The organism is Thermococcus sp. P6 (assembly GCF_002214525.1).
In the GTDB taxonomy this organism is placed as follows: Archaea; Methanobacteriota_B; Thermococci; order Thermococcales; family Thermococcaceae; genus Thermococcus.
This window is the reverse complement of record NZ_CP015104.1, coordinates 112524-164004: the sequence shown is the minus strand read 5'-3', so window position 1 is coordinate 164004 and position 51481 is coordinate 112524. Positions and strand designations below refer to the sequence as shown.

The following is a 51481-nucleotide window of genomic DNA, read 5'->3' as shown; positions in this document are numbered from 1 at the left end:
CCTCAGACCGCGGCTCTTCCTTCCCGCGCTCGTGAGTCCCCTGAAGACCCTTCCCTTGTGGGCTCCGCCGGTTATCCAGTTGATCTTTGGATCGCTCTTAATGACCGGGTGATGCGGGTCCACCATTATGACCTCAAACCACTTGTACATCCCGTCCTCGCCGACCCAGTAGGAGTTTAGAACCTCGAGGTTCGGGAACTTTCTGGCGGCCTTCTCCTCTGCTATCCACTGGAGGCTCTTCTTCGGGCTGTACTTCACCTGACCCATCTTTGAGGGCTTCCTTGCACCCTTCCACCTGGGCCTCTTCCTTCCGCCCTTTCTGACCCTGACGCGGACCATTACGTAGCCCTGTTTGGCCTGATAACCGAGGTTCCGGGCCCTGTCGAGTCTGGTCGGCCTCTCGATTCTGACCACAACGGGCTCCCTTCTCCACTCTATCATCCTCTCTTTAAGAAGCCCTCCAACGTAGCTTTCTTTGGGCCTCTTCCAGGCTTCCCTGATGTATTTGTACATTCCCATACTTTCACCCCTTCCTCGTTTGTGGTTCTCCCTTACGGGAACATCCCGCGGGTCTTCCCCGCCACTTCGGTCGGGATTCGAGGCCGGGTTTTTAAGGGTTATGGTGGGCTCAGGGCATACGTTTAAATTGAACTCCCCCCTATTCAACCCGGTGGGAACGATGCGCCTTCAAAAACTCGTCCCCCTGATGGAGAAGGAAGGATTTGACGGGGCCCTGATAAGCCCCGGGACGAACCTCTACTACCTCACTGGAATTAAAACGCACGAATCCGGCGAGAGGCTTACCCTTCTCGTCCTGAACGCCGACGGCCGGTATAGGTTTTTGGTCCCGAGCCTTTACGAGAACACCCTGAGGGACTTCCCGGTTACCTTCTGGCGGGATGGGGAGAACCCCTACGGGAAGCTCGCCCGTATCCTGGCGGATCTGGACCTTCTAAACGGTAGTTTACTGATAGAGGATACCATGCGCGCCGACTGGCTGATAAACATCCTCAAACTCGGTTCCTTTGAGTTCCATCCCCTCAGCTCGCTCGTCAGGGAGCTCCGCATGAGGAAAGATGATATGGAGATAGGGATGATGAAGCACGCGGCAGAAATCGCCGATAGGGTCTTCGATGAGGTTCTGGGTTGGGATCTCATCGGAATGCGCGAGAGGGAGCTTGCCCTGAAGGTGGAGCTGACCATCAGAGCGCTCGGCGATGGCATCTCCTTTCCGCCGATAGTGGCGAGCGGTGAAAACGCGGCCAACCCTCACCACGAGCCGGGGGAGAGAAGGCTCAGGAAAGGCGATCTGGTTATACTCGACTACGGAGCTAAGTGGAAGGGTTACTGCTCGGACATAACGCGGACGATAGCCCTCGGCAGACCGGACGAAAGGCTCGTGGAGATCTACGGGATCGTTAAGGAGGCTCAGGAAAAGGCCTACAGATCCGTTCGCGAGGGAATCCCTGCGAAGGAAGTCGACAGGGCCGCGAGGGAGACCATAGAGCGGGCCGGGTACGGGGAGTATTTTACCCACAGAACGGGGCACGGACTGGGTCTCGATGTCCACGAAGACCCCTACATAGGCCCCGATGGGGAAGTGGTGCTCGAAAACGGTATGACCTTCACGATAGAGCCGGGGATATACGTTCCCGGCCTTGGAGGGGTTAGAATAGAGGACGACGTGGTTGTCAGCAACGGCCGGGGAAAGAGGCTGACCGAAGCGGACCGGGAGCTGGTCATCCTTTAGGACAGGCTCGTTCGGAGGTTAGCAAAAGGTTTAAATATTGAAATTCCTACCCGCTCCGATGCCGATGAGGGGGGAGTGTCTTCTCCATCGCCGGAATAAAATCCGCGACTGATTTCTCCCCTATTCTGGAGACTCGCTCTTTTGAGAAAACAGTAAGGAGGTATAGGCATGGGAATCGACTTCAGGGCCATTGAGGAGAAGTGGCAGAAGCGCTGGCTGGAGGAGAAGGTTTTCGAGCCGAGGATAGACGATAAGCCTCGGGAAAGGAAGTTCTACATCACCGTTGCCTTCCCCTACCTCTCGGGCCACCTGCACGTGGGCCACGCAAGGACCTACACGATCCCGGATGTGATAGCGCGCTTCAAAAGGATGCAGGGTTACAACGTGCTCTTCCCCATGGGCTGGCACATAACTGGAGCACCCATAGTTGGAATCGCCGAGAGGATAAAGCAGAGGGACCCCAAAACGATCCACATCTACCGCGACGTCTACAAGGTTCCCGAGGATGTGCTCTGGAAGTTCGAGGATCCAAGGGAGATAGTTAAGTACTTCATGAAGGCCGCGAAGGAGACCTTCATAAGGGCCGGGTTCTCCGTCGACTGGAGCAGGGAGTTCCACACCACTTCGCTCTTCCCGCCCTTCAGCAAGTTCATAGAGTGGCAGTTCTGGACGCTAAAGGAAAAGGGACTGGTCGTTAAGGGGGCCCACAGGGTCAGGTGGGATCCGGTGGTTGAGACGCCACTCGGAGACCACGACATAATGGAAGGCGAGGACGTGCAGATACTCGAATACACCCTGATCAAGTTCATCCTCGAGGAGAATGGGGAGACGATATACATGCCGGCCGCAACGCTGAGGCCGGAAACGGTCTACGGCGTAACCAACATGTGGCTGAATCCGGAGGCAACGTACGTAAAGGCAAGGGTGAAGAGCGGGAAGGGGGAAGAGGTGTGGATCGTAAGCAAAGAATCCGCCTACAAGCTCTCCTTCCAGGACCGGGAGGTAGAGGTTCTCGAGGAGTTCAAGGGGGAAAGACTCATCGGGAGGTACGTGAAGAACCCCGTAACGGGCGACGAGGTCATCATCCTGCCCGCGGAATTCGTCGACCCCGACAACGCCACGGGGGTTGTCATGAGCGTTCCGGCGCACGCCCCCTTCGACCACGTGGCCTTAGAGGATCTGAAGAAGGAAACAGACGTTTTGCTCAAATACGACATCGATCCCCGGCTGGTGGAGGGGATACGCTACGTTTCCCTGATAGAGCTTGAGGGTTACGGGGAATTCCCGGCGGTGGAAGAGGTCAAGAGGCTCGGCGTTAAGGATCAGAAGGACGAGGAGAAACTCGAGGAGGCAACTAAGACCATATACAAAGCCGAGTACCACAGGGGCATCTTCAAGGTGGAGCCCTACGCGGGTAAAACCGTTCAGGAGGCCAAGGAGCTCATAGCGAAGGAGCTTCTGGAGAAGGGCATCGCCGAGACGATGTACGAGTTCGCGGAAAAGCCCGTCATAAGCCGCTTTGGAAACCGGGCGGTCATCAAGATAATCCACGACCAGTGGTTCATAGACTACGGCAATCCGGAATGGAAGGAGAAAGCCAGAGAAGCCCTGAAAAACATGAAGATATTCCCCGAGAGCAGGAGGACACAGTTCGAGGCTGTTATTGACTGGCTCGACAAGAAGGCCTGCGCGAGGAAGGTCGGCCTTGGAACGCCCCTGCCATGGGATCCCGAATGGGTCATCGAGAGCCTGAGCGATTCCACCATCTACATGGCCTACTACACCATCAGCAGGCACATGAACAGGCTCAGGGAAGAGGGCATGGACCCGGAGAAGCTCGACAGGGAGTTCTTCGATTACGTATTCCTCGAGGAGTTCAGCGAGGAACGTGAGAGGGAGCTTCAGGAGAAGACCGGCATTCCCGCAGAGGTAATCCACGGGATGAAGGAGGAGTTCGAGTACTGGTATCCCCTCGACTGGCGCTGTTCGGCCAAGGACCTCATACCCAACCACCTGACCTTCTTCATATTCAACCACGTTGCCATCTTCAGGAGGGAGCACTGGCCGAGGGGCATAGCAGTAAACGGCTTCGGAACCCTCGAAGGAACCAAGATGAGCAAGAGCAAGGGCAACGTTCTGAACTTCATAGACGCCATAGACGAGAACGGCGCCGACGTTGTAAGGCTCTACATAATGGGTCTGGCCGAGCACGATAGCGACTTCGACTGGCGCAGGAAGGAAGTCGGAAAGCTCCGGAGGCAGGTGGAGCGCTTTTATGAGCTGGTGAGCGAGTTCTCAGCGTACAGGGCCGGCGAAAGCGAGCTGAAGGACATCGACAGGTGGATGCTCCACAGACTCAACAGGGCCATTGAAGAGACGACGCGGGCACTCGAAGAATTCAGGACGAGGACGGCCGTCCAGTGGGCCTTCTACTCGGTCCTCAACGACCTGCGCTGGTACCTGAGGAGAACCGAGGGAAGGGACGATGGGGCGAAGCGCACCACCCTGAGGAAACTCGCGGAGGTCTGGGTCAGGCTCATGGCTCCCTTCACACCTCACATAAGCGAAGAACTATGGGAGAAGCTCGGAGGAGAGGGCTTCGTAAGTCTGGCGGAGTGGCCAGAGCCGGATCCGGAGTGGTGGAACGAGACCATAGAGGCGGAGGAGGAGTTCGTCAAAAACCTGATCGAGGACATCAGGGAGATAATCAGGGTCGCCAGAATAGAGAACCCGCGGAGGGTTTACATCTACACCGCTCCGGAGTGGAAGTGGAAGGTTGCTCAGATCGTTGCAGAGAAAAGGGACTTCAGGGCCGCAATGTCCGAGCTCATGAAGGATCCTGAGATGCGGAAACGTGGAAAGGAGATAAGCAAACTGATTCAGAAGCTCATAAAGGAGAGGGCCTTTGAAGTCAAGCGCATTGATGAGGAAAAGGCCCTGATGGAAGCCAGAGAGTTCATGGAGAAGGAGCTCGAAGTTGAGGTCGTCATCAACCCGGAGGAAGACCGGGGAGGAAAGGCAAAGCAGGCAATGCCTCTGAAACCAGCGGTTTTCGTGGAGTGAGCTTTTTTCGTTTTTCTCTTCTTCACGGTGCGCATTTATCACGGGAAGGGAGGCAACATTCAGGACGAGAGGAAACAGAAGAGGAAACAGAAAAAGTTATCCCGACACGTGCTTCAGTAACAGCCCGCACTTTCTTTGAAGCCCGGCGTTGGCTCGAAGAAATTCTTCGCTGGGAAATCTGGAGTTCGCCCGCCACTCCGTGGCAGACTCGTAAATCAGGCTCAACCCCTCCCTGACCGCTGAAACGTTGGCAGTTCCGTTTAGAACCGCCTTCCTGGAAAGTTCCACGAACTCCGCGCACTGGTAGGTTCTTGTCATGTTAACCAGAGTTTCATTGGGAAGTTCATTGGGAAAGAGATACTCAACAGAATCCCAAAGATTCAATTCCAAGTGCTCGAAATCCCCGACCAGCTCCACCATCGAAAGATTAAAAGCCCCTGTGGAGTTGCGGTTTAGGGAGTTAAGCGCTTCCCGTGAATGGAACTGGATATCACAAACAGTGTCGGACGTCATCATGTAGATGCGGAACTCGTCCCCATCCCTCTGTCCCTCTATGAATTTTTGAGTGCCGTATTCGTCCACCCAGCAATATGCAGCAGCCCCGATAATAATCAACCCGATGATCACGTCGATTAGTACATCCACCCTGAGTTTCATGCGCCCCCCTCCATTTGTGAGTTATGACAAAACCCGGCGGGAGTGCAGGCAATCCTTCCACCCCCGGCCTTACCCCGGATTTTACACATATTGGACAACAAATATTTATAAAATTTTCTATTAGATATAGTAGTTAGACATACCTCCCCTACGTAGTTCTCCGTTAGCATTTGCCTCCATAGATCTGAAGCAACCGGGCATTATGATTATCGCCATTATACCCGGGGATGGAAACGGAGGCGGTTCAGCCTTCAACCTCTACCGCAACCCGGACGTTCAGAAGTATGTACACCAGCAGAACCGGAGCGAGGATAACGTAAACCCACTCCCTCTTCCGCAACTCACGGCGGTGTAGGGCGCAAGGACGATCTTTCCGAGCAGGGAAACCCCGAACTCGACCCTTCCCCCAAAGTGTCTCGCCACCAGTGCGTGGAGCCCCTCGTGAACGGCAACGATGAACACCAGACGGAACATCGAAGGGGGAGCTAAGGGTAAACTCAAGGTCAAGCGGACTCAGGGCAAGGGCGGATAGAATAAACAGAATGAAGGCCCCCACCCGTATTCCTTCAGGGTAAGGGAGTAAGGGAACTCCGGGTCCACTAATAATCCCTCTCGACGAGGAACTCCCCAAGGAGTTCAAGATCCCTTCTGGCCTCGCTCTCCGGGAGAACCTTCAGGGCCTCGTTGGCCTCCTTAACGAGGTTTCTGGCGTATTCAGCGGCGTAATCGATGCTTCCGTACTTTCTGAGGAGTTCTATCGCCCTTTCAACCTCCTCTCTAATGTCTTCGTGTATGAGCGCATCATCCTTGGCGTCGCCGGCGTACTTCCCGAAGACCTTCATTAACTCCGCTTTGTCCTCCTCGCTCGCCCTCTGGAAGAAGTGGCTCACTATGAGCGTCTTCTTGCCCTTCCTTATGTCGCTCCCAACGGGCTTGCCGAGTTTCTCCTCATCCGCCACGAGGTCGAGAACGTCGTCCCATATCTGGAAGGCTATTCCCACGTTTCTGCCCCATTTCGAGAGCGCCTGAACGTAGTCTTCCCTCTCGGTCCCCACGATCCCGCCTATGGTCGCGGAGCCATCGAAGAGCGCCCCCGTCTTGCCGCTTATCATCCTGAGGTATTCCTCGACCGTGACCTCGCTCCTCGTCTCGAACTCGATGTCCATCGCCTGCCCCTCGCAGAGCTCGTTGGATGTCCTAACGAGAACCTCCAGAATCCTCGCCTTCTTTCCGGGACCGACCTCCGCCCGGGCGACGGCCTCGAAGGCCTTGGAGAAGAGCAGGTCTCCCGCGAGGATGGCCATGTTGACGCCCCAGATCTTATGGACGGTCGGCCTTCCACGCCTCTTTTCATCCATGTCCATTATATCGTCGTGAACGAGGGAGTAGTTGTGGATGAACTCAACAGCGGCCGCCGGATAAAGGGCCTTCTCGGCATCGCCGCCGACGGCTTCGGCCGCCCTCAGCACTACAAACGGCCTTACCCTCTTTCCACCCGCCAGAGGGTAGTGTCTTGCCGCCGCGTAGAGCTCTCCGGGTTCCTTTTCAGGTATGAGCTCGAGTATCTTCATGTCAACTTCCCGGGCGGTCTCCTTGATCCTTGTGAACAGTTCATCGTACTTTCCCATTATATCACCCCTTCATGAAAGCGGTCAAAGGGAGGTTTATCAGTTTTGCCCTAACCTATCTCCACTCTGTAACCGTTCCTTGAGACAAACACATCCCTGCCTATTAAATAACCTTCCTCCTCGGCGAGTTCCGCGTAGTGGGTGAGCATCCTGAACTCCCCGTGGGCCGGAACGATGTTTTCTGGATTAAGCATCCTTATCAGGTAGCGGTGGTCCTCCCTGCTCGCGTGCCCCGAAACGTGGAGGTCCTTTATCATCCTCACGCCCTTCATTCTGAGCTTGGTTTCAAGGACGTAGCGCTGGGCTCTGTTGAGCGGATTGGGTATCGTTCCGGCGGAGAAAACCACCGTATCGCGCTTCCCTATGTCGTAGAGCTGACCCTCGGCCATTCTGGTCAATACGGCGCCCGGCTCTCCCTGATGGCCGGTTACCACAAGGAGGTAGTTTTCCCGGGCCTCGGAAACCTCCCGCAGGACCTTCCTGACCGCATTGGGGCTTCTAACCGCGCGGGCCCCTTTCATCTTTATCAACCCGAGTTGCTTGGCTATCCCGGTGTACTTGGCCAGGGAGCGACCCACGAAAACGGCCTGCCTCCCCATCTTATTGGCTATCCATATGAGTTCTTGAAGGCGGGGAATGTGGCTGGCGAAGGTCGTGGCTATCAGACCGTGCTCGTCCATGCCATCGTAGAGGAAGAAATCCTCAAGGAGCATCTGCGCAACAGCCTCGCTTGGCGTTTTCGTTGGCTCTGAAACCCTCGTAGATTCCGCTATGAGGACCTTCACTCCCTCTCTGCCGAGTTCCTTCAGGCGTTTGTAATCGGGCCTCTCGCCGAGAGGGTTGTTGTTGTCGAACTTGAAGTCCCCGGTGTGAACCACGGCACCTTCCGGCGTGTGAACCACCACCATCGACGCCTGTGGAATCGAATGCGTGATCCGGACGAACTCTATGGCAAGGTTCTCGCTCACCTGAACCATCTCGCCGTATTCCGTTTCGTACATGGGGTTCCTGACCTCGAAGTACTGCTCGCTCTTAACCTCCCCCTTCGCGAGCTTTATGGTGTAGGGAGTTCCGTATATCGGGACGTCCGGGTAGTGGGGCGCGAGCTTGGCAATCGCCCCTATGTGGTCGAGGTGGCCGTGGGTCAGGGCTATGGCGACAACCTTTTTATCCCTGATTGATGAATCGTCCGGAATAGCACCAAGTTTTTGGAGTTCCTTTGCAGAAAACTGCTGTATATTAACATCCTCATGGATTAAAACGCGGTCAAGCCGTATTCCCATATCGATTACAACGACCTCGCCGTTGTATTCCACCGCGGTCATGTTTTTACCCACTTCTTCATAACCGCCTATTGTGTGAACTTTTATCATTTCATTTCCTCCGTGAATTTGTGATGAGGCGGACTTCCGTCGGCCCCGGCCCTTTAAGTGATGAGGTGGAACCTCATCGGGTTACGCCATACTTGGTGGGAGGGTTTAAAAATGTGTGCATCGGAGGAGGGATTTCAACTCCTTCCGCCCTTTAAAAATCCCTGCAGGTCAATCCTCTGTTCCAGCCATTCCCTCGTGAAGCCCGTTACGACGAGGGGCACCCTTCTGAGCTCTTTCACGTTTCTTGCCCCGACGAGGAACATCACGTTTTTTATCTCCTCGATGTATCTCCGGAGGATTTTTATAACGCCATCAACGTCGCCCTTCACCGCCGGCTTGAGCAGGGGCAGAGCCACCCCCGCAAGGTTTGCCCCCATGGCGAGGGCCTTGGCCATGGTTATCCCATCTCTCATTCCGCCGGTGGCTATGATCGGGAGATCCGTGGAATATCTCACTTCGGCAACGCTTAAGGCGGTGGGTATCCCCCAGTCCCAGAACTTTAATGCCAGATTTCTGCCCATCTCGTCCCTTGCCCTGTAGTATTCAACACCGCTCCAGCTCGTTCCGCCAAGACCGCCGACGTCGATGGCGTCTATGCCTATGCTCTCGAGCCTTATCGCAACTTCCATGGAAACGCCCGCTCCGGTTTCCTTGGCTATTATCGGGTAGGGGAACTCGCTCTTAAGCTCTGCTAAAGCTCTCAGAACCCCCCGGTACTGGGTATCCCCCTCCGGCTGGACGCTCTCCTGAAGGGGGTTCATGTGAATGGCCAAGGCGTCAGCCTGAATGGTCTCGACGGCCTTTAGGGCTTCATCAATGCCATAGCGCTCCGGGATGGTCTCGGAGAACTGCGGGGCCCCGAGGTTGCCAACCAGAAAAACATCCGGGGCAACGTCTCTAACGTAGTAGCTTTCCCACGTTTCGGGCTTTCTTATCATGGCCCTCTGACTCCCGACGCCCATTGGTATGTTGAGCTCCTGAGCGGCTTTTGCCAGAGTCCTGTTTATCCTTCCGGCAAGCTGAGAGCCTTTAGTCCCCCCAGTCATTCCCGCGATCATGATGGGGTAATCGAAGCGCCTCCCAAGAAATTCAACGCTTAAGTCGATCTCATCCTTGTCTATCTCGGGCAGGCTCATGTGAACGAAGTGAACGTCCTCAAAACCGTTGCTCACGTGGGCCTGAACGTTTCTCTTGAGGCAGTGCTCTATGTGTTCGAACTTCCTTATGAGGGTGAGCTCCTCCCTGTCCATGATACCACCAGTGGAAAAAGGAGGGAAGGGTTAAGAGGTTTTTGGGTAGATCAATGAGTTATTAATCCCCTCGTGTCTCCCCATCAGGATTATCCGATGGTTAAGAGCACGTCCACGGACAGGTAGGACAGAAGGTAGGCAACAATTGCTATTCTGATCAGGGCCATCTTGATCCATGGAGTGGGCTTTCCGAGGAGCTTCATGACAGGAGCCAGGATGCCGCAGATTACCGCCGTGGAGAGAAGGGCGATAACGATTGGGACAAGGTGATACGGGAGCATCCTGTCAACCCCGGTGATGTCCACCACTACGCCAGAATAAAGCGCTATAAAAGGGGAGAAGAGGAGCAGGATAGCCGTAAGGACCAGAATCACCGCGGTGTTTTCCTCCATGGTCCTCACCCAACGTGTCATAATAATCAACCGACACCTATAACTCTTTCCATTTACTCTGGTAATAACCCTTCCCTTTTCATTTTTGATATAAATTCATTCCGGGTTAAGTTTTCCATTAATTCCAGAAAGCCCGGTGAATGAAAAAGCTATAGCCTGAGCCGCGTGCCGACTTTTTCTCCCCTTATCGCCTTGCTGAGGTTTCCCCTAACCCCTCCGTTTATGAAGTAAACCTCCGAATAGAGGGCTATCTTCAGGGCTTCTCTCAGTTTGTTCCCGATTCCTCCGGTAACGTCTATTCCAGCGGATTCCGGACTCTCGAGGAGGTGCTCAATCTCCCCGCCGCTGAGCTCCTCTATAAGCCTGGCATCCCTTTCCTTCGGGTTTTTGTCATAGATTCCGTCAACGTCCATCAAGAAGATCACTTTTTCCGGCCTGAACATCTTGGCCAGATAGCCGGCTATCTGGTCCCCGGAGAGGATATCTATTCCCCCCTCGAGGGCCACGGCACTGTCGCCGAAGAGAACCGGGATGAAACCCCTCTCGAGGAGCTTTCTAAGGACCTCAACATCGCCGTAGACGATCCCGCCTTCTTCAACGAGGAAGATCGATGAGGAGGAGACGGAATAAGCGGGCAGACCTTTTTTAAGGAAGGTCTCAACTATCAGGCCGTTTAGTTCGAGCATCGCCTGATGGGTCTTTGAGAAGCCTATCCTTTTTCTCTCTGGATCACCTGTAAGCCCTTCCCTGATACGGTATTCCTTTGCGTTTGGATGGCCGAAGCTTCCGCCCCCGTGGACGAGGATAAAGCTTTCATCCGGGTAAAACCCTCTGAGTTCTTCAGCTATGGCCTCCACAACCTCTCTGTTAAACGAATAGGGGACGTTCTTATCGCTTACAACGCTCCCGCCGAGTTTTATCAGTATCATCGTTAACACCGGATAAAAATGCAAACCGGGGTTTATAGGGGTTTTGAAGACCGATAGGTTTAAACCCCTTATTGTAAACTTAAAACAAAGGTGAACCCAATGCTCCTGACGATACATGATGGTGCCGATACCATCGGAGGAACGAAAATCCACCTGCAGGAAGGGAAAAACGGCCTCTTTCTGGACTTTTCCGATCGTCGGCTCACCGGCTACCCTCGCCATCCTGAAGGCCATAAACGACACCTCCAGAGGGGGCAACCATTTCGGGATCGAGCTTCCCTACTACAGGCTCAGAGTGCCTCAGGACGAAGGGGGTTTCGTGCTGGAATCGAGGAGAGGGGACTATCCATCGAGGCCGATCGTCCTGACCGAGGAGAACGAGAGCCTGCGTGAGTTCCTCTTCTACAGGCCCGGACAGGAATCGGGGAGGGTGAGGAAAATAGTCCCCTCAGAGGTGGAGACCCTCGAAGGGGTGGATTTGGCCTTTGAGATCCATCCCTTCCCGGTGGATCACTCCATATACGGGGCGCTGGCTTACGTGATCGAAGGCGACGTCAGTCTGGCCTACACGGGTGACTTCAGGCTTCACGGGAAAAAGGGAAAAGAAACCGAGGCGTTCATCAGGGCCGCCAGAAACTCGAGCGTGCTGATAACCGAGGGCACGAGGGTCGGAAGGGAGGAGCACGGGAACGTTTCTGAGGAGGAGGTTTACGAAAACGCCCTCCGGATTGTTGAAGAAAGCAGGGGCCTCGTTGTGGCGGACTTTTCGGCGAGGAACTTCGAGAGGCTCGAGAGCTTCAAAAGGATCGCGGAGAAAAGCGGAAGGGAGCTGGTGATTACTGCAAAGGACGCCTACTTCCTCCACGCCCTCCGGCTTGTTGACGGCGTTGAGAGGCTGAAGGGATTGAGGATATACGGTGATCTAAAGGCCAAACGCGACAAGTGGGAGACTGTTATCGTTCAGGGGAATTATTCGGATCAATACGTCTCACCGGCGGAGATCAGAAGCAACCCGCAAAATTACCTGCTGTGCTTCTCCTTCTACGACATGCCGAACCTTCTGGATGTGATGCCTGAGGGCGGAGATTACATTTACTCCTCGAGCGAGGCCTTCGGGGAGGAGCAGGAGTTCAGCTTCCTCAGGCTCTGGAACTGGCTCAGGTACTTCGGTTTTGAGGTTCACGGCTTTAGAGTGGACAGATACGGAAGGCCGAGGTTCGAGAAGGGCCTCCACGCCTCGGGACACTTATCAAGGGAAGAACTGAGGGAAGTGATAGAGGGGATAGACCCCGACTTCATAGTTCCGGTCCACACGGAGAAGAGGGAGTGGTTCAGGGAGAACTGGGGTGAAAGGGTACTCCTCCCGAAAAACGGTGAAGGTGTTGAGTTTTAAGGTGGAAACTCCCTCCGGGGGCTCAGGGTTTGACCTCCTCTATCCTCAACCCCTCCCTGCTGATTTTGGTTATCATCGGTACCCCGCCGGCTATCTTTATTGCCGTCGCCACCTCGCTCTGATTTTCCGGGGCCAAAGCGTACATACAGCCCCCTCCGCCTGCGCCCGTTATCTTGGCCCCAACCGCTCCTGCCGTCCTCGCCGCATAAACGAGCTCGCTCAGCTTCTTCGTCGAAACTCCGAGGGCATCGAGGAGGCCGTGGTTGATGTTCATGAGCCTTCCGAGTTCTTCAAAGCGGGCCCTTTCTTCCACCTCGGAGAGCAGTAACCCGCGGGCCTTTTCAACGATCCTCCCCATCGCGACGAGAAGGGGTTCCACCACTTCCGGCATCTCCTCGTAGGTTCTCCTCACCATGGCGACGAGCTCTTTGGTTGAGCCGCTCGAGCCCGTGTAGCCGACGACTATCGGGAGCTCCATGAAGGGAAGGCGTTCGAACTTCCTGTTTTCGTAGTGGATGAAGCCCCCAAGGGCGGATACGGTTGGGTCTATGCCGCTCGATGCCCCCTGAACGAGGAGTTCAACCTTATGCCCGAGCTTTCCTATTTCCTCGCGGGTAAGCTCAAGGCCAAAGAGCCTTGAAACGGCTCCAATGGTGGCAATAGCAACGGCTGCGGAGCTTCCGAGGCCTGCACCAACGGGAATCTGGGACGTTATCGAGACGGTTACGCCCTTCCTTTTATCCGCTTCCTCCCTGACGAGCTCGATCGCCTGCCGCACGTAGCTCAAAACCTCCGCCGCTTTCCCGTAATCGCTTTCGAAGTAGATCTCGTTCTCCGAAAAGGAAACCGTCAGGCCGGGTACCTTAATGTCCCTTGCCTCGATTTTAATCGCACCATTCTCGTTGAACCCGGCCCGGACGTACGTCCTGAGATCTATTGCGGCCGCTATTGCAGGCTTTCCGTAAACAACGCTGTGTTCCCCGAAGAGTATGACCTTGGCCGGTGCAGAAGCTAAGACCCTCATCTTTGACCCTCCCGGAGTTCATCAGAATCCTTCGGGATCCCCATGTCATCTAAAATTTTGACGGTTTTTGATTTTATGCTCCCCATTCCATCGCCTCAGGCTCAAACTATATCCCGGGAATAATTAAACTTAACCCCAGCGGGTGCCCTGTTATGTCCTCTTCCCCCCATACAGTACAGAGGGGAGGACCATCATTGCGGTTATTTTCACCCGGTTTTGAGGGAAGGGAAGCACAAAGGGGTGAACAAAAAGTCAGACCCTTCATGCCTTTCTCATGACGATGCTCGCGTACCCGACTATGGCATCTGTACTTCTGCTGATCTCGTAGCTCGTCGTGTAGTGGAGGAGCTCCGCCTCAACCGCTCCCTTTAATCTCGAAAACACTATTGCAGCTCCAACCCCCCCGGGCCCGCACATCGTGTGGTTCATCTCACGGAGCTCCCGGAAGGTTCCCTCCACGTCGAAGTCGAGGACCCGCCTTATAACCCTGAAGTCCCACTCCTTTATCCTGCCGGGTAAATCGTCCCCCCTCGCCCTGAAGGGCACGTAGCCGTACATCGGGCCGTAGTGCATCATGTCGGTGCTCGCTATCACCACAACGTCCCTGCCCAGCTCCTCGCTCGCCTCAAACACGGCCCTTCCGAGGTCCCGGGAAACCTCCTCGTCCTGAATTCCAAGGGTTATGGGAACTATTCTGATCTCCTTCCCCGATTTCTCCGCAAGGTACTGGATAAAGGGAAGCTGCACCTCTATCGAGTGCTCGTACCTGTGGGCCATCTCGTCGAGATCCGCCACTCCGGAGAGCCTCGCTATGGCCATGGACATCTCGGAGTCAACCTCAACGTCTCCAAGGGGAGTGCGCCACTTCCCGGAGGGATAGACCGCTATCGGCGAGCCCATGCCCGTGTGGTTCGGCCCGAAGATCACGAACGTCTCTGGAAGCCCGTCCTCGAAGATCGCCTTGTAGGTTCTCGATGCCGTGAAACCCGAAAAGACGTAACCCGCATGTGGCGCCACCCCGGCGGTTATCCTTCTCTCGCTTCCCTCCTCACCCAGATCCCTGAAGAACCTGTCCAGCATCTCCTTTAATTCCTCATCCGGGGGATAGAAGCTCCCGGCAACCGCAGGATACCTTACCCCTGCCATGATACCACCCCCTCATGCTTGGATTCAACCCTTAAATACCTTCAACCTCTCCCCTGAAATTCCCGGGGACAGCTGGAGCATGAGGCACCCAAGGTTTTTATGGTAGCATCCTGATATACCCCGTAAAGGGTAAAAGGGTGATCCCCATGGGAGAGAGGTTCGTTTCGGCCGAGAGGCCCCAGACCGAGGAGGGCTATCAGTACCACATAGCCTGCAAACCGGGGGACGTTTCGAGGTACGTCCTGTTGCCCGGCGATCCCGAGAGGGTTCCAAAGATAAGCTCCCTCTGGGACGAGAGGAAGGAGATAGCCTTCCACAGGGAGTACAGAACTCACACCGGGAGGTACAGGGGGGTTAGGATAAGCGCAACCTCAACCGGCATAGGAGGGCCTTCGACAGCCATAGCCGTTGAGGAGCTTGCCGCTATCGGCGCGGATACCTTCATAAGGGTGGGCTCGACGGGTGCCATACAGCCCGGGATAGAGATCGGTGACCTCATAATAGCCAGAGCCGCCGTCAGGCTTGAGGGAACCTCAAAGCAGTACGTCAGGGTGGAGTATCCGGCAGTTGCTGACCTTGAGGTTACCCTCGCCCTGATAGAGGCCGCCGAGACTATGGGGGTCAGGTACCACGTCGGCATAACGGCCTCCACCGACAGCTTCTACCTCGGTCAGGGAAGGCCGGGGTTAAACGGCTACTTCCCGAGCTTCGCAAGGAACATCGTGGACGATCTGAGGGTGGCCAACGTTACGAACTTCGAGATGGAGGCGGCCACCCTCTACACTCTGGCAGGTTTATACGGTCTGAGGGCAGGCTGCGTCTGTGCCGTCTTTGCCAACAGGATAACCGACGAGTTCGGAAAGGCGGGCGAGAAGGAAGCGGCTATGGTGGCCAGTGAGGCCGTTAGGATACTCGCCGAGTGGGACGGGGAGAAAGAGCGGGCCGGTAAGAAGGTCTGGTTCCCGGGACTCAGGGGGCTTTAAGCCCTTCACCTGTTTTTCAACGGATAGGTCAATAGAACGTTTTGTGGCGGACCGGCGGGGATTTGAACCCCGGACCTGCGGCTTAGGAGGCCGCCGCCCTGTCCTGGCTAGGCTACCGGTCCTCCGCCCGCTATCCTATCCCCGGCAGGGGTTTATAAGCTTTTTGCTGGTCTGGAAGCTCACCACACCTTAAAACTTAAAAGGTTCTCGGGCTTAAGGCATCGTTTGAAGTTTCCGGAGGACAGGACATGTAAAAATAAGGTAGTTATCGAGAAAAAATTAATAACGATCCCGGAGGTGGTTTAGATGCCTTCCGTCTTAATAGTTGGTGTCCTCCCTTATGACTCAGGTAAAACAACTTTGGCAACTTCTCTAATTGAAGATGCAGTGGAGAGAGGGATTGATATTGGAGTTTCTAAGCCCGTGAGTGCCTTTAATGGTTGGTATCAATACGAGTATCTATCCAAGAGCGTTGAGGCCGGCCTTCTAATGGGCGAGGATGCCTATAGACTCCATGAATCGGCGAAAAGCTCTGAATCAATAGAAATTGAAAGCCCAGTGACCGTTCTTCTTTTTCCTCCAGATCCGGAAAAAGTTGGCTGGAGGAGCAGCAGTTACATAGCGCTCACATACCAAAGCCAGGTGACGATGATCAGAGTAACGAGTACCACTGAAACTAAGCAGTATTATGTTCCCGAAAACTTAAGGAGACTGACAAGACCGCTCAAGGAAGAGGTCAAAAAACTTGTCTCTGTGGTAAATCCAGAACCGCTAAATACCAGTGAAATAGATGAACTTCTAATAACGTCCCGTGAAAAGGCCGATGAATGCCTGAACTACATCAAGAGGAATCACGAGCTCACGATAGTGGAGTCCTATAACAACTTCGCGGCCCCGACTAAAAAGTCCGTTGATTCTGACTTGGTCCTTGCAGTTGCTCCAAGCAAGGTGGCGATCTTTAAAGGGGAAGACTACAGAAGGGCGCTGGAAGTTGTCTCGAGTATAAAAGAGCCATGGAGGGTGGTTACAGAAGATTTGCTACCCCTTCTGCACCCGGTGGAGGTCGTGGAATTCGGGCCCGGAAAAATCGAGGGCCTTTTTGAGAGGGTTCTTCAGGTTTTGGATTAGGGAGCATTGAACTTAGAGCAGGGTTTCGATAGATTTAAATATGCAAGTCTTCTTTCATAGGTATGAAGATAATTACGGGGATGATACCATGGCGAGGATCGTGTTGAGCACAGATGAAACGCTGACGAGCACCTATCACAACGTTCCCCTCTTGGACTTCCTCGGCTGTGCTCCTGTGGAGAAGATGCCCGGGTGGGTCTATCACATCCTTGACTCCCAGCTTCCGGACGAAAACGGAATCCTGAGTGAAGCTCCCTACGGACTGAGAAAGGTGGAGGCGGCTTTACTCACCCAGGGGTTCGGGAGGGATGAGGTGGTCGTTGCCCATCCAAGAGCGATAGAGCAATTCATAGATGATAAGACAACCATCGTAGCGCTTTATGAGATGGATCCAATGGGACTCGGGCCGGTGAGCATGATGTTCACAAACGGCGGCAGGTGGACAAACTACACGAAGCTAAAGTTCCTTCAGCTGGTGCGGAGGATAAACTCGATCAGGGATAGAAAAGGCTACAATTTTAAGCTCGTCGTCGGTGGCCCGGGGGCCTGGCAGATTGACTTCAAAGGAAGGGAAGGGCTGAAGATTGACCATGTGGTGATCGGCGAGGTCGATCACGTTGCCGGAGATATCTTCAGGGAGATAGAGAGCGGAAGTGCGGACAGAACCATTCAGGTTAAGGGCTGGCCAAGGGTGGATGAGATCCCCACCATAGTCGCCCCATCTTACAAGGGTCTCGTTGAGGTGATGAGAGGATGTGGACGGGGCTGCAGGTTCTGTGAGCCCAACCTAAGGGTTGCCCGTTATATTCCCTTGGAAAAAATCGAAGAGGAGATAAGGCTGAACACGAAAGCGGGCATAGATCATGCATGGCTCCACAGCGAGGACATCTTCCTGTATAAAGTTGAAGATAAGCGGAACTTCTATCCAAATGCGGAAGCCGTTATTGAGCTCTTTGAGATGGCGAGGAGGTATACGAGGAACGTGAACCCGACCCACGGAGCTGTTGCCGGGGCACTGGCGAACCCCGGGATGGTGGAGACGATATCAAGAATAGTGGGGGCAAACGAGAGGCATTGGATCGGAATACAGGTGGGGTTTGAAACGGCTTCGCCGAGGTTAATCGGGCTTTACATGAACAACAAAATGAAGCCTTTCTCACCAGAGGAGTGGCCCTGGGTCCTGCTGAACGGAACTTACGTACTCAACAGGAACTACTGGTTCCCGGCTTATACCACCATACTGGGGCTCCCGGGGGAGGATGAGGAGGACGAGATAATGACGGCCCGGCTCATACTGACGATGGAGAGGGAACTGGAGGAAAAGCTCGGCAACAGGGCCCACTTTTCGGTAACTCCACTGGCGTTCGTTCCAATGGGAATGCTGAAAGGCAGGGACTTCTTCGACGTCGAGGGGATGATGACGGAGGGAAGGTTCCTGCACCTCTATTACGCGTGGAGGCACCTCTACAAAGAGGTGACGAACGGTCTGCCGATGGTCATGAGGGGGAATCCATTCTTAATTCCATTCTATCCGTTAGCAAGGCTTGGGGCAAGGCTCGTTGTTAGGTACCTGAGAAAATGGGGCATCAAACACGGATTTAACCCCGATAAAAGGCTCGAACCTCTGGATATCAGGATAGAAAAGGAGGAACAGGGATGGTACCCGGCTTCACCCGTGGAGGCTTATTAACCCCCGGAGGGTATTTAAAGGAGACTTCTAAACCAACAGCGGTGGCCGGAATGGTGGACGAGCTGGACGTTAGGATACTCTCCCTCCTTCAGGAGAACGCCCGACTGTCCTACCGCGAGATAGCGCGCGAGCTCGATGTGGCGGTGGGGACCGTGTACAACCGGATCAGGAGGATGGAAGAGGAGGGAATACTCAGGGGCTTCGCGCCGGTTCTCGACTACGAGAAGCTTGGCTTTGGACTCACCGCGGTGATAGGAATCAAGGCGCAGGGAAGGAAGATAACCGAAATAGAGCGTGAGATAGCCCGGAACGACAGGGCCGTTGTGGTTTACGACATCACGGGGGAGTTCGACATCCTCGTGGTGGCGAAGTTCAGGGACAGGGCCGACATGAACCGTTTCGTTAAGTGGCTCCTCTCCCTCGAGGGGGTCGAGAAGACCAACACGAGCGTGGCCATGCAGGTGGTCAAGGAGGACTGGAGGCTTAAACTAACGGAGGACTAAGACCTCGCTCATGAATCGTTCGGCGAAGTCGTCGAGGCTCTCGACCGGGAGGAGAGCAGGCTTTCCGTTGACCTTTCCCTCGAACACCAGCCTTCTCGCGGTTATCTCCCGTATCCTTTTGAAACCCGGGTTACTGCTTACGGTTTTCTCGAGGACCTCGTTGAACTCCTCCTCGCTCGCGGGCCTCACGATCCCTTCTATGACAATCCTCTTACCACACTCCCCCTCTTTGCAGGTGAATTTAAAGGGAACCCCCACCTCGACCTCGACCGGCAGGCTCAGGCCGTCTGCGTTGTATATCAGCACCTTCATCCTGCTCACTCCAGAGTTATGAGACTCTCTACCGGAACGCTGTACTCCTTCTTGAGGCGGTCGATTACATCGCCGACGCTTATCAGGAAGAACATGCCCGCGGGTTTCGCCCCGGCCCTTTTGCATATCTCAATCAGGGCCTTCTGGGTCTCACCGCTCCTTATGACGTCATCCACTATGAGAACGTTCTCCCCCTTTCTGAGGGCCCACTGCGGGAGGTAGAGCGTTGTAACGCTTCCCGAGGCGCTTGGAACGTAGCTGACCTCGTAGAACTTCTCCACCCCTACTTCCTTCTTCTTCTTGGCGTAGACAATATCAACGCCGAGTTCTCTGGCAATGTGGACGCCGAGGGCTATTCCGTCGGTGGCAGCGGTCAGGACCTTATCCACGCCCCTATCGAGGTAATCGCTCGCCACCTTCTCGGCTATGAGGCCCATGAGGGTCGTGTCGCCCAGCACGGGCATGTTGTCGAAGAAGCCGTGCTCATCGAACTTTATCCTCTTTCTGACCTCCTCCTCGATTTTGATGTAGGGCGTGAGCAGCTCAAGGAGTTTCCGCGTCCTCTCGGCACTCGGAAGAACCTTCCCCCTTACGTACCTGTTGAGCACCGTTATCGGAAGGCCTGTCATTCTCGACAGCTCTTCGTAGGTGTAGGTCTTTTTGAGGAGTCTGAGCACCCTGATCAGCTTGAGCTTCTCCTGAACCGACTTTAGCTGGCTCATCCTCTCACCTCCGGTGGCGTGGGATTAACAAAAAAATGTTTAAATATGTTTCGGTTACCCGCGATCCTTTACAGCCTTCCTACGGTAGGTCTCTATAACGTCCCGGTAATCGCGAAGGAGTATCCTGTCGATGCTCTCTCCCTCCGGATGGTCTATACCGGGGCAGAAGGAGTCCCTCTTAACGTACACTTCCATGAGATTCCCCTTCTTAACGAAGATGAAAGGGTACAGCCTGCACGCGAGGGGCCTTTTCTCGTATATCCGGCACTTCATCGTTTCGGGGTCGAGGAAAACGCAGCCTCCGTCGAAGGGACGCTTTTTCAGGGCATAACTCAGGAACCTGTCGCCCCTGTAGAACATCTTTTCGTAATCAACGAACTCCCATGCGCTGTACCCGAGGGCCTCTATCTCCTCTATGTCCTCGTCCCTCAGGGGTACCTCAAGATCCCGGCAGCACTTTCCGCAGTTCTCAACGCACTTAAATTTAAAGGAGGGGTCGTAATCGATCTCGAGGGTGTCGAGGTTAATCCTCGCCACCCATCTCTTTTCCAAAGCCTACCCCCCGTAAGGGCTGGCTATCAGGGTTTCCGTCATTTCTATGTCCCTAACCTTCCTGAGCACCTCGTCGTGGAACAGGTCCAGCTCCCGGATGTCCTTAACCTCCGCCTTTAGGATGATGTCGTACTCTCCGTAGACGCGGTAGATCTCCTTCACCCTTCTGTCGTTCTTCAGGGCGTTGTAAACCTTCTCCTCCGTTCCCGGCCTTACGACGACCAGCACCAGAACGGTTATCATATCCCCAGCCCCCCGAAGTTGAACTTCTTCATCATCTTGGAAAGCTTTCTTTTGTCGAGGCTCTTAAAGGTTCTCTTCATCTGGTTGTACTGCTGGAGAAGTTCCCTGACCTCGCGGGTGCTGGTTCCTGAACCCCTTGCGATTCGCTTTATCCTTGAATAGTTGATTACTTCGGGGTTCTCGAGCTCTTCCTCGGTCATTGAGTCCATTATCACCCTGTACCTTTTCAGCTTCTCCTCGCCGACTTTGACGGCATCCTCGGGAAGGGAGTAACCCAGACCGGGGATCATCTGGAGAACCTGCTTCAGCGGTCCCATCTTTTGCATGGCCTCGAGCTGGGCGTACATGTCCTTCAGGTTGAACCTGCCCTTCAGGAATTTATCGATGTCCTCCTCCTTGAGTTCCTGTCCCTTCTGGAGTTCCTCGAGCTTTTGAAGCAGTCCCTCTATGTCCCCCATTCCGAGGAGCCGGGAGACGAAGCGTTTGGGATCGAAGGGCTCTATGTCGTCTATCCTCTCACCAACGCCTATGAACTTTATTGGAGCTCCGGTGGCAGCGACGGCTGAAAGGGCCCCACCACCCTTGGCGGAACCATCGAGCTTCGTGACGATGATGGATCCTATTGGGGTGGCCTCTTTAAACGCCAGCGCCTGATTGTAGGCCTGCTGGCCGATCGTTCCATCGATAACGAGGATTACCTCGTGCGGTTTTATGGCCTCGCTTATCATTCTCATCTCTTCAATGAGGCCCCTCTCCTCCCTGTGCCTTCCGGCGGAGTCCACTATTATGACGTCCACACCTCTGGCTTTGAAGTGCTCGACGCCCTCACGGGCGAGCTTCACGGCATCTTTCTCCTCGGGGTCGCCGAAGACCTCTATTCCGAAGGGCTCGACGAGCTGTTTTAGCTGGAAGTAAGCGCCGGGACGCCACGTATCCGAGCACACTACTCCAACTTTGTAACCCCTCTTCTGGAGATGCCTTGCCAGTTTGGCCACGCTCGTGGTCTTGCCCGATCCCTGAATGCCAACCGTCAGCAGGATCGTGGGTTTTGCCTTCACCTCGAGTGGCCTTGCTTCATTTCCAAGGAACTTCGTGAGCTCCTCATAAACTATCTGGATGATATGCTCCTTCTTCGATGCTCCCGCCGGGGGTTTCTCCTCAAGTGCCCTCCTCTCTATGGTCTTCGTCAGCTGGAGGACCAGTCTCACGTTAACGTCCGCCTGAATGAGGGCCCTCTGGATGTCCCTTATGACTTCCTTAACCACGGCCTCATCGGCGGCGCCCGAACGGGCGAGCTTTCTGAGGGCGTTGTTGAGAGCCTTTCCGAGTTTTTCCAGCGCCATCTCCCACACCGGGTATAGGTCTCCTCGAAGTTTATAAACGGTTGGGTTCCTTCTTCCTTTTTAATTCGCCGATCGTCGATATTATGTTTAACGAATGTCTATAGAAAGGTTTTTATACTTTTGAGTAGTACATACTAACGGTGATATCAATGCCAACCGTTATTAGACGGAACTCAAAAAGGTTTTTGGAGGAACTCCGCGCCCATTACGGCGATGTCTGGCGTATACCCTCCAGTAAATACCTGTCCAGACCGGATTTCGTTGTTATCGACCCCAAGAGTGGCAAAAAGACCCGGGTAAGTTTCGTCTCGCTCGACGACGGAGAGGTCGTTGGAGTGGTCTACGACGAGCTCAGCTGAACTTTCGTTTTTTGACTAACCTCTTGTCTTCTCACCGGGTTTTTGGAAAATGATTAAATAGTATCTGCCCAAACCTTTTCGGGTGGAAACGTTATGGACGTTTACGGTGAGGCCCTCCGGATGGCCTCCGGTATAAGGGACGACTACATCCGGGCGATCACCTGTGCCAGAGTCGGTTACTACATGTACCGCGCGAAGAACCCCGATTACAAAACCGCTTTTAAATACGCCCTGAACGCGGTTGCATCCATCGAAAACCCGGCCCTTACTGTTAAAGCTCTCATAGAGATCGGAACGCATCTCAAGGGGATAGATCCGAAAGCATCTCAAAAGGTCTTTCAGCAGGCTTACGAGTCTATTACGGAGTTTCCGGAGCCACTGAGGGACGATCTGCTCGGTGAGCTGGTAACCCGGCTTCTGGAACTCAACCTCCCGAATGATGCCCTCTTCTACGCGGTTGATATCAGGGACTCCGTAAAGCGGAACGACCTCCTCCTTAAAGTGCTCAGGATTTACCTGCGGAACGGCAACATGCGCAGGGCGTGGCTCGTGGTGGAGAGGATAGACGAAGAACCGTGGCGCTCCATAGCGCAACTGGAGACTATAAAGGAGCACCTAAAACGTGAGGAGTTTGGAAGTGCCATTAGAATACTTTCGGAACTTAAGAGCGAGTACTGGCTTGAGGAGGCCATGAAGGAAGTGGCCGTCCACCTGAAGAACGCCAGCGTTCCGGTGGACACCTACGAAAAGTTCGTGGAGGTAGCCCTTGGAATGTCCTCCGAGGGGGGTTTTGAGGTTTTGAGATCCCTTCTGATCGGTCTCGCCAGACAGGGGGAGATTGATTTCGTCATGGGGATCCTCGAAAGGCTCCAGCCGGGGGAAAGGCTCTCCCTTCTGGAAGACATCGCCAAAACGTCCATCGACAGTAAAGAGGCCCTCTCGGCCCTTCTCGGACGCCTCGAGGGGGAGGAGTTTGAGAGAGTGGCGGGAGTTGTAATGGACGGGCTTCTCTCGAAGAGGGCCGACTCCAGATACCTCTCCATCATTAGGGAGGTTGGAGAGCGCACCCGCGAGGATGCCATCAGGGTCAAGGTTACAACTTACCTCTCCAAACTCGGGGAGTTCGATGAGGCACTGAAGTTCGCCCGGTCAGTTCGGGGCAACTACCTCCGCTCCCTTGCCTTCGGAAGCGTGGCGGTTTACAGGTTGAAATCCGGCGACATAGACGGGGCCATAGATGCCGCCCGCGAAGTTAAGGATCCCAGATGGGGTTCGTGGCTTCTGAGCGAGATACTCACGCGGATACTCGAGCAGCAGGCCGGTGGGGAGGTCAGGGAGAACCTTGAAGAAGGGGCGGAGCGCCAGAGGGTTCTCTGGGAAAAGCACTAACGTTTTAAGCCTTTTATCGTCCTTTTTTAAGGTGGTACCATGCCAAGGATAGCCATTATCGGAGGTTCGGGGGTTTACGATCCAGAGATTCTGGAAAACGTTAGAGAGCTGTTTGTGGGCACGCCCTACGGAGACGTCAGGGTGAAGGTAGGCGAGTACGATGGGGAGGAGATAGTTTTTCTGGCAAGGCACGGGGAAAAGCACAACACCCCCCCGCACAGGGTGAACTACCGCGCCAACATCTGGGCCCTTCACGAGCTTGGCGTGGAAAGGATACTTTCAACCTCGGCCGTGGGCTCGCTCAACGAGGCCATGAAGCCGGGTGATTTCGTTATCCTCGACCAGCTCATGGACTTCACGAAGACGAGGCACTACACTTTCTACGACGGCGAGGAGAGCCCCCACGACAGGAAGTTCGTGGCCCACGTGGACTTCACGGATCCCTACTGCCCGGAGCTCAGGAAGGCTTTGATAACTTCGGCGAAAGAGCTCGGCTTCAATTACCACCCAACGGGAACCTACGCCTGCATGGAAGGGCCGCGCTTTGAGACGAGGGCCGAGATAAGGGCCCTTAAGATCCTCGGGGCGGACGTCGTTGGGATGACCCAGTGTCCGGAGGCCGCTCTGGCGAGGGAGCTCGAGATGTGCTACGCGAGCGTTGCCATAGTTACAAACTTCGCCGCGGGAATGAGCGGGGAAAAACTCACCCACAGGGAAGTCGTCGAGCTCATGGAGAAGAAGAGTGAGGAGATAAAGTACCTACTGATGGGAGCGATCAAGCACATCCCGAAGGAGCGGCACTGTGCCTGCAAGGACGCCCTGAAGGGCGCCACCGGAGAGTGAGCCTTTTCCCTTTATTCTCGTCACCGTTCTCCTGAAGTTCTGGACACGCAGGTTTTAAAGAAACGGATTGTGGTGCGGTGGCCGGGATTTGAACCCGGGCCAGCGGCGTGGCAGGCCGCTGTCCTAGACCAGACTAGACTACCACCGCGCTCTGTCCGTAGAATACTCATCCGGAGCCGATTTATAAATCTTTCGGTGAGCCCGGACGGTTAAATTTATAAACGCTCCTCCAAATGGTTAGCGGGCGGTGCCCCGGTGGCCTAGTCTGGATAGGGCGCGAGGCTGCGGACCTCGAGGTCCGGGGTTCGAATCCCCGCCGGGGCGCCATGTTCTTTCCACGATGGAAGCTTCTCCTGATGGGCCTTCAGTTTTCTCCGTTCCGAAGGGACCGGATGATTCCCATGGCTTCCCGCACTTCTTCTCTCTCGTAGAGGAGGAAGAGCAGGAAGGCGAGCGTCAGGGCGTACTTCGAGATGAAGACCGAGGACTGGAGGAGCAGGGCCACTCCAAGAGGTGCGTATATCCTCCGGGATACGCCGAGGAGCATCGCTCCGTAGCGGGTAACTCCAGCGAGTATGGCAGCATAGCCGAGCATCAGACCCACCGTCACGCCCACTGCTCCAAAGGCCGGTATGAGGTAGAGCCATGAGAAGAGGGCCACGAGGGCACCGGATAGAGCTACAAGGGTTCCTTTTTTGACGTAGGCCGTGGCGTTTAGGGCAACTATGGTGGGGTTGTAGGCTATGTAGATCTCCATGGCCATGAGGGCCGTGTAGAGGGCCGGGCCAACGTCAAAGCCGAATATCGCCGAGAGGGTTTCCCTGCCGGGCAGCATTAGAAGAAAGACCGTAACGCCCGTGGCGAGGATTAAAAGGGACGTGGTCTTCTCAGTGAGCAGTTTAACGTAACCCTTCTCGTTCCTGCCGTATTCGTAGGAGAAAATCGGGGTTATCGCGGACTGGAGGATCTGGGGCAGATAGGTCAGGAGAAACGCGGTTGAGAGCGCGGCAGACACAACCCCGCTCACCTCCGGACCGGACAGGTACTCGCTCATGAAGTAGGGCCCCTGTATCAGAAAGACTCCTGACAGGGTCCCCAGAAAGGCGAAGGAGGAATACTTCACGAGGAGACCCATCTCCCGGCGACGGGGCCTTCCAAGGAGGTCGAACCTCACCATGTAAAAGAGCGCCGCGAGGGCCGTCAGCCCGAGGAAGAGGAGGTAGGGTGCAAAGACATCGGGAAGCAACAGGCCTATGAAAAAGCCCGGAAAGGCCAGAATCATCACGTAAGCGTAGTGCTCCCCCCTGTGTATTCCGTAGAGGAAGCTCCTGAGGGTCAGCTGAATCCCCCGGAGGGTTGAGAGGATCCCGAGGTAACCGTTGACCGGCAGGAGGAGCAATCCCGCGAGGGGAAGGAGGAAGGACGGGAGGGTCATGGAGCGTATTGAGTCGGCATCACCGCTTCCCAGAAACTGCGAGGCGTACTTGCCGAGGGCCACCGCAAAGAAGCTCAGGGGTATCGCCAGAAAGAAAGCCTGAGAGATGAGGGAATTCGCCATTCCGAGTTCCCGGAGGCCAAAACGTCTGGCAACTATCGCGCTGTACAGGAACCTCGTTAGTCCGGTGAGGCCGAGGGAGAGGATGGAGGCCAGAGAATGGCGAAGAAGGATCTTCCTTTCGTAGCTCATGGGGTAAAAAGACTAAAGAGGGAATTTAACCTTTTTGGAAGCCGAGGTAGAAACCCGCCAGAAACGCCCCCGTGCCCGGGAGGATGCCGATCACCTTCTGGCTTAGGGAGACTATCTGGGACGTCAGGTCACCCGTGATGTTGAACAACCTGTCCGTGTTTATGGTTATTACCCCCTTCTGCTGAAGCCAGAAGAGGCTGAGGAGGTAGGCACCAATCAGGGCCGTCACTACCTTCATGACCTTCTTCAGGGCAAAGCCCGTAAGGAAGCCCGCCACTCCCCCGATGCCCACGTCTCCCACGATTCCGCTCGTATCAAAACTCATAGGTTTCACCTGTGGTGTATGGTCTTCAGTGGATAAAAACCTTTTTGCAAAACGTTTAAATTACACGATTCCAAAATATTTCCAAAACATAAAAGCTGGTGCCGGTCATGACGACCCCCGATGGAGAGGCTCAAAACCAAGGTAACGAAGGAGGTCCTCTGGTTGTACATCCTGAGGCTATTGAAGGAGAGACCCATGTACGCCTACGAGCTCAAGGAGAGGATAAAAGGGGCCTTTGACTTCGAGCCCGCCACGGTTAGCTCCTACGTCGTCCTCTACAAACTGGAGAAGGATGGATACGTCACCGCGGAATGGGAGGAGGGCAGGACCGGAAAACCATCAAGGAAGTACTACAGACTCACTCCAGAAGGAGAAAGGCTCTTCGAGGAGGGAGTGAAGTTTCTGAAGGAGATGCTCTCAAGGCTGGAGAGCGATTCCGAAAGGGAAAACCAGCAGAAATGAAAAACCTCGAGGGCCGGTGCCCTCAGCGTCCCATTCCACCGCGTGGCTCTCTGGCCTTCGGGCGGAGACCCTTGTAACCACACTTTCTGCACTTTTTGGCTTTCCACGGGTTCGTGGCACCGCAACGCATGCAGACGTACTTTCTGAATATTCTGGCCTCAGCCTCAGGGAATCTCGCCATTTTTATCACCTCACTTCCGGCACACGTACATCGAATGACTTTTAAAGCTTTGGTGCGGGGGACGGGATTCGAACCCGCGCAGCCCTGCGGCAGCGGATCTTAAGTCCGCCCCCTTTGGCCAGGCTCGGGCACCCCCGCGCGAGGGAGGATAAGCGGGTAAAATAAAAAGCTTTCTCCTCAGGTTCTGATGATCTGCATCTCAAAATCCTCTACCGGAACCTTGAAGTCCTCCCGGGTTTCTATCTCCTTCCTGTTGTAGAGGACTTCCCTCGCCAGTATCCAGTAGATCAGAGCCAGAGCCTTCCTGCCCTTGTTGTTGGTCGGTATGGCGAGGTCAACGTAGCTGAGGAAGTTCTCGGTATCGACGAGGGCCACTATCGGTATGCCTACCTCAATGGCCTCCTTCACCGCCTGATGGTCGGCCCTTGGGTCCGTGACGACGAGAACGTCCGGCTCGATGAAGTTCCTGACGTTTGGATTGGTCATCGTTCCGGGGAGGAAACGCCCGGGAATTGACCTCGCGCCCGTAACGTCCCCGAACTTCTTGACGGGCTTCTGGCCGTAGAGCCTGACGCTGACCGCGAGTATGCCCTCCGGATCGAATCTGGCGAGGAACTTACCGGCCGTTCTGAGCCTCTCGTCGGTCTTCCTGACGTCGAGAACGTAGAGGCCGTCCTGCCTGACGCGGTAGATGAACTTCTTCATGTCCTGGGTCTTCTGCTGGGTGCCTATGTGGACACCCGCGGCAAGGTACTGATCGAGTGGAACGAGATATTCCTCCATTCTTCACACCTCCTCATCCTTCAAAGGTTATTACCCTTCCCCTTTCACCAAGATCTTCGGCTATCCTTATCAGCTCGTTCAGTTTGGCGACGGAGTCCGAACGGAGCACCATCGCCGGACAGCGTAAACCCACGGTAAGATGGGCAGCCGTCCCGTCGGAGGACTCGTAGCGAGCCTCCGCAAGTATCGGGACGATCCTCTCCGACTTCGCATCGTTCACGAGGTTGTATAAGTCGGTGAGCGTGCCGAGGTTTATGGGTTTTACCGACAGGGCGTTGTAGTAGCGCCTGTCCAGTACGTCCCTCTCACGGAAGAGGTATTCTCCATCGATGAAGACCCCGTGGGTGCTCGATACGAGCTCGAGGAAGAGCTCCTCGTCACCGATGGGCTTTACGTAGGCCACGTTGTTGTCCTCTACCGTTGAGAGCACTTCTTCGGTGCTCAGGGGGGCCTTCTGCACGAGCCCGAGGGCCACCTCAAGACCGAGCTCGTCAGAGGCCTTCTCGGTTGCCTTTGAAAGGGCCTCAACGGTTCCGCTTTCGGCCAGCTTTGTAACCCTGCTGGCCGCATCGACCACGTCGGTTATCTCCATCAGGTCCCTGACCATCACGTAGTAGTCAAAGGTATCACCCTTTCCTACCTCCAGTATCGGAACGGGCAGTTCCGTCGTGAAGGTGCCCCCTATGTAGCTGTAAAGGGGCATTCTTCTGACGTCGGCGGCGGCTCTGGCAACCGCCACCGAGACCGCCAGTGCCGTGTTGGCCCCGATGTGGCTGAAGTTCTCCGTGCCGTCGATCTCCCAGAGGTAACTGTCTATAAGTTCTTGCTCGGAGGCATCGAAGCCTATCAGCTCGGGCCCGATTATCTCGTCGACCTCGCTAACGGCACGGTGGGCCTCGGCCACGTAGAGGGCCGGGTTCTCGTCCACCGGGGCGGCAAATCTGCCAAAACCCGAGCTGGTTACAACGTCGACCTCCACGGAATACCTGCCGCCTCTGAGCACTACCACCCTGCCGATCACGTTCTCTATCAGGGTCATCTTTCATCAGCCCGGTCTGATTACGGTGAGCGGGATTATCCCCTTCTCAAACTCAAGCATCGCCGCATCGAGCGGGGTGATCCCTTCGGGGACATCGATGAGTATCGGGGCGCCCATTGCTATCTGGAGGGCCCTTGCTCCTATTATGCGGGCCTTCTCAAATCTGGTGTACTCGAACATCCCAACCACCTTTGCAAATTTTGGTGGGGCCGCCGGGATTTGAACCCGGGTCTCCGGCACCCCAAGCCGGGAGGATAGACCAAGCTACCCCACGGCCCCCCCAGAAGTGCGGTTTTTCAATATACGCGGTATACCATTACCTGATCGATGAGCTCGACGTGGCTCAGCAGGGTTCTCCTGCAGCAGTACCTTTCTATCCCGAGGTCGTCGAGTACCTTCTCGGGGTCTTCGCCCTTCTCAACCCTCTCCTTGAACTCGTAGTATTTGTCTCCTATGACCTTTCCACACGTGAAGCATCTGACGGGGACTATCAACGGAACCACCCTCCAAATGGATTAAAGGAAAGCCATCAGCGGTAGGACTTCTGCCTCTTGGCCCTCGGACCCTTGGTTGAACGGTTGGGCTTGTGGGGTTCGGTTCTCCTCGAGTCCCCTACCAGCATGGTCCTGTCGTACTTCATAAACTTTTCCTTGAGGTTGATGTCGTTGGTCCATTCCACGAGGGCCCTCGCTATGGCTACGCGGGCCGCTTCCGCCTGTCCCACGAAGCCCCCGCCGCTAACCCTGACGTCTATGTCAACCCCGCCAACCACTTCCTCTCCTGCAAGGACGAGCGGCTCCATTATGGTGAAGCGCGCTATCTCTGGCTCGATTATCTCAACCGGTTTGTGGTTGATCCTGACGCGACCCTTTCCTTCCCTGATGGTGGCCCTCGCGATGGCCGTTTTTCTCTTACCAGCAGTCTGGATGACCCTCATTTTCTCTCACCTCAGAACTTTCCACCGAGGAACCTGGCCACTTCACCAACCGTAACGTACTTCGGCGTTGCGAGTCTGGACATGTGGGCCTCCATTATTACCTCGAACTCTTTGCCCTCGAGCTCCTTTGGAACGCCGGCGTAAACCTTTAGCCTTCTGAAGGCCTTTCTCCCGCGGTCGGTTTTCCACGGGAGCATTCCCCTGATGGTTCTCCTCACTATCTCATCGCTCCTCTTTGGATAGAACGGTCCCCTCCTCGGGTTGGTTCTAGTTCTAAGTCCGGTTCTCCGCTTGTATCTGGCAAAGACGTCCTCCCTGTTACCGGTGATGATGGCCTTGTCGGCGTTGACCACGATGACTTCCTCCCCATCGAGGAGCATTCTGGCGACCTTCGAGGCAAGCCTCCCGAGTATGAGCCCCTCAGCGTTGATTATCCTCATGGTGCATCACTCCATTATGATTACTCCACTACCCTTCGGGTTTCTCTCGACGAGTTCTTCAATAGCTATCGCCTCTCCACCGGCGTCGACTATCTTCTTCCTTGCGGTTTCACTGAACTTCCACGCGGCAACGGTGACCTTGTGATCGAGATTTCCAGCACCGAGGACGCTTCCCGGAACGATGACGGTGTCGCCCTCTTTGGTGTAGCGGTTTATCCTGCTGACGTTGACTTCAGCCCTCTGCCTTCTGGGCCTCTCAAGGCGCCAGGCGATGTCCTTCCATATCTTAACCCCTTCTTCGTTCGACTTCTTTCTGAGATAGCGGATGAGTCTCCGCAGGTTAATATCTGTTGGACCGGTTCTCTTGACCATGAACATACCTCCTAACGCTCTCTCTCAGGGCTGGGAAACCGACAGGTCCAAGGGATGAGCGTGAAAGCTGGTGCGGGGGCGGGGATTTGAACCCCGGAACCCCTACGGGACGGGACCCTGAATCCCGCGCCTTTGGCCAGGCTCGGCAACCCCCGCGTCAGTCGGACGCTAATTTATGGAGTTCGCTTATAAATCTATCGCTCTTCCTCATCAGGATTTTGAGTGCTAAGCTTACCGTTTCCTCAACCGGAATTTCCCCGTTGGTCTCGACCGTAAACACGAACGCTCCGGGCACTATCTCCTCACTTATGCCCTTCCCTTCGTAGGCTTCGAATTTCGCCGGAAGGTAGAAGGCCTTGGTGGTCGTGATGATCAACTCTCCTTCCCTTTCCTCAACTGGAAGACCGCGCCTCTTCCCGAGCTCTTCGAGTTCCTTCCAGTCCGGAACTTCCTTATCAACGTGTAGCCTCGTGAGGTACTTGTAGTAGACGAAACCCGGCTGCCACTTGGCGTGGTCCTTACCGCGGCCGAGCCTTGCATGGGCGTTGAGGGTAAGCTTCTGGCCCTCCGCGAGCTTGACTATCGGTATGTCCGGGTTGGCCGGTTTGACGTCCGGATCGTCGCTCCTCAGGTCGCCCGAGTAAACCATCCCCGGCCCCTCTGCCTGAAGGGACAGAGTGACGGTGGTTTCATCAAGCTCGAGGGAATCGAGCGAGAACCTGTCAGGGGGCGTGGTGAGGGGAATCATGGCCAGTCGGTGGGCTATTATCTCATCGAAGAGGGCCGAATCGTTCTCGAAGAACTCGACCTCGTCGACGGCAAAGGTGGGGACCTCGGAGAGGATGGTCCTCCTCAGGGCGTTGGCGAAGGTTACGTCAATTCCCTCCACGATGAACTTGATCGAGTCCCCCTTTTTCTCGAGAATCCGGAATTTTGGCTCCATCGGCATCACCAAAAAAGAAGTTATGGGTCAGACGCGCCTGCCCCTTCTCCCGCCCTTCGGCCGGGTACCGTCGTGCGGAATCGGGGTGACGTCCTCAACCCTGCCTATCCTGAGGCCGGCCCTGGCCAGGGCACGTATAGCCGCCTGAGCACCCGGTCCGGGGCTCTTGCTTTTGCTCCCTCCGGGGGCGCGAACCTTGATGTGGACGCCGACGAAGCCCTTTTCCATGGCCTCTTCGGCCGCCCTTCTGGCGGCTATCATGGCAGCGTAGGGAGAGGGCTCGTCCCTGTCGGCCTTCACAACCATACCACCGCTCCATCTCGAGACCGTCTCGGCCCCCGTAATGTCAGTGATGTGGATTATGGTGTTGTTGTAGCTTGAGTAGATGTGCGCGACTCCCCACTTATCCTTCTTCTTAAGGTTAACCTGCTGAACTTCCTCACTCATGCCTCACCACCCTGCCTGGCGCTTTCAATGACCATCCTCTCGGGATGGCCTTCCCTCGCAAAGGGAGACGTCTTCGAGTAGGTAATGCTGTCCTCTTCCTCCTTGAGGACGAGGTAACCCGGAGACCGGATGATCTGTCCGTTCAACTCGATGTGACCGTGGACTATCAGCTGCCGGGCCTGTTTTATGGTTCTGGCGAGACCCTTCCTGTAAACGATGGTCTGGAGGCGCCTGTCGAGAACATCCTCAATGGTGAGCGAGAGAACGTCGTCCAGAACTGCGTCAGCCGGAAGGAGTCCCAGCCTGTTGAGCCTCTGAAGGAGCTGGACCCTCTCGATCTCCGCCTGATCCCCACGGGCAGCGAGGAGACGTCTGGCCCTGCGCCTGAATTCCTTGAGCTGGGTTTCGTGCCTCCAGAGCTCCTTCTTGTTCTTGAGGGCGTACTTCCTCATGAGAACCCTCTCACGCTCGAGCCTCTCCTTAATCCACGGGTGAGAGGGCGTCTCGTACTTCTTCCTCTGTCTCTTGGGGTCTCCCATTCACACCACCTCACTTCTTTCTTCTTCTAACGCCTACCGTGGAACCATGTCTGAAGTTCGATCTGGTTCTCTGGCCCCTAACTGGCAGTCCAAGCTCGTGCCTTATGCCCCTGTAGGCGCGTATTCTCCTGAGCCTGTTCACATCCTCGCGCCATGCCATGACGAGCTTGGCCGTTGTAAGGTGCATGTCCCTTCCGGTCTCGTAGTCTTTCGGCCTGTTGACCGCCCAGGCGGGTACGCCGTGGCCCACCGGATCCTCGAGGATCTTCTCTATGGTTTTGACCTGCTCGTCGGTCAGATAGCCGGTCTTCATGTAGGGGTCTATGCCAGCCGTCCTGAGCACCATAGTGGTAAAGTTTATCCCCATTCCCCTGATGCCTGTAAGAGCCCATCTCAGTTGCTTATTCCCGTCCAGATCCACTCCAGCTACACGGACGATATGTCTAAAGTCAGCCATTACGAACACACCTCCTTGATCCTTCACAGAGGATTTTGGCGCCGGGACGGGGATTTGAACCCCGGTGTCCATACGGACACGGGCTCTCAAGGCCCGCGCCATCCCAGGCTAGGCGATCCCGGCATACACGCGGTAACCACTCCCCCGGGCCAGCTCTCTCACCTCGTTGAAGTGCCCGTCCATCAGGGCCTTAATATACTTTGCCCCCTGCTTTGTTTTTATTACGAGCTGCAGGAGGCCTCCATCGTTGAGATGCCGGGGAGCGTTTATAACTATTTCCCTCAACACGTCCTTTCCCGCGTGCACCGGGGGGTTGGTGATTATCGAGTCGAACTTCTCGCCCTTAACGGGTTCATAAAGGTTTCCCCACCGAACCTCGGCGTTTTTAACGCCGTTGATTTTTAAGTTTTTCCTCGCCACGCTCAGGGCCCTTCTGTTAACGTCGGTCATTACCACGCTCCCAACGAAGCGTGAGGCAACCACTCCGATGGCCCCGTAACCGCATCCCAGATCGAGAACACGCCAGCCATTTTTGAGCACCATGTTCTCTATCAGCAACTCCGTTCCCCTGTCGAGCTTTCCAAAGGAGAAGACACCGCTTGCGGTAACGAACTTAAATCTGCAACCCCTGAGGTACACCTCCACGATCTTCTCCCTGATGGGAACGTCGGGGTTCTCCGAGTAGTAGTGCCCCATGGAATCACCACATCTTCGGATACCAGTCCCTCGGCATGAAGACCTTCTCAACGTCGACCGCTATCCCCCTGCTCTTATTAAGCATCTCTTCGCTCCCCATGGTGGCCTTTCCGAGGGCAACGAGCTCGTCCTTGAGCGTCATAACTGCAACGAGGTCGCCCCTTCTGATGCTCCTGTGGAGTTTAACGATGCCAGGAACCGCCAGATCCGCACCGTGGGTCACGGCAGAAACGGCCGAGTCCCTTATCCACACCTTGGGGAGGTGCTCCACGGCCTTCTCCATGGGCTGGATGGCCCTGCGGAAGTAGTCCTCTATACCGTCGTCTTTCCAGAAGTGGTAGTAGTCCACGAGATCGTGCAGCGTCACGAGGGTTTCGTCCTCTTTGAAGGGGCCGCTTCTGGTACGACGGAGCTCGGCCATGTGGGCACCCACGCCGAGGGCAAGGCCGATGTGATGGATGAGCGATCGGATGTACGTCCCGGCCTCGACGCCAACCCGGAAGAGAACGTCCCGGTTGTCGACCTCAAGTATCTCAATGTAGTAAACCCTCCTCGTCCTGAGCCGCCTCTTGACGGCGCTTCTCAGCGGGGGCCTCTGGATTATCTCGCCCTCGAACTCCTTCATAACGGCCCGGATTTTGCCCTCGGGAACGTCGTCATGAAGGTGCATCAGGGCAACGTACTCCTTACCCGCGGGAAGCAGGGCCTGAACGACCCTCGTGGCCCTTTCCAGGGCAACCGGGAGGATACCGCTGACCTTTGGATCAAGGGTCCCTCCGTGGCCGGCCTTACTCAGGTTGAGGAGCCTCTTGACCCACGCAACGACCTCGTGACTCGTTGGGCCCGGGGGTTTATCGAGGTTTATTATCCCGAACTGCATGTGCATTTCCATGGGCCTCTCTTCCGGTTGAAACCCCCACTTTGGATTCGTTTCGGCGTTTTCATCCTTAACGATGATTTTCCTCTTCACATCCGCCGGCAGGATCTTTCTCACCCCATTCCCGGCCATGAGCATCACCCCATCTCTTTAACTCCAGCCCCTCCAATGGTGAAGGTCTTATAAATCCACCCTTTTAAACCGATGGGTGTTGAACTGCCCCGAAAAGCCCTTCTACGAGAACCTCCATATGTAGCACAGGTAAAAAGCCGCCCCCGTGCAGAGGGTTAAAAAAGTTTAACAAAGAAAAGAGGCCTCATTCGAGGCTGATTCCAGCTTCTTCCAGAGCCGCCTTGACGGCCTCGTCGTCGGCACCGCGCTCGATGTTGACCCTCTCGGGGAGGGGCTCGAGGTGTTTGATGTTCATCCTCCTGCGCTTGACCCTGTTGAGGCCGGCGCCGGTAACGAGGACGAAGTTCCTGTCTATAACGTCAACGACGACGACCTTCTCCCCGGCTCTCCTTCCGGCTATTATCACGGCGAGTCTTCCCACTTCAATGGCTGGCATTCATCCCACCTCCCAAAACGTTGTTCTAACCGGACCCCGCGTCACCGTCGGGGTAAAGGTGGTCGATGGCGGCCTTCACTATGTTGAAGACGCCACCGGGACCCCATTTGGCGGTATTTATTACCAGGTCGTAAATCGACCTGTCCTCAACATCGATCCCGTAGAGGTTTAAATACCTTTTCCTGTTGTCCTTTTCGCGCTCGGCGATTTTCACGAAGGCCCTCTCGACGGGAATGTGCTCCCTCCTCGCAACCCTCCTGGCGCGCTCCATTATGGGAGCATCGAGCCATATCTTCAGGTCGGCCTCCTCGACCATCCAGCCGGCGAGACGACCTTCGATGACAACGTTACACTCCCTGGCCGCCTCGATCTGCCTCCTGTCAACCTCCCTGTCGACTTCGGGGTGGAGCTCCGCGTACTTCTGGAACTCCTCGAGGGACATCCCCTTTTCCCGGGCCATCTCCCTGAAGATCAACCCGGCGTAGACGTGTTTGAACCCGTAGTGTCTGGCGAGATTCCTGCAGAGGGTTGTGGTTCCGGAACCCGCCAGCCCGCTGACCGTTATGACGAGGCAGCCCTTTGGCATCCAAACACCTCATACGAGGCCTGCCCTGACCTGGGCCTTCATGACCTTCCTCATGCACTCCGGGCAGAGGTTCGGGTAGGGCCTCTCGGGCCTCTTTGCAGTTTTGGGGAGCTTCCTGAGAGCGGAAGACCTGCCGCGGGGGACACCGTTGAGCGGCCTGCCGCACATGGCGCAGTGGGCTACCTTGGGCTTCTTCCTCTCAAAGTGTATGACCGTCCTTCCGCCCGGGGTCCTGACGTACTTCCGCCTCCATGACCTTGATCTGTACATCGGCTTCATCTCTCTCACCTCGCAACCCCTATTTGTGGACTCTTTTTAAATTTAACCCATGTCGAGGAGCTTTCTGAGGGCGTAGCCGACTACCGTCGATGTCATTATGTACCAGCCCACGTAACCGAGCTCGCTGGCAGGCAGTCCCGAATGGTAAAACCCGTGGAACCAGTCGAACAGGAAGAAGTTAAAGGGTGCCTTAGCTATTCCCACCTCGACGTACCATCTCCTGAGCCATCCGAAGAATATCCAGAATATCGGCAGGGTCAGGAGGCTGACCTTGAGCATCGTGTCCTTCATTACCTCGCTCTGGAGCTTCATCAGCTCCATCTGCTCCTGCTGCAGCTTTCTGAGTTTCTTCTCGTCTCTGGATTCCTGTGCTTCCCTGTATTTCTTCTGGAACTCCTTGCTTTTCTTCTGGAGTAACTTAATCTTCTCCTGATCAACCAGGACGTAGTTCAGCAGGGTGAAAAAAGCACCCAGTATTATTCCGGATACGGTAACCACCCATATCGGGTGGTACGCCTGTATCATGGGTCCGAACAGATTGTCAAGTAAACCGTATATACCTTCAAGCATACTCCCCCACCGCCAGATTCAGTATCTCAACAAGTTCATGAACGGCCTCTTTAAGACCTTTGTCCTCGTGGTTCTCGATTATCTTTATGAGAGCATGGGAGTGCATGGCGTAGCTAACCGCTGCGGCGCGGTTCAGATCTTGGTGGCGCTGTATCTGCTCCTCGGTTTCAACGTCTCTGTCGCGCTTGAGATCCCGGAGGCGCCTTCCGAGTATCTCACTGGGTGAGGCCTCTATTATGACTATGAAATTGGGGTTTATCACCTCGATAACCTCCCTGGGAAACCCGAGCAGGTAGCCGGCGGGGGTCCTGATGGTGGCGTGGGTATCGAGGAGTACCGGTTCCCTCTCGGCTATTTCCACTATCTTCCTTGCGACCTTCAGCTGAAGCTCCTTTTGAACTTCCGGATTCAGCCGCCTCATCTCGTCCCTGTGTCTGACGAGTCCGGACTTAACGGCCTCCTCGAACATCAGATCACCGAAGTTGACGAGTCTGAATCTGGCCTTCGTTTTTTTGAGGGCCATCCTTGTTATGGTGCTTTTACCGACCCCCGGAATCCCGGTTATCATGACCACAAACGACATCTCACCCACCCAGGGAGGTTTCTGGGAGAAGTAATCCGGCGGGTTTAAAAGGTTTTGTGAAAAGGGAAAAGGTTACTTGGAGAAGAACTTCCTGAGGGCCGGGAACATCTCGGTGGCCTGTTCTCTGGCTATCTCCTCGTATAACCTGTAGAGTATTCCGACCGTAAGGAGTATTCCTGTTCCGGTACCGAGGGCCCCGAGGAAGTCCGCCAGCACCGCCACTATGGCAAGGGTAAAGGATCCCCAGAACGTTACGTAGGGGATGTACCTGTTAAGCACCCTCTCGAGTATCCTTGGATCCCTCCTGAATCCCGGAATCTGGAGGCCGGCCTTCTGAAGCTGTCTGGCAATACTCCTCGCGTCGAGACCCGTTAGCTCCACCCAGAGGAACCCGAAGATTATCGCCCAGAAGATCGTTATCAGGGCGTAAACCAGGGCCCTGAGCGGATCGGCCGCAACGTGGTAGATGTCCCTCGGCGGGTAGAGGTAGGTCACGAGGCCCGTCAGGGGATAACCGTTCTGGTCAAAGGTCCCGAGGAAGGTGTAGCCGAAGTTGTTGAGGAGCCGGGCCCAGAGCTGGATGTTGGCGTAGAGGGCGAAGGTCAGTATGATGGGGATGTTGCTGACGTACATGAACCTTATCGGGTACCTTCCGCGGACGGTGACCCTGCCGTAGCTCAGGGGTATCTCAACGCGCATGCTCTCGAGGTAAACGACCACCAGGAAGACTATTATCGTGGCGGTGAGGTCCATTATATCGGGTAGCGTTCCCCTGTAAAGGGCGCCCGTGAGGTCACCATGGAACAGGTGCTGTATGAAGGCGGGAATGGCACCGACTATAGCCGGGCCACCCGTCACCGGATCGATGTAGCTGGAGGTCGTTGCTGGATTGAGGGCTTTCGTGATGACCGTCTGGGAAACACCCGCGGCGATGAAGAGGCTTATACCGCTCCCGATGCCCCACTTGCTCACGAGTTCATCGAGGAGGATGAGCATCGTCGAGGCGAATCCGAGCTGAAGGATTATTAGTGTCGCCAGACCGAGCCCGATGTAGGCCGTACCCGCGGGTGTGGTGGTCGTCTGGAAGGCCCCAAGGCTGGAGTCCACCCTTCCGAAGGCACCGGCGAAGACGTATATTGCCGCCTCGAAGAAGCTCATGAATACCGCAAACAGCTTCTGGGAGGCCTGATAAAACCTCCTATCTTCCGGATTGGAAAGATCAAGGTGGACTATCTCCGAACCGACGAGAAGCTGCATTATAATACTCGCGGTGACTATTGGGCCGATACCCAGCGTCAGGAGGGAACCGCTCCTTCCCGCGAGAACGAACCTGAGCGTGGAGAAGTAATCCTGAATCTGTGACGGGATCCCGTAGAGGGGGATCTCCGCGAGGATGAAGTAGAGTACCAGAACGATTCCACTCCACATGAACTTCTCCTTGAGCGGGACGTGCCTCTTGGGCCGTTCCACCTCTGGGAAGTACCGTTCCATCGCAAACACTACGTTCCTGAAGCTCATGGTCAACACCCGCCAAAAGTTAAAGGGGGTCAGGCGAGGATAACCTCGCCGCCGGCAGCCCTTATCTTCTCTTCAGCCTTCGGGGTAACGTAACGGGCCTTGATGACGATGGGTCTGGTGAGCTTCCCCGTTCCGAGGACCTTGTCCACGCCGAGCCCCGTGACGTCAACGATCACCTTCCCCCCTTCCTCAACGGCTATACCCATATCGAGGAAGAGCTGAAGGTTCTCATCGATATCGCTGAGGTTTATGACGGAGGGGGTATACTGAACCGCCTTTGGCCTGTGGAAGCCCCTCTTACCGAGGTGGTCCGGGGCGTATTTGATGACCCACGTCCACTTGGTGTTCTTCCTCTTTCCGGTTCCTGCCATTCCCCTGCCGCCCTTGCTACCACCGCCGCGGTGCTTTTTCTTGCAGCCCCATCCATGAGTATGACTTCCGCGGAGCTTTCTAACCTTCCTTTTCCTCCTAATCATCTCTCGCCACCTCAGAGCATTCTCTCAATGAGGTCGTTTATTTTCTCGCCACGATAGCCGAGGGCGCCTCCTTCCTTAAAGCTGCGCTTCTTGCTCCCCTTGAGGCCACCCCTCGGTGGGTGGAGCCTGAAGACGGGCTTAAGGTTCGGTATCTGGGTGAGTTCCATCTCGCCCTCAACGACCTTTCTGGCGAACTCGTCGATGGTCATCCCGAGCTTCTCCCTTACGTAGTCATCCGTAACGGGTTTGTTGCCCACGAGCCTGCCCCTCTTCCTGATCAGTGCCGCGAGGGTCTCGGCGTTCACCTCTCCCCAGGTGATGTAGTTGTTGACCTTCTGGATCATTCCCCTGTAGCTGGGATCGTCATTGACGAGGACGAGGTGGTTGATCCTGTGGAGGCGGAGCATGGCCAGAGTGTCCCTAACATCACCCCCGGCCCTTATCCCGCTCCTAAGCCTGATGAGTGCGAGTTTTGCCATTACCTCTCACCTCACTCCAGCTCGAAGTTGGTCGACATCTCCCTTCCGACGACGATGCCGTATTTCTCAGCCATGCCCGGCTGGACTGCAACGCGGTTGGTGTTGTAGAGTGCGTTGAACACAGCCTTGGCGAAATTCACGGTGGTTCTCGTCTCACCCAAGCTCTGCGACCAGACGTCCTGAACTCCCGCCAGGCTGAGGATCTTCTTACCAACGTCACCTATGACCAGTCCAAGACCCCTCGGTCCGGGCATGAGCTTGACGCGGACGCTTCCCTCTTTGCCCTCAACGGCGAAGGGTATTGAGTGGGGTCTCCTGCACCTGCACTCCCAGCTTCCACAGCCGCGCTTGATCTCGATGATGTTCAGCTTTGCGTAGTTGATGGCCTTCCTGATGGCCACTCCGACTTCCCTGCCGTGGCCGATGCCAAGGCCCACGTAACCGTCCCTGTTGCCGACGGCAGCGAGAACCCTGAACCTTATCCTCCTGCCGCTGTCGGTCATCCTGACGGTCAGGGCTATGTCAAGTACCTCCTGGTTCTCCCTCATGTTGACCTCCGGAAGGAGAACGTCAACTATCTCCGGTTCCTTGATCTGGTATCCCTTACGGAATATCTCGTGAATGTCCGTTATCTGGCCCTCCTTGACGAGCCTGCCGAGCTTGGTCTTCGGCTCCCACTCCTCCAGAACCCTCTGAGTGATCTCCCTTGGATCGCTCATTCTCTCGCCCCCTCAAACCTCTCGATTATCCGCGCCTTGACCTCCTCAAAGTGCTCGGGGAGTTTCTCCGGCTTGAGGCTCCTGGCGAGGTATCCCGAAAACTGCCTCCGGTACTCATCCTCCTCGAGCGATTCGGCGTACTTCGCCACGTGCTCGCCGGTTATTCTGTAGTCCTCGGGGTAGATCTCCTCGCTGTGGGGAACGCTAAGTCCGGCATCAACCGCACCCTTTAAAACGGCGAACACGCTCGAACCCCTTGTGGGCGGGTGAAGGCCTATGTCCAGTATGGCCTCCTCCACACCTGCCCTTCTGGCCTTGTAGCCTATGAGGAGCCCGAGCAGGTAAGCGGAGGGCGTGTTGCCCCCGTGTCCCTTCCAGCCGAAGTCCCTCATTAGCTCCCTTGTGTGGGCGGAAACTATCGTCCTGTCCCCCTTTGGATCGTAGACGATTATCTGAGCTATGTGGTGGTTGAGGGTCTTCCTCACAACAAGCCTCGGCTTTCCGGACTTGAGGAGGGCGAGCCTCTTGTGATAGTTAGTCTTACCCTCTCTCCTTCTCCTGAAGGGAACCCTATACCTCGGTCCGTGTGCCATTCCTCTCACCTCACTCCTTCAGTATGTCGTGCTCCTTCATGAACAGGTAGAGCTGCCTCCTGTTCTTGAACTGGCCGCCCTTGGCCCTTATGTAGAGCCTCCTGTAGGTGTGCTCGTCTATCCTGCCCTCGGCTTTGAGCTTCCTGAGTTCCTTCCTCAGGACGCGGATAGTCCTTATCCAGCGCTCCTTCTTGCCCATTCTGGCAGTTTTCTTACCCTTCCTGCTCCCCGGACCCCTGTGGCGACCCTTCTTTTTGGCCTCCTGATAGGCCCTGGCGCGGGCCCTGCTCTGTCCTTTTACCGGTTTCTTTTTGATGACGCCGTCGTTGATGAGCCTCTTGATGTCCTCTCTGGTTATGGCCGCGGCCACGTCATCAATCCTCTCCGGGTCTATCCAGACCCTGTTCTCACCACACTTCAACAGATCAGCGGCAATCCTTCTCTGCATCCTGAGCATGCTCTCACCTCGCGTTAAGGACCCTCACACCGAGTTCTTTTGCCCTTGCAAGGATGGCCTCCCTCTTTCTGGCACCAACGCTTCCCGCTATCCTCACCGCCTGTCTGGTCGGATCAACGCTCTCGAGTTCCCTGACGTTGTGAATCAGGACCTCCTCGTACCCGCTCGGGTGAAGTCCCCTGACGAGCCGGGGTGAGCTCCACCCTATGCTCGGTGATCTCGGCTTGCCCTTCTTCTTGAGCCTCATCTTGCTGTCTATTCCCTTCGGTCTGCGCCACTTGGGGTTGTTCCTGAACTTCGGATAGCGCCACCACTCCTGCCTGAGGAACTTGGGTTTCTTCCCCTTGATTCTGGCCCTTATCCTAAGGAGTCTCGCCTTCTCGTTCATACCTCACACCTCAGAACTTTATCGGCTTACCAGCCTTCTCCACGATGTAAACCCCATCCTGGAAGACGCGCCTGTCCCATTTGGTTATCCTGGTGGCCTGCTCGATGTTTGCAGCGGTCTGGCCAGCGGCTTCTTTGTCGATGCCCTCAACGATGACCTCCTGTCCCATGACCTTGACCTTAACGCCCGGAAGTATTTTGGCCCTCCGCGGGTTCTTCTCACCGAGGAAGTTCTCGATGACCACCTCATCCCCCTGAACCTTAACGGTTATCGGGAAGTGGCTGTAGACGACCTTGAGCCTGTAGGTGAAACCCTCCGTAACGCCCTTGAGCATGTTCGCTATGTGGGCCTTGAAGGTCCTCGCTATTGCCACATCGCGCTTCCTTGGAAACTCCTTGAAGATCACGACCTTACCATCCTCGGTGAATATTCTGACTCCCGGGTACCTGAGTTCCCTCTCAAGCTCGCCCTTGGGTCCCTTGACTTTCACGACGTTGTTCTCTACGGTGACCTCAACCCCCTCCGGGATCTCGACCTCTTCCCTTACCCACGCGTCTATTGGCATCTCCCTCACCTCAGTAGACGTAGGCTATCAACCTTCCGCCGATTCCCTTCTCTATTGCCTCTTTGTGGGTCATGACTCCCTGGGAGGTTGAGACTATCAGGATACCGAACTCGAAGGCCGGTAGAAACCTCTTCTCCCAGGCCTCGTAGTCCCTCGCCTTCACCGGGAACCTTGGCTTTATGGCCCCTGCCCTGTTGATCTTCCCCACGAGCTGTACGCGGTAGATGCCGGCCCTTCCATCGTCTATGAACTCGAACTCGCCGATGTAACCGTTCTCCTGCATAACCCTGAGGACCTCTCCCATGAGCTTGGAAGCGGGTTTCAGATAAACCTCCTTCTTCCCAACCCTCTCGCTGTTCGTTATATGCGAAAGCGCGTTTGCCAGCGGGTCAAGTAAAGTCATCTCCCTCACCTCACTCGTATTTCTTAAAGCCCAGTTTTGGAGCTATCTCTCTAAAGCAGTGCCTGCAGAGCATGAGGCCGTGTACCCTGATCACGGGCCCGTACTGGCCGCAGCGGACGCATCTCCGGGCTCCTTTCCCAAACTTTCTGGGTTTCCTCTTGTTGTAATCAGCCTTCGCCATCTCACAATCCCTCCACGGTAACCTTAAACTCCTCCATAGCGAAGACGATGCCCTCTTCCTTGGTCAGCTTGTGCCTGCTCGGTATCTTCTTCCTCCGCCTTTTCCTTCTCGCAACGCGGAAACCGGGCCTCTCGAGGGTGACGCAGACGTCCATACCGAAGATGCCTATCTCCGGATCGTACTCCACACCCGGTATGTTGATGTGCTCCTCTATCCCAAAGCAGAAGTTACCGTGCTCGTCGAAGTTCCTTGCCTTGAGCCTGCCGTCCACCGCTGCGAGGAGTCTTCTGAGCATTTCCTCGGCTTTTTTGCCCCGGAGGGTGACCTTGACGGCTATCGGTTCTCCGCGCCTGATTCCGAAATCCTTGTTGGTCTGCTTTGCCCTCCTCCTTATCGGCTTCTGACCGACGAGCCCTTCGAGCATCCTCTCGGCCCTGGTTAGACGCTCACCGCTCTCGCCAACCCCGATGTTTATGGTGACCTTCGCTATCCGGGGTTTTCTCATCGGGTGAGCTTCCCAGTCTGCAAGGATAGCCTCTCTGTTAACCTGCATCTCATCTCACCTCACGGAAGGGAAATCTCCGGCTTCTCTTTACCGACGACGAAGGCGTACTCCTTCAGCGTGTCGAAGAGGTCCCCGTTCTCGTCCTCAATCGTAACGACGTCAGGCCAGCCCATGGGGAACCCTCTGATCTCGACTATCCTGCCCTTTCTGGCAACGTTCTTACCGTTGGTAACGAAGACGTAGGCCCCCACCTCAAAGGGAATGACCTTAACGACTTCCCTCTCGGGAACCTTCATGAGAACGGTGTAGGCCGTTCTGTAGTCGTCCTTAACATCCATGGTAACGAGGTGGTTGCTTCCGTCGTGGAGGTTGAGCTGAACCTTCGCGCCCTTGACCATGCGCTTGTTGTTTATTCTGAGGGGCTTGATGGCGGCTTCCTTCTCGTCTACCGGGTGGAGGACGAGCTTGCCGATCCTGTTGGGGAGAACCCTGTAGTGCTCCCCGGTCTCGGGGATCGAGACGATGTCCATGATTCCAACCGGGAACTTGTAGTCCTTTCTGACCTTCCCATCAACGAGCACCCTGCCCTCGTTGAGTATCTTCCTGGCCTCACGGGCGGTCTTTGCGTAGCCGAGGTAGTCCCTGACCACGTAGAGGAGCGGTATGGAGGTTTTCATGCTGTGGGGACCGGGTCTCGGTCTGATCGCCCACTTGTAGGCCTTCCTCGGGATGTACCACTGCTCTGGAGCAGCGAGCCTCTTAAGGTGTCTTTTGGCTCCTTTCCTCGCCATCATCCAGCCCTCCTGTTGATTATCTTCTCCCTCTTTTCGTCCTCAAGGTTGAGGTCGATTATCATAACGTTCGACGGGTGGACCGGGTAGAACACCTCGGTTCCGTCGACCTTCTTCTGGGTGACCCCTTCGATGTGTATCCTGTACCTTCCGAGGTCGACCTTAACGACCTTGCCTTCCTTACCCCTGAAGTCCCCGCGCATTACGCGAACCTTGTCGCCCTTCCTTATCGGAATGCTTCTGAACCCGTACTTTTTCCTGAGCTCGGGGCTCAGGGTGGCGGTCATTATCTTACCCCTGATGTGAAGGGGAGCGTTGTAAAGGAACCTCCTCTGCTTCTTGGGTTGTCTCGTCTTCAACTTCATCTTTCTCACCTCACAACACTATGCTCGCTATACTTCCGAGCCTGACCCAGCGCTCGGCCGCCTCCCTCGCTATGGCACCCCTGATCTCGGTTCCCCTCGGAACACCCTCCGGGGTAACTATGGCCGCGGCGTTGTCCTCGAACTTGACCCTCATACCGTCCAGCCTTCTGTACTCCTTCCTCTGCCTGACGACAACCGCCCTGACCACCTGATGCCTGATGTCGGGCCTTCCCTTCTTAACGGTCGCGATCACCATGTCACCGACGCCCGCGGAGGCGAGCCTTCTTCTCGTCCCCTTGTAGCCAACGACGCCTATTATCTGAACCACCTTGGCGCCACTGTTGTCGGCGACCTTGAGGTAAGCGCCTATCGGGAGGGCGCGGGTCGGCCTGACCGGGCTGAGACCCCTCGTGGAACCTGCACCTTTCTTTGCCATCCGTATCACCTCTCGCCGGCCCTCTTGGTGATCCCAACCACAACCCAGCTCTTGGTCTTGCTTATCGGTCTGGTCTCGGCGATGAGAACCCTGTCACCGACCTTTGCGTCTATGCACTCGGGGTTGTGCGCGTGAATCCTGCTCCTCCTGAGCTCGTACCTCTCGTACTTCTTGAGGTAATGATAGTGCTGCCTCTCCACAACGACGGTCTTCTTGCCCTTATCGCTGACGACGGTTCCCTCGAAATACCTTCCGTGTATCCTGAGGTGCCCGTGCCAGGGGCAGTTCGGGTCGTCGCACTTCTCAGCTGGAGGCTGAACCTTCAATCCTATCTCTCTCATTTTCGCCACCTCTTCTTCAACCTCATCTCAGGCCTTCCAATCAGCTCTTTTCCATTGATCCGGATCTTTCTATCGTCAGCTTCAAATTCGAGCCAAACCACGTCCTTTGGAATGATCCAAACCCTTTCACCACCGATGGTCAGGGTGTTCCTCGTCTCGTCAAGGACATAGCCCTCGATGCCAACCAGCTCTGGATGGGATGCCCTTATAATTTTTGCTTTCAGGCCTATGAGCTCGCTCCAGACGATGTTTCCCCGGTTCACTCGACCTCTATCATGTCCGTGGAAAATCCAAGGTCTCCGAGCAACTTCCTGACCCTTTCTCTGTGGTCTCCCTGAAGTTCTATCCTGCCCTTCTTTACCGTTCCGCCGCATGCCAGCTTCGCCTTCAGTTTTTTGGCTATGCTTTCGAGGTCGAACTCCTTCTCGTCTATACCTTCGATTATGGTTTTAAGCTTTCCGTAGCGGGCTTTTTCTATGTAAACCCGGATCTTCTGCTGTTCCTTCAGCACTTCCTTAAAGAGCATCTCATCCAGAGGGTTAACGATTCTGGGCACCAAACATCACCTTTTCTCCTCAAGCTTCTCCTTTTTTATGGTAAGCAGGCGCGCTATGTCGCGCCTGAGGTTCCGGATGACCATGGGGTTCTCCAGAGAGGCCCCCATGGTGAGCACACCCCTCTCCTTGGCGAGCTCCATTCTGAGTTCCCTGATCTTTTTCTCGATTTCCTCGATGCTCATTTCCCTGATCTCACTCGGCTTCATTGGTTGCTCACCTCTTCCTCCACCTTTTCCACGACCTCAATCTCATCGGGGAGCTTGGCGTCGGGTGGCATGATGGAAACCTTCACGCCTATAACACCGAGCTTGAGCTGGGCCTGAGCGTAGCCCCTGCTGACGAGGGTCTCCGCCGGGTTCCCAACCTTCGCAAGGTACCCCTGATAGAAGCGGACGCTCTTGGCCCTCTCGCCTGTGAGCTTTCCGCTGAGGCGAATCTCAACGCCCCGGGCTCCGTTTCTCATGATGGACCTGATGGCCGAGTAGGCGGCCCTCCTGAAGTGGATGCCCCTCTCCAGAGCCTGGGCCAGTTTTACCGCCTGAACCTTGGCGTTGAGGTAGGGGTTTTTGATCTCCTCCACATCGATCTGGGGGTTCTCAAGCCCGAACTCCCTCTCGAGGATCCGGGTAAGTTCCCTGACGCGCCTTCCGCCCCTTCCTATAACGTAACCGGGTCTGGCGGTGAAGATGGTTACCTTGGTCCCGAGGGGGGTCTTCTTGATGTCTATACCGCCGTAACCGGACCTCCTGAGTTCCTTCTCGAGGTACTCATCGATGAGCATCTCCTTAACGCCTTCCTTGATGAAGTATCTCTCAATGGCCAAAATCTCACCTCCTGATCTCCTCAACGACTATCTCGATGTGGGTGGTCTGCTCGTTGAAGGGCGTGGCCCTTCCAAAGGCCCTTGGGATGTAGCCCCTGAGGACGGGTCCCTTGTGTGCTGCGGCGTGTATTACCCTGAGCCTGTCCGGGTCGAGGCCCTTCTGTTCGGCGTTGTTTCTGGCGTTGAGGAGGATCTTCCTGACGGCTTTGGCGACCTTGACGGGATACCTTCCGGGACCGAAGCCTTTTCCGGGCTTGTGGCCCTGACTGTCGTTGAACCTCTTCACCGGCACCGGTCTCCTGAGGGCGATAACGTCTTCAACGTACTTCAGGGCGTCGTTGAGCATCATGCCCCTTATCTCCCTGAGCAGCTCCACGCTGTGCTTCGGTGAGATCCTGAGGTCCCTTCCGCTGGCACGGGCCATCCTGTCGGGATCAAAATTTTGGAATGAGTAGGAAAACCTGCCCCTGCTCATCTACACCACCTCACTTGATGGCCACGAACATCGACGATCTGGTAGCACCGACACCCGGTGAACCGTGCTGGACTACCTTCCTCGTGGGCGCGAACTCGCCGAGGTAGTGGCCTATCATCTCCTCCTTGATGCTCACCGGAACGAACTCCTTTCCGTTGTAGACGTGTATGGTCATACCGACCATCTCGGGGATGATTATCATGTCCCTGCTGTGGGTCCTTATCGGTTTCGTGTACTTGCCCTTTCTGGCGAGTCTTATCTTCCTGAGCAACTTCTTCTGCTCCCGAGAAAGGCCGCGCTTGAGGCTCCTCCTCTGCCTTGCCGGGAGGAGTCTGGCAAAGTCCTCCAGCGACATGTTGAGCAGTTCATCCAGCGTGTAACCCCTATACCTGAACTCCTTCCTTCTCACCATCCTCATCACTTCCTCCTACCGGTTCTTCTCGCGGCTATATGACCAACCTTCCTTCCGGGCGGGGCCCTCCTTGAGACGGTGCTCGGCCTTCCGATGTGGTGCTCCTTACCACCGTGGGGGTGGTTCACCGCGTTCATCTTAACACCCCTCGGCTTCGGCCAGAACCTGTTCCGTGCCTTCATGATGTAGTAGGCCTTACCCGCCTTGACTATCGGCTTCTCCAGCCTTCCACCGCCGGCAACGACACCGATGGTGGCCCTGCACGTCGGTTTAAAGCTCTTGAGCTCACCGCTCGGAAGCTGGACTATGACCCTGTCCTTCTCCCTGCTAACGATGAGTGCGTAGGAACCTCCGGCCCTAACGTATTTGCCCCCGTCCCCGGGGACTCCCTCGATGTCGTAGACGTAGCTTCCCTCGGGTATCATCGCCAGCGGGAGGGTGTTGCCTATCCTGACGGGGGCGTTCGGCCCGATGGCCACCTCGTCCCCAACGAGGAGCCCCTCTGGGGCTATGATGAGCTTCTCCGTGCCGTCCTCGAACTTAACCCTCGCAACCGGTGCCGTCCTTCCCGGGTCATGGAGTATCTCCACGACCTTTCCCACGAGGGTCTTCTCCTTTGTAAGGTTGAGCGGAACGTATCTGACCGCACCCCTGTACCTGTGGGAGGGTGCCCTAAAGGTCGTGGTTCCCTTACCTCTCCTCTGCTGGATCAGACTCTTTCCCATCTCACTCACCCCTTCAGAACAATCCCATTCTGGCGGCAACCTCACCCGCGCTGTACTCGGGCTTCAGCTTCACGTAGGCCCTTTTCTCCCCTTTCATCGTCACGAGAGTGTTGACCTTCTCGACCTTTACCTCGAACATCTCTTCCACGGCTCTCTTGATATCTCCCTTGGTTGCCCTTTTGTCGACCACGAAGGTTAGCTTGTTCTCCTTCTCTATCATTGCCACGGCCTTTTCCGTGACAACCGGTTTTATGATGACCTTGTACGGATCCATCTCCCATCACCCGTAAATCTCCCTAAGCCTCTCAAGTGCTCCCTTCGTCCATATCGTAAGCCTTCCGGGGTGCGTTCCGGGAGCGAGCAGCTCGGCACTCAGGTTCTCCACGGTAACCACGTCAACACCCGGGTGGTTTCTGGCACCCTGAACGATTCCCCTGTTTTCGGCAACGACGATGAGCGGTCCTCTGATCTTTTTGTATCTCCTGCCACGCATCTTGCCCTTCCCGGCGCGGATCTTGGTTCCCTTCTTGGCCCTCTCGATGTCATCCCAGACGCCGAGCTTCTTGAACACTTCCCTCGTCTGGGCGGTCTTGAATATTCCCTCGAGGTCGTCGACCACGACGAGGGGAACCTGCGGGAGGTTGTCAACGGCATGTCCCCTTGTCCTCACGAGGTCGTAGTTGGCCGTGGCCGCTATGGCGCTCATTATGGCCAGCCTGCGCTCCTTCTTGTTGATGCCCTCCCTTATTACCTTCTCGACCTTGGGCGGGTGGGTTCTCCTACCGCCGCGGGCAAAGGGAACGAAGGCGGCGAACCTTGGGGAGGTCTTTATTCTCTCAACCCTTGCCATTCCGTGACCCTTTCCAATGTTCTCGGTAACGCGCCTTTTTCCGGCGTAGGGGCTCCTGCCCTGCGGTTGAATCCTGTGGGTCCATGATGCTATAACCGCACGTCTGATAAGGTCCGGCCTGAAGGGTGTTTCAAAGACCGCCGGAAGCTCTATCTCTTCCACGGGCTCGCCTTCGAGATTGAAAACCTTAACCTTCATCTACCTCACCTCACTGCTTGGACTCCCTACTGACGTAGGTTATCTGTGGCCTCTCCACGGGTGGCCTCTTCTTCGGCGGCCTGATGGCAGGCCTGATCCTGATGATCCTCTTGAAGGAACCGGCGACGCTTCCCTGTATCATGAGGAAGTCGCTCTTCACGATTCCGTAGTGGGGGAAGCCACCCTTCGGGGTTATGTCTATCTCCTTCCCTCCGTCAAGCCTGAGTTTGCCGTTCTCACCTATCGCTATGAGCCTCTTGTTGAACTCGGTCCTGTGGTGGAAGCCCATCTGACCGGCCTGCGGAACCGTCCACATGACCCTCGCCGGGTGCCACGGACCGAGGTTACCGACGTGTCTGCCCTTTCCGGCCCTCTGGGCCTTGTGGAACTGCACCTTAATGCCCCAGCGCTTGACCGGGCCCTGCGTCCCCTTGCCCTTGGTGACCGCAGCCACGTCAACGAGCTCGCCCTCGTGGAGGACCTCTCCGGCCTTGAGTTCCTTTCCGATCTTCTCCCTGGCGTACTCGAACTTCGCCCTTACGTCATCGCCGCCGATGGCGTACTCCATGACCTCGGGCTTCTTCTTAAGCCCGATGAGCCACGGCTGGGTGTGAACGAGGAGCCTGAGGTCAACCACCTCGCCATCGTTGATGAGATCCTCGAGGGTGGCGAGCTTCTCCCTGAAGGCATCCTCGCCGTAGTCCTTCGGTAGGGTCCTTATTCTTCTCCTAACGTGCTCGTTGAGTTCGTGGAACCAGACCTCCGTGGCGGTTTCGAGTCCGAGGTAGCCCTTCCGGTAAGCCCTGATGCCGTAGACGAAGAGCGGCGGGACCTCAACTATCGTAACGGGCATGAATATCTCCTTGCCGTTGGTAAGTCCCGGTCTGTCGTCTATCATGAGAACGTGGGTCATGCCTGCCTTGTAGCCTGCGAAACCGAGCATCCTAACTTCGCTGTCCTTTGGCCACTTTTTGATTCTCGGAACTACGCTTCTGGCCCTCTTTCTCGGCGAGTAAGCCAGTGAACCTCTCCTTGGCCTGTGTATCTTTCCCATCTCAATCCCTCCTTATGAGATTAAACACCGCGAGCGTGGCCAAAACGGCCTCCTCCGTGCGGACGGTTTTGGTCCGCTGATTTGGAATCGTGTTGAGGATCAGGTCGAATTCGTACTCCCCTCCGAGGAGTTCCATCACACCCTTCCTCGGTGAGCCGAATATGAATCCCACTTCCCCCTCGATCGGGGGAAGGTTCACCTCTCTTACGTCGCGTCCCTTACGCGAGGTCGCGATGCTCAAATCCAGCCTGGCCTTTTTAAGTGTTTTTGCCAGCGGTTTCCCGCTGAGGTGCACCCGGTAGCCCCAGTACCCGAGGGGTTTTGCCGGAACCACCTTCAGGGGCCTCACCGAGACGATTCGAAACGTTCCCCTCCCTTCAACGTTGCCCTCGACGATGGCGAGTTCGTGGAGACCGATGTCCGCGTAAACCCGCTTCCCCTTCCTGAAGGCGAAGCCTTCGCGGATTTCGCCGACCTTCGGTTTTCCCCGGAGCTTGTGGTGGGGCGTTCTCAGGGGGGGTACCACCCCGGCATATCTTAGCTCGGGCGTCAGTGGAAACAGCCTTTTCCTGAGGTACTGGGGCGTTTCAGCGTACTCGAGGACCGTTTTGATGAACTTTCCATCCCTGCCTCCTGCCCTGTAGATCCAGACGTGCTCGACGCCGAAGATCGAACAGGCCCTTGCTATCTGGCCGACTTTGTAGGTCCTGATCTTTGGGTCGTCGGT

72 protein-coding genes and 7 tRNA genes (2 of these 79 only partly in view) are annotated in these 51481 nt (G+C 55.7%); 12 read left to right on the top strand and 67 right to left on the bottom strand.

Going from position 1 to position 51481, the window contains the following annotated elements; genetic code table 11:
• Positions 1-519 carry the 5' portion of a 50S ribosomal protein L15e gene (locus A3L12_RS00975; protein WP_088881870.1) on the bottom strand. It extends 66 nt beyond the left edge of the window, so only the first 519 of its 585 coding nucleotides appear in the window; it begins with the start codon at positions 517-519; its stop codon lies beyond the left edge, outside the window.
• Between the two features lie 160 nt (positions 520-679).
• On the opposite strand from A3L12_RS00975, the gene A3L12_RS00970 reads away from it, so the two are divergent.
• Both A3L12_RS00970 and leuS read left to right on the top strand, forming a co-directional pair.
• Positions 680-1750, top strand: coding sequence for a Xaa-Pro peptidase family protein (locus tag A3L12_RS00970; protein ID WP_088881869.1), 1071 nt, complete (start codon positions 680-682; stop codon positions 1748-1750).
• Positions 1751-1918: 168 nt separating this feature from the next.
• Positions 1919-4813 (top strand): leucine--tRNA ligase, encoded by a 2895-nt coding sequence (gene leuS, locus A3L12_RS00965; RefSeq protein WP_088881868.1) that lies wholly within the window; start codon positions 1919-1921, stop codon positions 4811-4813.
• Positions 4814-4909: 96 nt separating this feature from the next.
• On the opposite strand, the gene A3L12_RS00960 is transcribed toward leuS, so the two are convergent.
• The 6 genes from A3L12_RS00960 to A3L12_RS00935 all read right to left on the bottom strand — a co-directional run bounded on the left by A3L12_RS00960 (position 4910) and on the right by A3L12_RS00935 (position 11042).
• On the bottom strand, positions 4910-5470 hold the full coding sequence (locus A3L12_RS00960) for a hypothetical protein (protein ID WP_088881867.1): 561 nt from the start codon (positions 5468-5470) through the stop codon (positions 4910-4912).
• Between the two features lie 599 nt (positions 5471-6069).
• Positions 6070-7098: a polyprenyl synthetase family protein gene (locus A3L12_RS00955; protein WP_088881866.1), complete on the bottom strand. Its 1029-nt coding sequence runs from the start codon at positions 7096-7098 to the stop codon at positions 6070-6072.
• 50 nt (positions 7099-7148) lie between these two features.
• Positions 7149-8471: an RNase J family beta-CASP ribonuclease gene (locus tag A3L12_RS00950; RefSeq protein WP_088881865.1), complete on the bottom strand. Its 1323-nt coding sequence runs from the start codon at positions 8469-8471 to the stop codon at positions 7149-7151.
• A gap of 134 nt (positions 8472-8605) precedes the next feature.
• Positions 8606-9721, bottom strand: a complete 1116-nt coding sequence (gene fni, locus A3L12_RS00945) for a type 2 isopentenyl-diphosphate Delta-isomerase (RefSeq protein WP_088881864.1) — start codon at positions 9719-9721, stop codon at positions 8606-8608.
• Between the two features lie 89 nt (positions 9722-9810).
• Positions 9811-10113 carry a hypothetical protein gene (locus A3L12_RS00940; RefSeq protein WP_088881863.1) on the bottom strand — a complete coding sequence of 101 codons (303 nt, stop codon included), beginning with the start codon at positions 10111-10113 and terminating at the stop codon, positions 9811-9813.
• Positions 10114-10262: 149 nt separating this feature from the next.
• Complete coding sequence (locus A3L12_RS00935) at positions 10263-11042, bottom strand: isopentenyl phosphate kinase (RefSeq protein ID WP_088881862.1); 780 nt, start codon at positions 11040-11042, stop codon at positions 10263-10265.
• A 115-nt stretch (positions 11043-11157) separates the two neighbouring features.
• Here A3L12_RS00935 and A3L12_RS00930 point away from each other — a divergent pair, with 115 nt between their 5' ends.
• On the top strand, positions 11158-12435 hold the full coding sequence (locus A3L12_RS00930) for an MBL fold metallo-hydrolase RNA specificity domain-containing protein (protein ID WP_232462895.1): 1278 nt from the start codon (positions 11158-11160) through the stop codon (positions 12433-12435).
• Positions 12436-12457: 22 nt separating this feature from the next.
• On the opposite strand, the gene A3L12_RS00925 is transcribed toward A3L12_RS00930, so the two are convergent.
• Both A3L12_RS00925 and A3L12_RS00920 read right to left on the bottom strand, forming a co-directional pair.
• Entirely contained in the window at positions 12458-13459 is a 1002-nt protein-coding gene (locus A3L12_RS00925) for a mevalonate kinase (RefSeq protein WP_088881861.1), read from the bottom strand.
• 261 nt (positions 13460-13720) lie between these two features.
• Positions 13721-14605 carry an MEMO1 family protein gene (locus A3L12_RS00920; protein WP_088881860.1) on the bottom strand — a complete coding sequence of 295 codons (885 nt, stop codon included), beginning with the start codon at positions 14603-14605 and terminating at the stop codon, positions 13721-13723.
• A 146-nt stretch (positions 14606-14751) separates the two neighbouring features.
• Between A3L12_RS00920 and udp the strand changes: the two genes are divergently transcribed.
• The gene (gene udp, locus A3L12_RS00915; RefSeq protein WP_088881859.1) at positions 14752-15588 is read left to right on the top strand and encodes a uridine phosphorylase; all 837 of its coding nucleotides are present in this window, start codon (positions 14752-14754) and stop codon (positions 15586-15588) included.
• 44 nt (positions 15589-15632) lie between these two features.
• Here udp and A3L12_RS00910 read toward each other — a convergent pair.
• Positions 15633-15710: transfer RNA gene (locus A3L12_RS00910), tRNA-Arg, on the bottom strand.
• Positions 15711-15894: 184 nt separating this feature from the next.
• Here A3L12_RS00910 and A3L12_RS00905 point away from each other — a divergent pair.
• From A3L12_RS00905 to A3L12_RS00895, 3 genes are all read left to right on the top strand, one after another.
• Positions 15895-16716: an ATPase gene (locus tag A3L12_RS00905; RefSeq protein ID WP_088881858.1), complete on the top strand. Its 822-nt coding sequence runs from the start codon at positions 15895-15897 to the stop codon at positions 16714-16716.
• Between the two features lie 88 nt (positions 16717-16804).
• On the top strand, positions 16805-18406 hold the full coding sequence (locus tag A3L12_RS00900; protein WP_088881857.1) for a radical SAM protein: 1602 nt from the start codon (positions 16805-16807) through the stop codon (positions 18404-18406).
• Positions 18407-18456: 50 nt separating this feature from the next.
• Positions 18457-18909, top strand: a complete 453-nt coding sequence (locus A3L12_RS00895; protein ID WP_198300066.1) for an Lrp/AsnC family transcriptional regulator — start codon at positions 18457-18459, stop codon at positions 18907-18909.
• On the opposite strand, the gene A3L12_RS00890 is transcribed toward A3L12_RS00895, so the two are convergent.
• Genes A3L12_RS00890 through A3L12_RS00870 form a run of 5 tightly spaced genes read right to left on the bottom strand, consistent with a single transcriptional unit; the run spans position 18895 to position 22081 of the window.
• Positions 18895-19221, bottom strand: a complete 327-nt coding sequence (locus tag A3L12_RS00890; protein ID WP_088881856.1) for a hypothetical protein — start codon at positions 19219-19221, stop codon at positions 18895-18897. The genes A3L12_RS00895 and A3L12_RS00890 overlap by 15 nt on opposite strands.
• A gap of 5 nt (positions 19222-19226) precedes the next feature.
• Complete coding sequence (locus tag A3L12_RS00885; protein WP_088881855.1) at positions 19227-19943, bottom strand: phosphoribosyltransferase family protein; 717 nt, start codon at positions 19941-19943, stop codon at positions 19227-19229.
• A 54-nt stretch (positions 19944-19997) separates the two neighbouring features.
• The gene (locus A3L12_RS00880) at positions 19998-20495 is read right to left on the bottom strand and encodes a YkgJ family cysteine cluster protein (protein WP_088881854.1); all 498 of its coding nucleotides are present in this window, start codon (positions 20493-20495) and stop codon (positions 19998-20000) included.
• Positions 20496-20498: 3 nt separating this feature from the next.
• Positions 20499-20738: an Lrp/AsnC family transcriptional regulator gene (locus A3L12_RS00875; RefSeq protein ID WP_088881853.1), complete on the bottom strand. Its 240-nt coding sequence runs from the start codon at positions 20736-20738 to the stop codon at positions 20499-20501.
• Positions 20735-22081 carry a signal recognition particle protein Srp54 gene (locus A3L12_RS00870; protein ID WP_088881852.1) on the bottom strand — a complete coding sequence of 449 codons (1347 nt, stop codon included), beginning with the start codon at positions 22079-22081 and terminating at the stop codon, positions 20735-20737. Before A3L12_RS00870 ends, A3L12_RS00875 begins: the two co-directional genes overlap by 4 nt.
• Before the next feature lie 149 nt (positions 22082-22230).
• Here A3L12_RS00870 and A3L12_RS00865 point away from each other — a divergent pair, with 149 nt between their 5' ends.
• From A3L12_RS00865 to mtnP, 3 genes are all read left to right on the top strand, one after another.
• Positions 22231-22440: a hypothetical protein gene (locus tag A3L12_RS00865; RefSeq protein WP_088881851.1), complete on the top strand. Its 210-nt coding sequence runs from the start codon at positions 22231-22233 to the stop codon at positions 22438-22440.
• Positions 22441-22533: 93 nt separating this feature from the next.
• Positions 22534-23829: a hypothetical protein gene (locus tag A3L12_RS00860; RefSeq protein WP_088881850.1), complete on the top strand. Its 1296-nt coding sequence runs from the start codon at positions 22534-22536 to the stop codon at positions 23827-23829.
• A 39-nt stretch (positions 23830-23868) separates the two neighbouring features.
• The gene (gene mtnP, locus A3L12_RS00855) at positions 23869-24672 is read left to right on the top strand and encodes an S-methyl-5'-thioadenosine phosphorylase (protein WP_088881849.1); all 804 of its coding nucleotides are present in this window, start codon (positions 23869-23871) and stop codon (positions 24670-24672) included.
• A 70-nt stretch (positions 24673-24742) separates the two neighbouring features.
• On the opposite strand, the gene A3L12_RS00850 is transcribed toward mtnP, so the two are convergent.
• Positions 24743-24820, bottom strand: a tRNA-Gly gene (locus A3L12_RS00850).
• Between the two features lie 101 nt (positions 24821-24921).
• Here A3L12_RS00850 and A3L12_RS00845 point away from each other — a divergent pair.
• Positions 24922-24999 (top strand) — tRNA-Arg (locus tag A3L12_RS00845).
• A 37-nt stretch (positions 25000-25036) separates the two neighbouring features.
• On the opposite strand, the gene A3L12_RS00840 is transcribed toward A3L12_RS00845, so the two are convergent.
• Together A3L12_RS00840 and A3L12_RS00835 are read right to left on the bottom strand one after the other, a co-directional pair.
• The gene (locus A3L12_RS00840; protein WP_088881848.1) at positions 25037-26359 is read right to left on the bottom strand and encodes a lipopolysaccharide biosynthesis protein; all 1323 of its coding nucleotides are present in this window, start codon (positions 26357-26359) and stop codon (positions 25037-25039) included.
• 25 nt (positions 26360-26384) lie between these two features.
• Positions 26385-26684 (bottom strand): FUN14 domain-containing protein, encoded by a 300-nt coding sequence (locus A3L12_RS00835; protein WP_088881847.1) that lies wholly within the window; start codon positions 26682-26684, stop codon positions 26385-26387.
• A 120-nt stretch (positions 26685-26804) separates the two neighbouring features.
• On the opposite strand from A3L12_RS00835, the gene A3L12_RS00830 reads away from it, so the two are divergent.
• A complete protein-coding gene (locus A3L12_RS00830) occupies positions 26805-27146 on the top strand; it encodes a PadR family transcriptional regulator (protein WP_088881846.1) in 342 nt (113 codons plus the stop codon).
• Between the two features lie 22 nt (positions 27147-27168).
• Here the strand turns inward: A3L12_RS00830 and A3L12_RS00825 are convergent, their stop codons facing one another.
• The 49 genes from A3L12_RS00825 to A3L12_RS00585 all read right to left on the bottom strand — a co-directional run.
• Positions 27169-27327, bottom strand: a complete 159-nt coding sequence (locus tag A3L12_RS00825; protein WP_014012517.1) for a 50S ribosomal protein L40e — start codon at positions 27325-27327, stop codon at positions 27169-27171.
• A gap of 50 nt (positions 27328-27377) precedes the next feature.
• Positions 27378-27465: transfer RNA gene (locus A3L12_RS00820), tRNA-Leu, on the bottom strand.
• 39 nt (positions 27466-27504) lie between these two features.
• The gene (rpsB, locus tag A3L12_RS00815) at positions 27505-28110 is read right to left on the bottom strand and encodes a 30S ribosomal protein S2 (RefSeq protein ID WP_088881845.1); all 606 of its coding nucleotides are present in this window, start codon (positions 28108-28110) and stop codon (positions 27505-27507) included.
• 13 nt (positions 28111-28123) lie between these two features.
• Entirely contained in the window at positions 28124-29149 is a 1026-nt protein-coding gene (locus A3L12_RS00810) for a hypothetical protein (RefSeq protein WP_088881844.1), read from the bottom strand.
• Between the two features lie 6 nt (positions 29150-29155).
• A complete protein-coding gene (locus A3L12_RS00805) occupies positions 29156-29329 on the bottom strand; it encodes a DNA-directed RNA polymerase subunit K (protein ID WP_088881843.1) in 174 nt (57 codons plus the stop codon).
• A gap of 21 nt (positions 29330-29350) precedes the next feature.
• Positions 29351-29428, bottom strand: a tRNA-Pro gene (locus tag A3L12_RS00800).
• Between the two features lie 17 nt (positions 29429-29445).
• Positions 29446-29643, bottom strand: coding sequence for a DNA-directed RNA polymerase subunit N (locus A3L12_RS00795; protein ID WP_088881842.1), 198 nt, complete (start codon positions 29641-29643; stop codon positions 29446-29448).
• Between the two features lie 35 nt (positions 29644-29678).
• Complete coding sequence (locus tag A3L12_RS00790; protein WP_088881841.1) at positions 29679-30086, bottom strand: 30S ribosomal protein S9; 408 nt, start codon at positions 30084-30086, stop codon at positions 29679-29681.
• 11 nt (positions 30087-30097) lie between these two features.
• The gene (gene rplM / locus A3L12_RS00785) at positions 30098-30526 is read right to left on the bottom strand and encodes a 50S ribosomal protein L13 (RefSeq protein WP_088881840.1); all 429 of its coding nucleotides are present in this window, start codon (positions 30524-30526) and stop codon (positions 30098-30100) included.
• A 6-nt stretch (positions 30527-30532) separates the two neighbouring features.
• Complete coding sequence (locus A3L12_RS00780; RefSeq protein WP_088881839.1) at positions 30533-30898, bottom strand: 50S ribosomal protein L18e; 366 nt, start codon at positions 30896-30898, stop codon at positions 30533-30535.
• Between the two features lie 68 nt (positions 30899-30966).
• Positions 30967-31054 (bottom strand) — tRNA-Leu (locus A3L12_RS00775).
• A 1-nt stretch (position 31055) separates the two neighbouring features.
• The gene (locus A3L12_RS00770) at positions 31056-31841 is read right to left on the bottom strand and encodes a DNA-directed RNA polymerase subunit D (protein WP_088881838.1); all 786 of its coding nucleotides are present in this window, start codon (positions 31839-31841) and stop codon (positions 31056-31058) included.
• Positions 31842-31868: 27 nt separating this feature from the next.
• Positions 31869-32288: a 30S ribosomal protein S11 gene (locus tag A3L12_RS00765; RefSeq protein WP_088881837.1), complete on the bottom strand. Its 420-nt coding sequence runs from the start codon at positions 32286-32288 to the stop codon at positions 31869-31871.
• Positions 32285-32827: a 30S ribosomal protein S4 gene (locus A3L12_RS00760; protein ID WP_088881836.1), complete on the bottom strand. Its 543-nt coding sequence runs from the start codon at positions 32825-32827 to the stop codon at positions 32285-32287. Before A3L12_RS00760 ends, A3L12_RS00765 begins: the two co-directional genes overlap by 4 nt.
• Before the next feature lie 10 nt (positions 32828-32837).
• Complete coding sequence (locus A3L12_RS00755) at positions 32838-33284, bottom strand: 30S ribosomal protein S13 (protein WP_088881835.1); 447 nt, start codon at positions 33282-33284, stop codon at positions 32838-32840.
• A gap of 36 nt (positions 33285-33320) precedes the next feature.
• Positions 33321-33407, bottom strand: a tRNA-Ser gene (locus A3L12_RS00750).
• Positions 33393-33980, bottom strand: coding sequence for a class I SAM-dependent methyltransferase (locus tag A3L12_RS00745; RefSeq protein ID WP_088881834.1), 588 nt, complete (start codon positions 33978-33980; stop codon positions 33393-33395). Before A3L12_RS00745 ends, A3L12_RS00750 begins: the two co-directional genes overlap by 15 nt.
• 4 nt (positions 33981-33984) lie before the next feature.
• The gene (locus tag A3L12_RS00740) at positions 33985-34989 is read right to left on the bottom strand and encodes an RNA-guided pseudouridylation complex pseudouridine synthase subunit Cbf5 (protein WP_088881833.1); all 1005 of its coding nucleotides are present in this window, start codon (positions 34987-34989) and stop codon (positions 33985-33987) included.
• A 184-nt stretch (positions 34990-35173) separates the two neighbouring features.
• Positions 35174-35425, bottom strand: coding sequence for a 50S ribosomal protein L14e (locus tag A3L12_RS00735; RefSeq protein ID WP_088881832.1), 252 nt, complete (start codon positions 35423-35425; stop codon positions 35174-35176).
• Positions 35426-35450: 25 nt separating this feature from the next.
• Positions 35451-36011: a (d)CMP kinase gene (gene cmk, locus A3L12_RS00730; RefSeq protein WP_088881831.1), complete on the bottom strand. Its 561-nt coding sequence runs from the start codon at positions 36009-36011 to the stop codon at positions 35451-35453.
• A 9-nt stretch (positions 36012-36020) separates the two neighbouring features.
• Positions 36021-36290, bottom strand: a complete 270-nt coding sequence (locus tag A3L12_RS00725) for a 50S ribosomal protein L34e (protein WP_088881830.1) — start codon at positions 36288-36290, stop codon at positions 36021-36023.
• A 42-nt stretch (positions 36291-36332) separates the two neighbouring features.
• On the bottom strand, positions 36333-36860 hold the full coding sequence (locus A3L12_RS00720; protein ID WP_088881829.1) for a DUF106 domain-containing protein: 528 nt from the start codon (positions 36858-36860) through the stop codon (positions 36333-36335).
• Positions 36853-37443, bottom strand: coding sequence for an adenylate kinase (locus A3L12_RS00715; protein WP_088881828.1), 591 nt, complete (start codon positions 37441-37443; stop codon positions 36853-36855). The genes A3L12_RS00720 and A3L12_RS00715 overlap by 8 nt, the downstream gene beginning before the upstream one ends.
• A 72-nt stretch (positions 37444-37515) precedes the next feature.
• Complete coding sequence (gene secY / locus A3L12_RS00710; protein WP_088881827.1) at positions 37516-38961, bottom strand: preprotein translocase subunit SecY; 1446 nt, start codon at positions 38959-38961, stop codon at positions 37516-37518.
• A 29-nt stretch (positions 38962-38990) separates the two neighbouring features.
• Positions 38991-39437, bottom strand: coding sequence for an uL15 family ribosomal protein (locus A3L12_RS00705; protein WP_088881826.1), 447 nt, complete (start codon positions 39435-39437; stop codon positions 38991-38993).
• A gap of 11 nt (positions 39438-39448) precedes the next feature.
• A complete protein-coding gene (locus tag A3L12_RS00700) occupies positions 39449-39916 on the bottom strand; it encodes a 50S ribosomal protein L30 (RefSeq protein WP_088881825.1) in 468 nt (155 codons plus the stop codon).
• An 11-nt stretch (positions 39917-39927) separates the two neighbouring features.
• On the bottom strand, positions 39928-40635 hold the full coding sequence (gene rpsE / locus A3L12_RS00695; protein WP_088881824.1) for a 30S ribosomal protein S5: 708 nt from the start codon (positions 40633-40635) through the stop codon (positions 39928-39930).
• Complete coding sequence (locus A3L12_RS00690) at positions 40632-41228, bottom strand: 50S ribosomal protein L18 (RefSeq protein ID WP_088881823.1); 597 nt, start codon at positions 41226-41228, stop codon at positions 40632-40634. Before A3L12_RS00690 ends, rpsE begins: the two co-directional genes overlap by 4 nt.
• Before the next feature lie 10 nt (positions 41229-41238).
• On the bottom strand, positions 41239-41685 hold the full coding sequence (locus tag A3L12_RS00685; protein ID WP_088881822.1) for a 50S ribosomal protein L19e: 447 nt from the start codon (positions 41683-41685) through the stop codon (positions 41239-41241).
• Between the two features lie 4 nt (positions 41686-41689).
• Positions 41690-42073: a 50S ribosomal protein L32e gene (locus tag A3L12_RS00680; protein WP_088881821.1), complete on the bottom strand. Its 384-nt coding sequence runs from the start codon at positions 42071-42073 to the stop codon at positions 41690-41692.
• A 10-nt stretch (positions 42074-42083) separates the two neighbouring features.
• Positions 42084-42638, bottom strand: a complete 555-nt coding sequence (locus A3L12_RS00675; RefSeq protein WP_088881820.1) for a 50S ribosomal protein L6 — start codon at positions 42636-42638, stop codon at positions 42084-42086.
• Positions 42639-42648: 10 nt separating this feature from the next.
• Positions 42649-43041 carry a 30S ribosomal protein S8 gene (locus A3L12_RS00670; RefSeq protein ID WP_088881819.1) on the bottom strand — a complete coding sequence of 131 codons (393 nt, stop codon included), beginning with the start codon at positions 43039-43041 and terminating at the stop codon, positions 42649-42651.
• Between the two features lie 10 nt (positions 43042-43051).
• Entirely contained in the window at positions 43052-43222 is a 171-nt protein-coding gene (locus A3L12_RS00665; RefSeq protein WP_088862182.1) for a 30S ribosomal protein S14, read from the bottom strand.
• A gap of 1 nt (position 43223) precedes the next feature.
• Positions 43224-43775 (bottom strand): 50S ribosomal protein L5, encoded by a 552-nt coding sequence (locus tag A3L12_RS00660; RefSeq protein WP_088881818.1) that lies wholly within the window; start codon positions 43773-43775, stop codon positions 43224-43226.
• A gap of 11 nt (positions 43776-43786) precedes the next feature.
• Entirely contained in the window at positions 43787-44518 is a 732-nt protein-coding gene (locus A3L12_RS00655) for a 30S ribosomal protein S4e (protein WP_088883183.1), read from the bottom strand.
• Complete coding sequence (gene rplX, locus A3L12_RS00650; RefSeq protein WP_088881817.1) at positions 44518-44883, bottom strand: 50S ribosomal protein L24; 366 nt, start codon at positions 44881-44883, stop codon at positions 44518-44520. Before rplX ends, A3L12_RS00655 begins: the two co-directional genes overlap by 1 nt.
• A 10-nt stretch (positions 44884-44893) precedes the next feature.
• Positions 44894-45319 (bottom strand): 50S ribosomal protein L14, encoded by a 426-nt coding sequence (locus tag A3L12_RS00645; RefSeq protein ID WP_088881816.1) that lies wholly within the window; start codon positions 45317-45319, stop codon positions 44894-44896.
• Positions 45320-45324: 5 nt separating this feature from the next.
• On the bottom strand, positions 45325-45660 hold the full coding sequence (locus A3L12_RS00640; RefSeq protein ID WP_088881815.1) for a 30S ribosomal protein S17: 336 nt from the start codon (positions 45658-45660) through the stop codon (positions 45325-45327).
• Positions 45657-46034: a ribonuclease P protein component 1 gene (locus A3L12_RS00635; RefSeq protein WP_088881814.1), complete on the bottom strand. Its 378-nt coding sequence runs from the start codon at positions 46032-46034 to the stop codon at positions 45657-45659. The genes A3L12_RS00640 and A3L12_RS00635 overlap by 4 nt, the downstream gene beginning before the upstream one ends.
• Positions 45920-46219 carry a stress response translation initiation inhibitor YciH gene (gene yciH / locus A3L12_RS00630; protein WP_198300050.1) on the bottom strand — a complete coding sequence of 100 codons (300 nt, stop codon included), beginning with the start codon at positions 46217-46219 and terminating at the stop codon, positions 45920-45922. Before yciH ends, A3L12_RS00635 begins: the two co-directional genes overlap by 115 nt.
• 3 nt (positions 46220-46222) lie before the next feature.
• Positions 46223-46423: a 50S ribosomal protein L29 gene (gene rpmC / locus A3L12_RS00625; RefSeq protein ID WP_088881812.1), complete on the bottom strand. Its 201-nt coding sequence runs from the start codon at positions 46421-46423 to the stop codon at positions 46223-46225.
• Positions 46420-47040, bottom strand: coding sequence for a 30S ribosomal protein S3 (gene rpsC, locus A3L12_RS00620; RefSeq protein ID WP_088881811.1), 621 nt, complete (start codon positions 47038-47040; stop codon positions 46420-46422). The genes rpmC and rpsC overlap by 4 nt, the downstream gene beginning before the upstream one ends.
• A gap of 4 nt (positions 47041-47044) precedes the next feature.
• Positions 47045-47515, bottom strand: coding sequence for a 50S ribosomal protein L22 (gene rplV / locus A3L12_RS00615; RefSeq protein ID WP_088881810.1), 471 nt, complete (start codon positions 47513-47515; stop codon positions 47045-47047).
• A gap of 10 nt (positions 47516-47525) precedes the next feature.
• A complete protein-coding gene (locus A3L12_RS00610) occupies positions 47526-47927 on the bottom strand; it encodes a 30S ribosomal protein S19 (RefSeq protein WP_088883182.1) in 402 nt (133 codons plus the stop codon).
• 5 nt (positions 47928-47932) lie between these two features.
• A complete protein-coding gene (locus tag A3L12_RS00605; protein WP_088881809.1) occupies positions 47933-48652 on the bottom strand; it encodes a 50S ribosomal protein L2 in 720 nt (239 codons plus the stop codon).
• Positions 48653-48665: 13 nt separating this feature from the next.
• Positions 48666-48926, bottom strand: a complete 261-nt coding sequence (locus A3L12_RS00600; protein WP_088881808.1) for a 50S ribosomal protein L23 — start codon at positions 48924-48926, stop codon at positions 48666-48668.
• Between the two features lie 6 nt (positions 48927-48932).
• Positions 48933-49700: a 50S ribosomal protein L4 gene (gene rpl4p, locus A3L12_RS00595; RefSeq protein WP_088881807.1), complete on the bottom strand. Its 768-nt coding sequence runs from the start codon at positions 49698-49700 to the stop codon at positions 48933-48935.
• Between the two features lie 10 nt (positions 49701-49710).
• Entirely contained in the window at positions 49711-50754 is a 1044-nt protein-coding gene (locus A3L12_RS00590; RefSeq protein ID WP_088881806.1) for a 50S ribosomal protein L3, read from the bottom strand.
• A 1-nt stretch (position 50755) separates the two neighbouring features.
• Positions 50756-51481, bottom strand: the 3' portion of a protein-coding gene (locus tag A3L12_RS00585) for a putative RNA uridine N3 methyltransferase (RefSeq protein WP_088881805.1). It continues 42 nt past the right edge of the window; 726 of the gene's 768 nt are visible here — the last part of the coding sequence; its start codon lies beyond the right edge, outside the window; its stop codon occupies positions 50756-50758.

Bases quoted from the DNA above. Each gene is read 5' to 3' on its own strand.
- A3L12_RS00645 (WP_088881816.1), bottom strand. From the start codon at position 45,319: ATGGCAAAGAAAGGTGCAGGTTCCACGAGGGGTCTCAGCCCGGTCAGG.
- A3L12_RS00600 (WP_088881808.1), bottom strand. From the start codon at position 48,926: ATGGATCCGTACAAGGTCATCATAAAACCGGTTGTCACGGAAAAGGCC.
- A3L12_RS00890 (WP_088881856.1), bottom strand. From the start codon at position 19,221: ATGAAGGTGCTGATATACAACGCAGACGGCCTGAGCCTGCCGGTCGAG.
- A3L12_RS00720 (WP_088881829.1), bottom strand. From the start codon at position 36,860: ATGCTTGAAGGTATATACGGTTTACTTGACAATCTGTTCGGACCCATG.
- A3L12_RS00755 (WP_088881835.1), bottom strand. From the start codon at position 33,284: ATGGCTGACTTTAGACATATCGTCCGTGTAGCTGGAGTGGATCTGGAC.
- A3L12_RS00900 (WP_088881857.1), top strand. From the start codon at position 16,805: ATGGCGAGGATCGTGTTGAGCACAGATGAAACGCTGACGAGCACCTAT.
- A3L12_RS00655 (WP_088883183.1), bottom strand. From the start codon at position 44,518: ATGGCGAGGAAAGGAGCCAAAAGACACCTTAAGAGGCTCGCTGCTCCA.
- A3L12_RS00670 (WP_088881819.1), bottom strand. From the start codon at position 43,041: ATGACTTTACTTGACCCGCTGGCAAACGCGCTTTCGCATATAACGAAC.
- A3L12_RS00840 (WP_088881848.1), bottom strand. From the start codon at position 26,359: ATGAGCTACGAAAGGAAGATCCTTCTTCGCCATTCTCTGGCCTCCATC.
- rpsE (WP_088881824.1), bottom strand. From the start codon at position 40,635: ATGAGCGATCCAAGGGAGATCACTCAGAGGGTTCTGGAGGAGTGGGAG.
- A3L12_RS00930 (WP_232462895.1), top strand. From the start codon at position 11,158: ATGATGGTGCCGATACCATCGGAGGAACGAAAATCCACCTGCAGGAAG.
- A3L12_RS00765 (WP_088881837.1), bottom strand. From the start codon at position 32,288: ATGAGTGAGGAAGTTCAGCAGGTTAACCTTAAGAAGAAGGATAAGTGG.
- A3L12_RS00970 (WP_088881869.1), top strand. From the start codon at position 680: ATGCGCCTTCAAAAACTCGTCCCCCTGATGGAGAAGGAAGGATTTGAC.
- A3L12_RS00780 (WP_088881839.1), bottom strand. From the start codon at position 30,898: ATGGTCAAGAGAACCGGTCCAACAGATATTAACCTGCGGAGACTCATC.
- A3L12_RS00610 (WP_088883182.1), bottom strand. From the start codon at position 47,927: ATGGTGAGAAGGAAGGAGTTCAGGTATAGGGGTTACACGCTGGATGAA.
- A3L12_RS00835 (WP_088881847.1), bottom strand. From the start codon at position 26,684: ATGAGTTTTGATACGAGCGGAATCGTGGGAGACGTGGGCATCGGGGGA.
- A3L12_RS00870 (WP_088881852.1), bottom strand. From the start codon at position 22,081: ATGGCGCTGGAAAAACTCGGAAAGGCTCTCAACAACGCCCTCAGAAAG.
- A3L12_RS00745 (WP_088881834.1), bottom strand. From the start codon at position 33,980: ATGGGGCACTACTACTCGGAGAACCCCGACGTTCCCATCAGGGAGAAG.
- A3L12_RS00740 (WP_088881833.1), bottom strand. From the start codon at position 34,989: ATGGCCGGGAATGGGGTGAGAAAGATCCTGCCGGCGGATGTGAAGAGG.
- A3L12_RS00770 (WP_088881838.1), bottom strand. From the start codon at position 31,841: ATGGAGCCAAAATTCCGGATTCTCGAGAAAAAGGGGGACTCGATCAAG.
- cmk (WP_088881831.1), bottom strand. From the start codon at position 36,011: ATGCCAAAGGGCTGCCTCGTCATAACGGTCAGCGGGCTGGCGGGTTCC.
- secY (WP_088881827.1), bottom strand. From the start codon at position 38,961: ATGAGCTTCAGGAACGTAGTGTTTGCGATGGAACGGTACTTCCCAGAG.
- A3L12_RS00920 (WP_088881860.1), bottom strand. From the start codon at position 14,605: ATGGCAGGGGTAAGGTATCCTGCGGTTGCCGGGAGCTTCTATCCCCCG.
- A3L12_RS00935 (WP_088881862.1), bottom strand. From the start codon at position 11,042: ATGATACTGATAAAACTCGGCGGGAGCGTTGTAAGCGATAAGAACGTC.
- A3L12_RS00675 (WP_088881820.1), bottom strand. From the start codon at position 42,638: ATGCCAATAGACGCGTGGGTAAGGGAAGAGGTCGAGATCCCGGAGGGG.
- A3L12_RS00790 (WP_088881841.1), bottom strand. From the start codon at position 30,086: ATGAGGGTCATCCAGACTGCTGGTAAGAGAAAAACGGCCATCGCGAGG.
- rpl4p (WP_088881807.1), bottom strand. From the start codon at position 49,700: ATGAAGGTTAAGGTTTTCAATCTCGAAGGCGAGCCCGTGGAAGAGATA.
- A3L12_RS00805 (WP_088881843.1), bottom strand. From the start codon at position 29,329: ATGTTCGAGTACACCAGATTTGAGAAGGCCCGCATAATAGGAGCAAGG.
- A3L12_RS00705 (WP_088881826.1), bottom strand. From the start codon at position 39,437: ATGATTAGGAGGAAAAGGAAGGTTAGAAAGCTCCGCGGAAGTCATACT.
- A3L12_RS00725 (WP_088881830.1), bottom strand. From the start codon at position 36,290: ATGAAGCCGATGTACAGATCAAGGTCATGGAGGCGGAAGTACGTCAGG.
- A3L12_RS00865 (WP_088881851.1), top strand. From the start codon at position 22,231: ATGCCAACCGTTATTAGACGGAACTCAAAAAGGTTTTTGGAGGAACTC.
- rpsB (WP_088881845.1), bottom strand. From the start codon at position 28,110: ATGGAGGAATATCTCGTTCCACTCGATCAGTACCTTGCCGCGGGTGTC.
- A3L12_RS00905 (WP_088881858.1), top strand. From the start codon at position 15,895: ATGCCTTCCGTCTTAATAGTTGGTGTCCTCCCTTATGACTCAGGTAAA.
- mtnP (WP_088881849.1), top strand. From the start codon at position 23,869: ATGCCAAGGATAGCCATTATCGGAGGTTCGGGGGTTTACGATCCAGAG.
- A3L12_RS00950 (WP_088881865.1), bottom strand. From the start codon at position 8,471: ATGATAAAAGTTCACACAATAGGCGGTTATGAAGAAGTGGGTAAAAAC.
- A3L12_RS00875 (WP_088881853.1), bottom strand. From the start codon at position 20,738: ATGATAACCGTTCTGGTGCTGGTCGTCGTAAGGCCGGGAACGGAGGAG.
- A3L12_RS00895 (WP_198300066.1), top strand. From the start codon at position 18,457: ATGGTGGACGAGCTGGACGTTAGGATACTCTCCCTCCTTCAGGAGAAC.
- A3L12_RS00635 (WP_088881814.1), bottom strand. From the start codon at position 46,034: ATGCGGCGGAACGGTAAAGAAGGGCAGGATAGAACTTCAGGGAGACCA.
- A3L12_RS00960 (WP_088881867.1), bottom strand. From the start codon at position 5,470: ATGAAACTCAGGGTGGATGTACTAATCGACGTGATCATCGGGTTGATT.
- A3L12_RS00685 (WP_088881822.1), bottom strand. From the start codon at position 41,685: ATGCTCAGGATGCAGAGAAGGATTGCCGCTGATCTGTTGAAGTGTGGT.
- A3L12_RS00715 (WP_088881828.1), bottom strand. From the start codon at position 37,443: ATGTCGTTTGTGGTCATGATAACCGGGATTCCGGGGGTCGGTAAAAGC.
- leuS (WP_088881868.1), top strand. From the start codon at position 1,919: ATGGGAATCGACTTCAGGGCCATTGAGGAGAAGTGGCAGAAGCGCTGG.
- A3L12_RS00925 (WP_088881861.1), bottom strand. From the start codon at position 13,459: ATGAGGGTCTTAGCTTCTGCACCGGCCAAGGTCATACTCTTCGGGGAA.
- A3L12_RS00590 (WP_088881806.1), bottom strand. From the start codon at position 50,754: ATGGGAAAGATACACAGGCCAAGGAGAGGTTCACTGGCTTACTCGCCG.
- A3L12_RS00690 (WP_088881823.1), bottom strand. From the start codon at position 41,228: ATGGCACACGGACCGAGGTATAGGGTTCCCTTCAGGAGAAGGAGAGAG.
- A3L12_RS00860 (WP_088881850.1), top strand. From the start codon at position 22,534: ATGGACGTTTACGGTGAGGCCCTCCGGATGGCCTCCGGTATAAGGGAC.
- rpmC (WP_088881812.1), bottom strand. From the start codon at position 46,423: ATGAAGCCGAGTGAGATCAGGGAAATGAGCATCGAGGAAATCGAGAAA.
- rplV (WP_088881810.1), bottom strand. From the start codon at position 47,515: ATGAGCAGGGGCAGGTTTTCCTACTCATTCCAAAATTTTGATCCCGAC.
- A3L12_RS00640 (WP_088881815.1), bottom strand. From the start codon at position 45,660: ATGAGAGAGATAGGATTGAAGGTTCAGCCTCCAGCTGAGAAGTGCGAC.
- A3L12_RS00605 (WP_088881809.1), bottom strand. From the start codon at position 48,652: ATGGGAAAGAGTCTGATCCAGCAGAGGAGAGGTAAGGGAACCACGACC.
- A3L12_RS00660 (WP_088881818.1), bottom strand. From the start codon at position 43,775: ATGCAGGTTAACAGAGAGGCTATCCTTGCAGACTGGGAAGCTCACCCG.
- A3L12_RS00940 (WP_088881863.1), bottom strand. From the start codon at position 10,113: ATGGAGGAAAACACCGCGGTGATTCTGGTCCTTACGGCTATCCTGCTC.
- A3L12_RS00955 (WP_088881866.1), bottom strand. From the start codon at position 7,098: ATGGGAAAGTACGATGAACTGTTCACAAGGATCAAGGAGACCGCCCGG.
- fni (WP_088881864.1), bottom strand. From the start codon at position 9,721: ATGGACAGGGAGGAGCTCACCCTCATAAGGAAGTTCGAACACATAGAG.
- A3L12_RS00735 (WP_088881832.1), bottom strand. From the start codon at position 35,425: ATGCCAGCCATTGAAGTGGGAAGACTCGCCGTGATAATAGCCGGAAGG.
- A3L12_RS00825 (WP_014012517.1), bottom strand. From the start codon at position 27,327: ATGGCGAGATTCCCTGAGGCTGAGGCCAGAATATTCAGAAAGTACGTC.
- A3L12_RS00885 (WP_088881855.1), bottom strand. From the start codon at position 19,943: ATGAGCCAGCTAAAGTCGGTTCAGGAGAAGCTCAAGCTGATCAGGGTG.
- A3L12_RS00665 (WP_088862182.1), bottom strand. From the start codon at position 43,222: ATGGCGAAGGCTGATTACAACAAGAGGAAACCCAGAAAGTTTGGGAAA.
- A3L12_RS00680 (WP_088881821.1), bottom strand. From the start codon at position 42,073: ATGAACGAGAAGGCGAGACTCCTTAGGATAAGGGCCAGAATCAAGGGG.
- A3L12_RS00810 (WP_088881844.1), bottom strand. From the start codon at position 29,149: ATGACCCTGATAGAGAACGTGATCGGCAGGGTGGTAGTGCTCAGAGGC.
- rplX (WP_088881817.1), bottom strand. From the start codon at position 44,883: ATGAAGTTGAAGACGAGACAACCCAAGAAGCAGAGGAGGTTCCTTTAC.
- A3L12_RS00830 (WP_088881846.1), top strand. From the start codon at position 26,805: ATGGAGAGGCTCAAAACCAAGGTAACGAAGGAGGTCCTCTGGTTGTAC.
- A3L12_RS00700 (WP_088881825.1), bottom strand. From the start codon at position 39,916: ATGGCAAAACTCGCACTCATCAGGCTTAGGAGCGGGATAAGGGCCGGG.
- rplM (WP_088881840.1), bottom strand. From the start codon at position 30,526: ATGAGGATAATCAACGCTGAGGGGCTCATACTCGGGAGGCTTGCCTCG.
- A3L12_RS00760 (WP_088881836.1), bottom strand. From the start codon at position 32,827: ATGGGAGACCCCAAGAGACAGAGGAAGAAGTACGAGACGCCCTCTCAC.
- udp (WP_088881859.1), top strand. From the start codon at position 14,752: ATGGGAGAGAGGTTCGTTTCGGCCGAGAGGCCCCAGACCGAGGAGGGC.